Origin of the sequence: Streptomyces sp. SAI-127 (assembly GCF_029894425.1) — a bacterium.
Taxonomy (GTDB): Bacteria; Actinomycetota; Actinomycetes; order Streptomycetales; family Streptomycetaceae; genus Streptomyces.
Window position 1 is genome coordinate 225,878 of record NZ_JARXYJ010000003.1, and the last position, 54,756, is coordinate 280,633.

Sequence of the window (54,756 nt, forward strand, 5' to 3'; positions counted from 1 at the left end):
CCGGGCGAGGCGCGCGTCACCATCGTCGACCCCCGCCCGTACATGACGTACCAGCCCTTCCTGCCCGAGGTCGTGGCCGGTTCGGTGGAGGCCCGGCACGCGGCGGTCTCGCTCCGCCGTCACCTCCACTACACGCGTCTGGTGGCGGGCTCGGTGACGGAGATCCGCCACAGCGCGCGCACGGTCACGGTCCGCTCGGAGTCACGGCTATCCCTCGACCTGCATTACGACGTGCTGGTGGTGACGGCGGGGGCGGTCACCCGGACCTTCCCGATCCCGGGGCTGAACGATCAGGCGTACGGACTCAAGCACGTCGAGGAGGCGGTGGCGATCCGCGACCGCCTCCTCACCTCGTTCGACCGTGCGGCCGGTCTGCCGCGCGGGCCCGAACGCGCCAAACTGCTCAGCGTCACCGTCGTCGGTGGCGGATTCTCCGGAGTGGAGGGATTTGGTGAGCTGCTGGCCCTGGCGACCGCGTTGCTCAAGCAGTACCCGGAGATCGGCGCGGACGAACCGGCCTTCCACCTGGTCGAGGCACGGGACCGCATCCTGCCCGAGGTCACGGATCGGCCGGGCGCCTGGGTGGTGCGTTCACTGGAGAAACGGGGGGCGCGAGTGCACCTGAACACCCAGCTGCTCTCCGCCGAGGACGGCCGGGTGCGGCTGTCGGACGGCACCGAGTACGACTCGGGCCTGCTGGTGTGGACGGCCGGCAACGCCGCCAACCCGATCGTGCACAACCACAGCGACCTGCCCGTCGACGAGCGGGGCCTGCTCACCGTACGGGCGGATCTGCGGGTCACCACGGACACCGATGTGGTGCCCGACGTCTGGGCGGCGGGGGACGACGCCTCGGTGCCCGATCTCGCGGCCGGGAGGCCGGGCGCGCACACCGTGCCCAACGCCCAGCACGCCGTCCGCCAGGGCAAGCTGCTGGCGAAGAACATCCTGGCGTCGCTGCGCGGCCGTCCGACCAAGGACTACGTGCACCGCAGTCTCGGTGTGGTGGCCACACTCGGGCTCGGCCGCGGCATCTTCCAGTACCGGGGCCTAGTCATCAAGGGGTTCCCGGCCTGGCTGATGCACCGTGGTTACCATGTTCTGGCCATACCGAGCTGGGAACGCAAGACGCGTGTGTTCGCCGTGTGGGTCACGGCCCTTCTCTACGGCCGCGACATAGTGTCGCTGGCGTCGGTGCAGCACCCGAGGGAGGCATTCGTCTCCCGCGGCGAACTGCGCCGCGGAGAGGAACCCGCGCAGCCCGGAGGACGGCTCACGGCATGACGGCGCGGTACAGTCCGCGGCCAGCCCGCTGGACGCGCGAGGCGCCGACGAGACGGTCGAGTGTGCTGCGGACGGCGTTGATGCTGCCGCTGTCGGTGTCGCGTCTCAGCGCCGACGCGACGTCGCGGGCGCGGACCTCGGTGTCCCCGGCCTGCGCGAAGTACGCCAGGATCTGCTCCGTGAGCTCGTACGTCGTGCTGCCGTCGCCCGCCTTGTCGCTCCGGCCCGCCGTGGCCGGGGACTCTGCGGCGGCTTCGGCGGTTGCTGCGGCGCGCGCGGCCTGCGGCTTCGTCGGCGACGGGACGCTCACGGGGGCGGGATCCCGCGGGGATGGGGCGGCCGCCGGGCCGGTGCCGGGCATGAGGGCCTGAAGGGCGTCGAGCGCCCGCTGCACGGAACCGAGATGGGCGGTGACCGCGGCCAGTTCCCTCTCCAACGCCTGCTTCTGGATCTCCAGTCGGGCCAGGTCCTCCTGGAGACTCTCGGCGGTGCTCTCGATGGCGCGAGCCGTCTGGGTCACGGAGCCCATGGGTTCCTCTCGTCCTCAACCCTGTGTCCTGGCGGGACCGCTCAATGCTCCCGGCGCGGCACCGAGGGGATGCTGGCGAACATCATATGCAGCGGCCCCGTCGGCCGAGAGCAGAGTGGGCGGTCCCAAGCAGAGCACACCGTTGATCGGGCCGTCAGGGACGGCGGGCCGGGGACGGAGCGAGCCCCGTGGCGCTCCCTTCGTCCGCCGGGGGCGCCTCGTGGTCGCCGGCTGCGGGCAGCCGTCTGATCTTCTCGGACACCGCGTTGATCCGGGCGTTCACCTCGTCGATCGCCTCCCGGAGCACCCCGAGCCGTCCCTCCAGGACGGCGGCCTTCGCGGCGAGCAAGACGGTGACGTCGGCTGGGTCGGTCCGGCGGTCGGCGTCTCGCGTCATCCTCGTATCCCGCCTCGGCCCGCGTAGGAAGTCCGGCGGACGGGCTTCGGGGGACCGGCGGTCGCCCGGGCGCGACTGATGAATGTCCCTGCCATGCTCCTCCTTCGTCGCCGCGGGGCCCGGGCACGGACCGCCACGAGCTGTCGGTACCGCATTGACCGGGTAGTTGAGGAAGCTGTGACAGCCGCCGTGCGGTCGCCGTCACGGCAGTTCGCAGCCCAGGGACGGCGCGTCCTGGGAGAAGGGGGTGCCGTGCGGCAGGACGTAGAGGACCTCCAGGACGACGTCCGTGGCTCCGCGGTTCTCGCCGATGTGCACGTGGTCCGCGCCCGACGGCTCCTTCAGGAAGCCACCCTTTTTGTACACGCCGTCGGAGGCGCAGGAGGCGTCGAAGTGGCTCAGCGTGCCCTGCTTGACGAAGGCGTACAGGGTGCCCTCGTGGTAGTGCCACCCGGTCGCCTGGCCGGGCGGGATGGTGATCTCGCGGAGGAGGTAGTCGGTGTCGCCGACGGTCCGCTGGGCCAGGACCCGGCCGCTGACGCCGGGGCCGCCGGGGGCGGCCTGGGCGGTCGTCGAGGCGAGCGAGAGCCCTATGAGGCAGGCTCCGACGACTGCGGCGCGTGCTGAAGTACGCATGATGATTCCCTTCGGTACGTGAGGGCGAATAGCGGCCCGGGGCAAGCAGCCCTCAGCGGTGGCCCGTTCACACGTAACACTCCATTGCCACTGAGTGGGTCAGGGTGCCGAAGTTCGGTCCGACAGTGTGTCTCGTTGCGGAGATGTCAGCGTCTCTCCCATTTCCCGGGAGCGGTGGGGGCAGCGGGTACGTTTCGTACGCGAGGGGCCCGTCGTGACCGTGCGCGCACAGTTCCTCGGCGGCCTTGCCGGCGCCGGACCGCCCCCGACGATCACGAACGTCTTCACATGCGACACGTTGCATCCCGTCCCAGTTGGTGTGGCACACACGGCGAACTGTGCGGTGGGGACGTGCGGATGACCGGGCGATGGGCCCGGTTGTGGCAGTGCGGCACCCGGGGGGGTCTTGCGGTGCGGCGTCTCACCGGCGGCCGCGCAGCGTCACGGCCAGCAGCTCCGACTCCTCGTACCCCGGGAGCGGGGCGAACCCGTGCACTGCCAGCTCGCGGGTCAGCTGGGCGCGTGTCGCGGGCCACATCCAGAACGTCTCGGTGTGTTCCCGCAGCACGTCCTCGGCATCCCTGACCCAGTAGTCGGCGCGGGTCCGGATGCGGTAGCCGACGGCCGACATCGTCATGCGCCCGCCGTAGACGTGCTCGCCGACCCGTTTGTCCGCGAGTAGGCGCACGACGGTGCGGGCCGGGAGCCGGGCCGGCGGCAGCTGCACGAACAGCGAGCCGCCGGGGGTGAGGGCCCTGCCGAGCGCGGGCCACAACTTCTCGCGTACGCCGGGTGGCAGGCAGCCGACCATGTTGTGGCAGACGGCCACGTCCGCGACCGCGTCCAGCGCGGTCTCGTCCAGGGGGTGCGGGTGCACGGTGACCCGGTCCCGCTGCTCGGAGGGCAGGGCGGCGAGCCGGGTCAGCAGCGACGTACGCATAGCCCGGGCCGGTTCGACGGCGTGCACGTCGGCCCAGGAGTCGGCGAGGGCCAGCATCGTCACCCGTCCGGTACCAGCCCCGACGTCCAGGACGCCGGTGCGGGCGTCGGCGATCTGGCGTGCGTAGAGCCGGCGGACCCGGGCTTCGTCCGCGTCGGCCTGCAAGATGTCGTAGAACTCCGCGGTGACCGCGTAGGAGTCGGATTCCCGTCGGAGGCCCGACTGTCCGCTGAGGATAGTGCGCATGCCCGACATGACAACGTATGGGCAGAGTGTGTGACAGCGAGGACTGGCGACAGCAGGGCCGTTGTCACCGAAGCACACGGTGCGCAGTCAATGGTCCGGCTCCGTCCGCGACCTTTCGGGACGTTCCGGGACCGGACCGGAGCCCCGGAAAACGTCGTGAGAGCGGAGTACGTCGTCATGACCGCGCGATCCCCCCAGGTATGGCTGCCCGCACAGTTCGGGCGGACGTCGCGGATCTGCCCCCGGGCCTCGACTACGCCCGCTGGCATGGCCGTTCGGCCTTTCCCACGGACCCGGCGGAGGCCGAGTTCTACGCCCCCGCTGACCAAAGACAACGGCGCCATGGTTCAACGACTGCGTCATGAGGGTGTCACGTGGTGGCCGGCTGCGGTACTTTCAGGGCGTGGGCGACCTCCCGGGCCAGCCACGGGCACGGTGTGGCTGCACCGCTGGGAGACCGGTGCAGCCGGGCGGGCGGTCCCGCAGGATCCGCACAATCCGCGGGCAGGGCAGGCGCCGCCGGGGAGTGGGGCCCGCCGTCCCGCCCGCCCGTGCACTCATCCTGCGGATCGTCCGGTTGCTGACCGGCCGCGGCGCGCCAGCACCGCACCACCAGTTCCCCGAACAGCTCATACACGCTCATCCGGGGAGGACAGGCATCACGACGGCCGCCACCGCGAGGACCACGGTTGTCACCGCGAGGGCAACTATCACCGACCGCCCGCTCCACGACGCCGGTCGCTTCGCCACGTGTTCGCACACGGCACCGCTGTGATCATCAGTCTCGGGCCGGAGCCAGTAGTCCCCGAGGAAGACCCCGAAGGGTTTCCTGCCATCGCGAGCATGCACACACTGCCCAACGACGGAGCAGGCGGTGCAGATGCGGCCGAAACCGCCCGAGCCGTCCCGCCTCTGCCGGTTGCCCATCGACTGGCCGCCGCGCCCGAGCCGTCGTCAGCGCGGCGTCGTCATTATGTGGGGAACATCCGTAGGGGAGAGCTCGGGGCGGGGGCGGTGAAGGCGTGCGGGGTGGCGCCACCGGCCCGCAGCGTCGCGGGCGACGTCGACGCCGACTTCCACCACCAGTTCGCGTTCGACCAGCGTGACATCCAGCGTCTCCCGGCTGCCCCACCCGGCGGAGAACGACCAGCCTGTCCAGGGATGGCCGCGCCCGGCCGGGGCAAGTAGGCCGGCAACCGCGCTGCTGGCTGCCTGGGCGAGCTTGGTGGTGCGGCCCGTGTACCGAAGGTGTCCGTCGTCGTATCTGCCGAGCAGCAAGGTGTGGGGATCAGTGGGGCTGCCGGTGACCGCGCCGACGATCGCCTCGGTCGTCTCGTGGCTCCACTGGTGAAGTGGCGGTATTCAAGAGCTGCAGTATTCGCCCGCAGGGCGAGCAGCTCCGTGCTCGGGCGCCGAGCCGAGAGCCGCGAACCAAACGGCAGCGAACCGCCGGGCCAGCGAACGGGCCTGCCGTATGACAAGGCGGAGGCCCGGAAGATCGCCGAGGTAGTGATATGGAGTGAGGCGGCCACGATCTCAGCGGTCAGCTCCCTCTATTTCGTGGGCATGTCGGCGCGCCACCTGGTGTACGCCAGCCACGTCACTCCGCATACCGACGGTGCGAACGGGCAGCTTGCTGGAACGCTGTGGACCGATTGCGAACCACACAACTCGGGTGACCTGCCGGTAAGAGCGCTGGTCGCCCACACCTCGCCGGGTTTCAGTCCGGGGCCCGGCGGGAGACACCGATCCCAGAGGCACTCACCCCCTTCAAGCACCACTCAAGGTGTGTCGCCCGTCTCACCGACGTCCCCGCACAGCACTCCTATGCCGGGCGGGAGAGGCCCTCAGGCGGTGCGCCCTCGGCGAACAGCATGGTCACCCGGGCTTTGTCCTTTCGTATCTCCCGGGCCCGCCGATACTCGGCGGAGTCGTACCACTCCCGGATCCGGTCCATGTCGGGAAACTCGATGACCACGAACCCGGAGGAGTCCCAGGTGCCTTCGGCGGGCGTGGGCGTGGCTCCCGCGACCAGGTAGTGGCCGCCGTACTTGAGGATGGACTGCTGGGCCACGGCCGCGTACACCGCGCCGGCCTCCTGGTCGAGCACATCGAAGTTGACGATGACGTAAGCGGGCGTGCGATTCCGTGTCCCGAACTGCGGGTAGAGCGCGCCGACGCCTCCGGACAGACCCGCGAGCACGGTCTTGCTCGTCTCGTCGGCGACGATCTCGGGGGTGCCGGCAGCGACACCGTCGAGGGCGATGCGCGCGATGTCGGCGGGGTCGGCCTTCGGCGCGTCGAGGCCGGCGGTCATGTCGGTGTCCATGTACCCGACGTGCAGCGCCGAGACCCGGGTGCCCTGCGGGGCGAGTTCCTGGCGCAGCCCGTTCGTCATCGACCAGGCGGCCGACTTGGCGGCGCAATAGGCACCGAAGTCGGGGAAGTTGACCCAGGAGGCGACCGACAGGATGTTCAGCACCGCGCTGCTGTCGTGAGCGCCGAGCTGGGGGGCGAATGCCCGGGTGACCGCCAGGGTGCCGAGGTAGTGGGTGTCGATCTCCAGGCGGATGTCCGCCAGGTCGCCCGTCAGCAGCGACGCGGAGGTGGCCGAACCGGCGTTGTTGACCAGGATCGACACTTCGCCGGTCGCCTCTGCCGCGGCGGCGATGGAGGCGGGGTCGGTCACGTCGAGGGCGATCGGCTTCACGCCGTCGAGGTCGACGGCCGCGGGATTGTGGGCTGCCGCGTAGACGGTCGCTCCCCGGTCGCGCAACTGCTTTGCCAGGTGCCGTCCCAGGCCGCGGTTCGCCCCGGTGACCAGTGCGGTCTGTCCTTCGATCTGCATGACGCAACTCCCTGCTGGATAGGTTTTTCCAACCTAGACCCTCTGGGTTGGAAGAAACAACCCAGGGTAGGGTTGCAGCATGGGCAAGATTCCGAATGACAGTTGCGCCATCGCCCGCAGCCTGGGCCTGCTGGGCGAGCGCTGGACCTTTCTGATCCTGCGCGAGGCCGTGGCGGGGTCGAGCCGATTCTCGGAGTTCCGCAGCGGGCTCGGTGTGGCGCCGGACGTTCTCACCGGACGCCTACACACGCTGGTCGAATACGGCGTGATGGAGAAGGTGGCCTACCGGGAACCGGGAGAGCGGGCTCGCTTCTCGTACGTGCTCACGGATGCGGGCCGGGAACTCCTCGTCGTCCTGCTCGGCCTGCAGCAATGGGGCGACAAGCACCTGCCGTGGCCGGACGGGCCGAGCATCCTGCGCCAGGTCGAGGGCACCGAACGACCGGTGCACGTCGGGTTCATCGACGATGACGGAAACGAAGTCGACGCAAGCTCCGTAGCACTGATCCCGACCGCCGCCTCCCCAAGCCGGAAGTAGCGCAGCTCCCAGTTCCACGCGACCCTCCCAGGCTCAACGAAAGGACGGGAACGAACGCCGCCAGGCCTTGCGGCCCACTCCTTGTAATCCGGAACAGGCGGCCCCGCCCCGCATGGCTGGCGGCCGGCCGCTGTTTCCGCAGCGCCGCCCTGTCCGGCGTCCGCTGCGGATACCCCAGCTGCGCCTCCTTGACCGGCCACTGGCTCGCCGCCGTACCGGCAGCCCGTCTCACCGTCACATGCGCCGGACCGGCAGCCGCAGCGTGCAATCGGCCCGGTCTTTGCGAGGGAATGCACGGTTGATTCCGCTCACCTGCCGCGTCCCTTTGCCAGCCTCTGGATCTTGCACGTGCTGCACACCGTCATGCCGTGGCAGGACCTGCCCGAGTCGCCTGCGCCCACCCGGCAGGCATACGTGCCATCTGGTTAGTGATAGACAACTCAGGTATACGGTGCAGGCTGCGGGGTGTACGTGGCCACCGGAACGAGTACCCGAGTCGATGCGGAGGTGAGTTCTGTGCCATCAGGAAGGCATGTGACCGGCCCCATGGATGACGAGCCGGCCTGTTCCTGAGACTCAGTCATCTCTCGGCATCGCGTCGAACCTGCTCAATGACCGGCTCAAGGTTCTCGTCGACGCCGGAGTGCTGCGGACACTGGCCTACCAGGAGGCCGGCAGCAGGCCCCGGCACAGCTACCACCCGAACGCTTCACCTTCCAGGAGCCGGTGTTGTGCCCCGCGGCGGCGACGTCCCCGAGGGCGACGGCTATCTCCTGGCCCTGGCCACAACTGGACCACGATGCTGAACGACCTGCTCATCCTCGACACCGCCGATCTGGCCGCCGGGCCCGTGGCCACCCCCCACCTCCCCCTCCGCCTACGCGCCGGCAGCCACGGGACCTGGGGCCCCGAGCTCCTCATCTAGGCCTGGATTCGCCAGGGCCTGAGCGCCCGGGTGGCGCAGTGGGGCGGTTTCGGCACAACGACACTCCGCCGCGCGCCTGCTGGTCGCGATGACCGGCACCGGTCTTACCGGCACCCGGCTGGCGGGTGCCGGTAAGACGAATGAAATCACCTGTTTTCGCGCCCTGTTGCCCTACTACCTTGCTGTGGTGGTCACCGCCGATGCCGTGCACATCCAATGCGAGACCGCCCGCATTCTCGTCGAAGAGAAGAAGGCGCACTACGCGTGCACCGTCAAGGGCAATCAGAAGAGCCTGTACCCGCAGCTTCGTGCTGGCATAGCAGAACGCCGGCGCAAAGTTCTACCGCCGCAGCCAAGGACAGGGGCGTCTGGAGACCCGAGTGGTCTATCGCGCGGTGATGTCGAACGCGCGCTCGATTGCTGCGAACCTGTCGCCCACGGCCCACCAGAGCTCGGGGTGGGTGATCAGGTGCAGGCGCCCGCTGCGGATCCCGTCGATGACAAGGGTGCCGGCCTCGAGTGGGTCCTTCCACTCCAGGTCCGCGAGCGGGCCCTCTGCCTCTGTCAGGGGGTCGGTCTCGGTAAGGGCACCTTGCTGGTCCGCGGGACGGGAGCGAAGTCCGGAGTTGATGTGGCTGAGCACCGGACCGGGGCACAGCACGCTGGCCCCGACGGAGGCGCCATCTGCAGCCAACTCTGCGGCGAGGATCTCCGTGATCCCGACGACTCCCATCTTGGCCGCTGTGTAGGCGGCCATATCGACACCGGGGATGGTGGTGAGGCCTGCCATCGACGCCGTGTTCACGATGTATCCGCCGTGCGGATTGGAGGTGAGCACAGGCAGAAACGAGCAAATGCCGTGGATGACCCCGAAAAGGTTGACGTCGATCATCCAGCGCCAGTCATCGAGCGTGAGATCCCTGATGCGCGCCGTCGGCCCGACACCGGCGTTGTTGACGGCGACGTCGATTTTGCCATGCCGGGCGACGACGTGATCAGCCAGACGTTGGACCTGTTCCGGGTCGGTGACGTCGGCAGCGAAGGAATCGACGCCGAGTTCGGCCGCCGCGGCCGCCAACGCCGCCCGTCGAGGTCGGAGATCACGACTCGCATTCCAGCCGCCGCGAAACGCTGCGCAATCGCCTTGCCGATCCCTGATGCGCCGCCGGTGATGACCGCTACGCGTCCATCGAGGTCGGGGAGGGCGTATCCGTTCTCGAACCGGGCGGGCGTTTCGTCGTGTGGTTCGTGTGTCATGTGGTTCCTGCCTGAGAGGTCGGGTCGCTGCGTCGTGTGGTTCGGCCGGCCTCCCCCCGTGATGGGAAGCAGGACATGGGTGGTGCCAACCGGCGGTCCGGTCGAGGTGGGCGACCGCCGGTCAGTGTCAACCATGTGCTGCTCCTTCACGTGAGAGGCATGGCTGGTGATCGCCGGGTCTGCCGGGTCGATGGACCTGCGCGCAAGCGTGCTCACCGCGACCTCGGATTCGGTTCCAGTGGCCTCGTCCTCACTTCAGCGCGCCGGATTCTCGATCGCTATTCATTCCGTGCGGGGGCTATCGAGACACCGCGACTGTGGCAGGGCACGCCCGTGAAGTATGAGGGCGACGTGAACCCCCGGCGCGGCCCGCGGACACCGATATGTCGGCCTGGGGCGGGTCGGTTGGCCGAGGACTGGCCTGGACAGTCCTCGGCCAATTCCAGGTGGGCCGTCAGCCTCAGGGGCCGAGGACCTAGTGGGGGTGGGCTGGCACAGCGCTCCACTTGGCCATTCGGAGACACGGCCGTCTCGGCCGGCCCCACGGCTGGGTCAGCCCGGCTTGACCGCAACCGTCGCAAAATAGTTCGACATGTATTGAGCGGATGCGTTGGATTGGTGCGGCGCTTCCGCAAAGCCGGTGAGGACGAACCCCGCGGCGAGTTGCCCGCCGATCTGGTCGGTGAGGGTGTGGCTGTATTCAAGAGGGGCATCCGCGCCGAACTTCGTGGCGCGTTCCTCGGCGGAGTACTGCGTGACATCGCTGTAGGGCAGCTTGTGCACGACGATCAGCTCGCCGCGCTCGTCGAGCGCCTCGTGGTCGAACAAGTACACATCAGGGTTGAGGAAGCCCACGAGCAGCGTTCCGCCCGGTCGCAGGACGCGGAAGCACTCACGCCACACCGGTGCCAAGTCTGGTACGAATACGTTAGAGACCGGATGGAATACAACGTCGAATGTTGCGTCACCGAAGGCGCTGAGGTCGCGCATGTCGCCCAGGACGGTGCGCAGTTCGAGTCCGTCGCGCGCCGCCACCATCTGATCCTGGCCGAGCTGGCGGGGTGAGTTGTCGAATACGGTGACCCGCGCCCCTGCGGCGGCGAGAATCGGACCCTGCTGGCCACCGCCGGAGGCCAGGCACAACACGTCCTTGCCGGTCAGGTCCGTCGGCAGCCAGGAGCGGTCGACTGGCTCACGACCGATGAGAACAATCGACCAGTCGCCCATGCGGGCGCGTTCGACATCCGCAGCACTCACCGGCCTTGACCACTCGTTGCCCTCTTGGACACACTTGTCCCAGGCTGCCCGATTGTGGGCAACAGGGTCGACAACAATGTCCTGCATGTTTAACTCCCTGCGACAGCCAAGCGGACACCTGTGGTACTGACAAACGGTGCCGCTAGCCAACACGATTGCAGTATGCGGGCTCAAGGAAATTAGCGAGCATTGAGGTGTCCACGGGCTCGACGGGTGGTCGCGCAGCGGGTGCGTGGCGCTGCAGCGAGTTGAAGCGGTACTCGTAGCTGTGTCCGTGGAACTCGCCTTTGGGAGCGAATGTTTCCAGCCGCTTGAGCAGTTCGTGGAGGCCCTGCCTGGGAGTCCGGTAGAACGGCCGCTCCGCGCTGCCGGTGCTGTGGGCGTCCAGTTGGGCGGAGGACCACGAACGCGGCCACCCGCTCAGGCAAGGGCAGCAGGCCCGCGCCTAGCTAGGTCCAGCTCGGCGACAGGGCGTCCGGCTCTCCGTACGGCACTGGCCGGCCGGTGAGGGCGTCCAGGAGAATCCGGTCCCCGAGCGGCTTTCGCAGCTTCACCTTCACGCTCCGTTCGGTCAGATCGGCGCTGCAGGGGCCGCTCTGTGCCCCGGCAATGGAGGCGTACAGCACTGCGCTCTCATCCGTCTCCAGCACCTTCACTACGGGTCCGTCGTCGCAGGATCCGTGAGTTGCTTTCACCGTGATGGACAGGCCGTCCGTCGCCGTACCGACCAGCCGGGCGACGCGCCGGAGACCGCCGGCAGACCCTTGTTGAGCTTGCTCGATCGGCTGCTCGGGGAGCTTCGAAGGCGTGACGGCGACACGCTTGAGCGGAGTGTCGTAGCCGTCCAGTGTGAACAGCCAGGCGGGAACGGTCGCCGTGCCTCGGCTCGTGGTGATCGTCGTTTCGCCGAGCCTTGCTCCCGTGATGGTCAGCCGGGGTCCCTCACTGCTGTTGAGATCGAACGACTGGTACGCCTTCTTCGCCCCCCACAGGGGACGCGTCAGCGTGACTCCGCTTCCCCAGTCCACCGTCCCATGCTCGGCGCTGGTGGTCGGCAGGTTCCCGCGCAGGTCGAAGTTCTTGGTCTCGTAAGCCTGCTCGTCCGCCTTGCTACGCCAACCGGATTCCGGTGTCTGCACCGCGTCGGCCATGGGGTAGTAGCCCTGGCTCCATGCAGCGGCGGCTGCCGATCCCCCCCAGGCGTCGGCCACCTGGCGGGCTCGCTTCTCTTGCTTCTGCGGCGACTGCTGGTCCGTCTGTTCGTCGGCGGCGGGCTCGTCGTCGCAACCTGTAAGCAGGCAGGCACCGAGGAAGGAAGCAAGTAGCAAGCCCACGAGGCGCTTCGTTTGTGTGCGCATGGAGTTCCCTTGGAGGTTGCTGACGACGGATTCCCTGCTCAGAGCACGGCGCCGAGACTCTTCAACTCTGTAGCCAGCCTCGGTCCATACCTTCGACGCAGAAGGGTGCAGCCGCGTTCACTTACCACCGCCCGCGCCGCCCACGGGTCTCCGCCAAAGCCGCAGATGGCGCGGGACAGTGCGCGCCCTAATAGACCTTCAGGTCTTCCCAGGAGAGGACGAGGTACAGCGGCTCATACCAACTTTCGCGGTCCGCCTGGGCGTCTGAATCTCCACAGGGCTTGTCAAGGTGGTTGCCACCTGACGTGATACCGAGAGCCGTTTCACCGCTGAAGAGAGCTCCCCCGCTGTCACCCCCCACATTGCAGTTGCTCGCTCGGATCATGTGCTTGAGGGTTGTGCCGTCGGTGTAGGTGACCGTCGCGTTCGTTGAGAGGACCTTGCCCACCAGGTCCTGACTCATGGTCCCCACGCGCTTCACCTCCTCATCCTCGAAAGCGGAGGCGGAACGGGAAATCTGCCCTTCGGAGCCGTCCTTGTACTGGATGGTGCCGTACGGAGTGACGTCGGGGTTGGAGTACGCCACCACGCCGTAGTCAGACTGGTTCGAGTCGTTACCGTAGGCCCAGTCAGTCGCCCTGCCGAGGGGAATGTCCCCACTTCTCCGGCGCCAGGCGACAGCGCCATCCTCCATGCAATGCCCGGCGGTGATCATGTACTTCTTACCGTTGTCGTCCTGCACGTTGAACGCGGCGCTGCAGGTTCGGCTCCAGGTGGTCCCGCCGGAGGTGTAGTTAGACGCTATGCCCAGACCACCGCGCATGGCGTAGGCGGTCGATTCGATCTTGCCGGAGCGTTCCGTGATGTCGACCGCGCCCCCGAAGCCAGAGGCGGCGTCTTCAATTCGGGACCTGTCGGCGGCGGAAACCCCGTCGTAGATCTGAACCTCGACCCGGTTGCCACTCTGGTCGACGCTCCAGGCGGTGTTCGGAATCCCAACCAGCTGATCCAGCTTTGCTTTGGCGGTGTCGAGCTCGGCCGTGCTGTAGGGGACGACCTCCGCTATCGCGCCGGCGCTTCGTACGGTTTCCGCTGCGGCCTGATCCGTGACCGCCACGACGACTCGTCCGTTTCGGTAGTAGACGCCAGCCGCACGCTTGTCGCCCAACTCATCGGCAATTACGGTCGCTTTGACCGGATCTGTGAGCGGCGGTGGCGCCGCTTGGGCGGCTGTCGTGGTGGTCAGCATGAGGACTCCGCCGACCGAAGCCGCCATCAATCCCCGGCACACGTTACGTCTTCGCATCTACTGCCCCCGCAGTCTCGAAGGATGCAACCTTGGTGATCGACACGCGGGGGTCACACTCACGAAGCGAGGTGGCCAGGAAGCGAACTGGCCATGACTATCTGTGGGTTAGCGGCATTGTTGGCCTGAACTCGCTGACGGCGGCCGAGAGGGACGGGTGTCCAGCGCCCGACCGGCATCAGGGTGCCTCCTCACCCGGGCGCCGCGATGGCCTTGTGGGTGACGGCAACGCTGACGGCTGTCGGCGGCACACAGAGGACGACGATCACGACAGTCGGCGATCGCTCCGGAGGAAGGAGGGCGGGCTTCGAGGTCGCGCCGATCGAGGTGCACGTGCGGCTGTAGACCGGCCGCTACCTGGACCCCTGGTACAAGCGGCTACGCGACGCGTATGTGACGACGATGGAAGACCTCGGAGTGATCACCGCGATGGGCGGGAGCGAGTTCCTCGAGGCCATGGTGCGCTCCAAGCAGGTCGACCGGCGATGGCGTTGCTGGCGAAGGCGATCAAGGCGACCGCCAGGGGCGGCATCGGCAAGCTGCTGCAGCGCAACCGGGGCCAGGTGCCGTACTACGAGCCGTGGCCGGCGCTCAAGCGGGCGACGTGGCGCCCCGACATCCGTGCCGCTGTGCTCGCCAACCAGCGGGTCGGCATCCACCGCAAGCTGATGAAGACCGCCGCGGGCGACCTCTACCCCCTCGCGATCGGCACAGACGCCATCTTCTACCCCTCCACCGGCCCCAGCCCGCTCGATGTCCTGCCGTACACGGACGAGGGCAAGCCCGCGCCGGGCACGTTCCGGCTCGGCATCTCGCCGGGGATGGTCAAGCACCAGGGCACCCAGACCGTGCTGTGGGCGGAAGCTCAGTTCGTGGAGCACGGCGGCGTCAACCTGTCCAACCTCATCAAGAATGATGTGCCCTGGGTCTGATGGAGTCGGGTTGCTGGAGAATTGACCGTCCAGCAGCACCCGGAGGCTGCCATGCCGCGTAGTTGTCCTCCGGAGTTCCGCCGCAAGGTCCTGGACCTGGTCGAGTCCGGCCGCATGGTCGCTGAAGTCGCCCAGCTCCTGGGAATCAGCGAGCAGACAATCTACGTGTGGCGCCGTCAGCGGTTGATCGATAGTGGTCAACTGCCCGGGACCACTACCGCGGAGAATGCCGAACTGGCCATGGCACGACGGCGGATCGCCGAGCTGGAAGCGGAGGTGAAGATCCACCGGAGAGCTGCTGAGCTCCTCGGCGAAACAACCTCCCCAAAAGGCGGTTCGAAGCCATCGACGTGATGGCCGGCGAGGGCCTTCCGGTCCAGCTCGCTTCCCGTGTCCTGCACGTCGGCTGTCCGCTTCGGCCTGTCAGCCTCCGACGCCTCGGCCTTCGACCTGTCGGTCACGCGGTCCTTCTCCTCCTGCCGGCCTGCCAACGGCGCCCAGCAGGAGGGCCAGGCCGCGATCTTCGGGCCGCAGTGGACCGCCGGCACGACGGCTGAGATCTCCGACAGCGACTGGACCCACCTGCGCAAGACCTCAGCCACCTCGGTGGCGGTCGTGGACGGCGAGGAGACCGGATTCACCGCCACCAGCAACGGCGGCTGGAAGCCGGAGTCCGGTGCCGAAGACCTGACGCTGACCGGCAGCCTGACCGGCTCCTTCACCCTGAAGGACACCGACGGCACCACCGCGGTGTTCAACAAGGTCGACTCCACCGCCACCACCTGGCAGCTGGCCACCACGTTCCTGCCCACAGACCAGTCCACCACCACCGTGATCTCGGAGAAGACCACGGTGAACAGCATGACAATGGCCCGACCCAAGTACGTCATCGCTCCCACCTCAGCGGTGTCGGCCACCACCTGCGCGGCCACGCCGTCGACCAAGGGCTGCCGGGCGCTTGAGTACGTGTACGCGACCTCCACCACCGCTACGTCGAGTTTCCTCGGTGACTACAGCGGGCAGGTCAAGCAGGTCCGTCTGTGGGCCACCGACCCGGGCGCCTCGGCCGCGATGGCCACGGTGGTCTCCCAGTACGCCTACGACACCCAGGGCCTCCTGCGTGAGCAGTGGGACCCGCGAATCTCCCCGGCACTGAAGACGGCCTACGCCTACGACAGCCGGGCGTGTCACCACGCTGACGCCGCCGGGTGAACTGCCGTGGACGCTCGAGTACGGCCAGGCCGGCAACAGTTCGGTCGCCGGCGACGGCATGCTGCTGTCAGCTTCCCGCCCGACTCTGACTGCGGGCACGAAGAACACGCAGGACGGCGGCAAGGCGACCACCTCGCTCGTCTACGACGTACCCCTGTCCGGCGACACGGCACCCAACCAGGTCGCACCCGGCGACACCGCCACGTGGGATCAGACGGACGCCCCGACGGATGCCACCGCCGTCTTCCCCGCCGACCAGGTTCCTTCCTCCCACACCGGAAGTGACCTCGCTGCCGCCGACTACGGCAAGGCGACCATCACCTACACCAACGCCTCCGGACGCGAGGTCAACACCGGCCTGCCCGGCCGGCACCCGACCGTCAAGCAAGTATGACCGGTTCGGCAACACCACCTTCGAGCTGACCGCCACCAACCGCGAACTCGCCCTGGGCAACGCGGACTACCAAATCAACACCCAGAGCGAACTCGGCATCCTGTCCGACTCCACGGCCGAGCGCGCCCGCCAACTGGGCAACGTCTCGGTCTACTCGACTGACGGCAAGCGGCAGCTGGAGGAGTTCGGGCCGCTGCACCTGATCACCCTTGCCAAGGCCCTCACCGGCGACGCCGACAGTCCCGACCTCCCGGCCGGAGTCCAGGTCGCCGCACGCGAACACACCGTCAACAGTTACGATGAAGGCCGGCCCGCCGACGGCACCGCCACGGTCACCGACCAGATCACCACCACCAAGGTGGGCGCCGCGATCGACGGCTACCCCACCGACGGAGACACGCGCACCACTGCCACCGCCTACGACTGGGTCAAGGGTCTTCCCACCAGCGTCATCACCGACCCCAACGGGCTGAAGCTGGCCAAGACCACCAGCTACGACACCCAGGGCCGGGTCACCAAGACCACCCTGCCCAAGTCCACCGGCTCCGACGCCGGAGCCACCGTCACTCAGTACTGGTCCGCCACCGGCTGCGCCGGGCGCCCGGAGTGGGCCGACCTGGAGTGCTCCACCGGCCCGGCCGGCGCGATCACCGGTGGCGGCTCCAACCCCAGCGCACTGCCGGTGAAGTCCACCGAGTACGACCGTTGGGGCAATCCCGCCAAGGTCACCGAGACCGCCAACGGTGTCACCCGCACCACAACGATTACCTACGATGCTGCGGGCCGTCCGAAGCAGACCCAAGTCACCGGCGGAGTCGGCACCGCTGTTCCCGCCCAGAGCACCACATACGACCCGACAGCGGCGACGTGGCAACTGTCACCAACGGCACCACCACCCACACCACCGACCTGCTCGGCCGGGAAATCGTCTACGACGACGGCGCGGGCAACGTCACCCGGAGCGAGTACGACAACCGCGGTCGCAAGACCAAGGTCACCGATTCGGCCCCGTCGACCGTCACTTACGACTACGACAACCCGGCCGGCCTGCCCACCCGCATCCACGACTCAGTCATGGGCACCATCGGAGACGTCACCGGCTCCTACGACTCCGACGGCCGCCTGGACAAAGAGGTACTGCCGTGGAACATGAACGTCGAGTTCGACCAAAAGTGGGTTGGACTGGGCCTGTCTGTTGGCTGCTCGTTCGTCTCGGAAGGACGGGCGGGACTAGCGTGCGCGACAGGCGCAGGCGCCGTCACCGGTTGGATCTCCTACCGATACGGCACTCCCAAGCGCAAGCGCCACATTGGTGGCTACTGGGCGAGCACTTGGCGTGGAGCTCTCGACGGAACGCCCGGCTACAGCGCCGGAAACGGTAAGAAGTACTACACCGGAGTCCGTAGCTGTATCAGGAGTGTCCGCACATGGTGGCGCGGTGGTCACGGCCGGTACACACAGATGGCCCAACTTCTGACGGATGGGACGGGATGATCTCAGATCCGCGCGTACACACACGCAGATGGGCGTCAAAGCATCCGATCTACATGGGATTGATCTTCGGCGCTGTTCTATCTCGTAGAAATCTTGGCGACCGGAGACCCCTTCGGGACCATACGTTCGCCATCGCTATCGGAGCGATTTTCACTCTGACCGCCTTCGGTGAGCGGCGACGTCAACGCAAAACGAAGCGGATCCGCAAATAGCGGTTATCCGTGAGTAGAAAAGAAAGCCGCCCTCGGGTCATAGCTCGAGGGTGGCTTTCTGCTGCTACAGGTCTCATGACGTCAACAATGCCAGGAGGGAGGAATGCGAGAGGTCGACAGGAGACGTCGCGGGGCTGGCCGACCATCCCAGATCATGTCGGCCGCGTTAATGATGCATGAGCCTCCACTGATGGCAAAGATAGGGCATGTTGATGTAAAGGATGGCTGATTGAGTCGACAAGGAAAGGGCTTTCGCTACACTTCAGCTATCGGCTGGCAACCCAAGGCGTCGTGCTTGAAACATGACCCGGACGCTGCAAGCTGAGTTCGTCGCGAGTAGGGAGTGACCCTTCGGCGATCCACCGTGACGCAGTCCCATCCCGTCAACTGTCCCGCGACAAGCCGGGGATATCAAGGGGGATTCAGAGCCCCGCCGTAGGACCTTCCGGGAGCACTTTTTGATTCGCCGACGTCATCGCGATGAACCTCAATCGCCTTCGACTTCTCCAGCGGCCCCGAATGCTATCAAAATCACCATTCCAGAGTTGATTTCCCTCGTAGGGGTTCTTGAGCATGCCCATAATAAAATCGCAGAGTTGAGTGACGCCGACAATGAGACGGTCGCCCGCGCCAGCGGATTCACGCTTATATCATCACTGTATGCGCGAGCCGGATTGGCCTTGACAAAAGGCGGCGACTGTATACCCTTGCTTGTCAGTGAAGTTGGCCTACTTGAGGCCGCAGTAATTAACCTGGAGTCGTACGAAGGGAATGAGGTAGTACTGGTCGCCGGATACGAACTCCTAAATGTTTTTTCAAATCGCGAGGAGAATACCCACCCTCTGCGCCGTACGCACGGAATCTTGACCTTCGATAGTGAAGGCGGGGACTCGACCCGCGGATCAGTCACTCCTTCCCTGAAATAACGCCGAAGGGCGAAGCCTGAGCTCTGCTCATGCCGGCTCAGGGCCGGTCGGGCGGGGTGTCCGCCCGGGAGGTACGGGCTGCCGCCATCGACTTCCGCCGCACCCGCCTCGGTCTGGGACCCGCCGGTCGGCCCGACCACGGCTCCGGTACCCGGGAGGGTTGCAGCTGGCGATAGACACGCAGACCGATACCTATGAGCAGGCGATCGCGGCGGTGCAGGCCGCCTAGGGAACTCAACCCCGCCGCCGTGGCGAGCAGTTGGCCCGACGCCCCCGCGGCGGTGCCCCGGCCGGGCGCGGAGAGCCTGAGCGGGGAGGATCTGGGGCAGGGCTGGACGGAGCGGATGATCTTCGACGCCGTCGCCGCCGTGGTGCCCGGCGCCCGGGCCGTGCTGCGCCGCCTGGTCGAAGTGGGCGGCACCGCCTCGTACGAAGAAGTCCAGGACCGCTTCGCCGTGCACCCCGAGACTCCGATCGATCCGAAGCGGATCGGCGGCACGCTCACCAGCATCCGCGCGGTATGGCGCCGGGTCGGCCCCGACAACCGGTCCAACCTCCTGGAGCGGGACGACCGCAGGCGCCCCTGCTGGATCGAGCCCGCCCTCCTTGAGGGCCTCAAGCGCGCCTTCGACCTTGCCGACGCCCGCCCCGACCTGCTACGCCAGGAGCTGGCCGACTCCTGAACAAGGGCCGCGGGCCTGGACCGGGCCCGCCCGGGACTCTGACTTGGGTAACCCGCGCGGTGCGACCTACGCCACCGCAAGGCGGACCAGCGCGGCGACTATGACGAAGCCTTCCTGGACTGGATCTTCTGGTGGTATCTCGCGACGGTGGAGCTGACCAACCGACTGATTGCGTCGCGGACGCTAGCTGATCCCGGAGGCCGAACGGCGGCGCCGATTCCACCTGCTCGAGATCTTCCGCCCTTCCTGAACGGGCCACGGCGCCCGTCCGTGGCTAGGTCGCGGTTTCTGTGATGAGGACGGCGGTGGTGACCGGGCCCGGGGCTCCAGTGGTGGCTGCGTCGGCTACGGCGTCCCGGACGGCGCGGGCGATTTCCAGTGGATGGTGTCCGGGGGCGACCGCGAGGTGAACCTCGACGTGTCGGCCGGGTGGATCGTCATGGTCTTCCACCTTGATCGGGCGGCTTCCCGGTACTGCGGTGAGGCGGGCGACGCCCGGAACAGCCGTCGCGACTTTGGCCAGCTCACCGACGGGCCCCCACATGGATCCTGTTCCGGTCGCCGGGGGCGAGCTTTGCGCGGCTGCACCTTCCGGTGCGGACCTCATGGCTCTTGCTGCGGCCTGCGACTTCACGCCTGTCTCGGGGCCGTCATGGAGATCCGTGACGCGTAGGTCAGCTGTCACTGTGACAAGGCCCAGCCGTTCGGCGGCCGCGCTGAGCAGGGTGCTTCTCAACTGGGCGGCGGTCTCAGGCAGTGGCTGCCCGAGGGATGCTGTGAAGGTGGCTTCGATCCTGAGCGGGCCAGGCGGTAGCGCGCTGGCCGGCGGACGGACGGCCGGCTCGGACACGGGCTCGAGCGGTGCCGGCCCGATGCGCAGAGACTTCAGCCGAACACCGGGAATCTCGTCGGCAGCGCGCCCGAGGGCCTGGACGGCCGCTTGCTCGGTGATCCATGTCCCGTCTTCGGGTCCGCCGAGCGGGAGCAGCCGGCCCAGGTCGAGCTGGTGCCGTACTGCCAGCGTCCACGCCTCGGTTTTCACCGGCCTCTCACCCTCCTTCTCCACGGCCCGCATTCCCTTCCTGCCGGGCTCGGCCCGGAGCGCCCGCGGAAAGGTCCGGGCCGGGACCTCGGGCCATTCGTCGGCCCTCTGCCTCACAGGACGAAAGGTGCTAAAACGACTATAATCCGAGTAGTGAATACCTGTATGTCCCTTTAGGGGGTTGCCGCGTGACTGAGAATGTCGACGTAAAGCTTGGCGTTGTGCCCGGTTCTCGCGGCCGGACGAGCATCGCCGATGTGGTGGTGGAGAAGATCGCCGGAATGGCGGCACGGGACGTGCTCGGCGTCCACGCTCTGGGCAGCAGAACCGCGCGCTCGATGGGATCCATGCGGGAGCGGATGCCGGGTGCTGATAGTGGCAAGTCCGTCACGCGCGGCGTCAGTGTCGAGGTCGGCGAGCGGCAGGCGGCCATCGATCTGGAGATCGTCGTCGACTACGGCGTGTCGATCACGGATGTCGCCGGGGCAGTTCGGGAGAACGTGATCTCCGCTGTGGAGCGGATGGCGGGCCGCGAAGTCGTGGAAGTCAACATCGCAGTCAGCGACGTGAAGTTGCCCGACGAGGAGGACGAAGGCGAGGAGCGGCAGCGGATCCAGTAACCGGGGCGGAGCAGCCCGCTTGAGTGAAGGAGCGCGTGATGAGCAGGGCCGTGGTGGGCTTGATGGCCGGAATGGCGCTGGGCTTCGCCGCGTATTTCGGTGACTTCTGGGCTTTCGTGCTGGTGCTGGGGCTGGGCGTGGTCGGCCTTGTGGCCGGGCGGCTCCTGGAAGGTGATTTCGAACCGGGCGACTTCGTCCGCCGCCGCGACCGGCAGGAGCGGATCCGCGATGACCGGCGACGGGCTCGGGGAGATTGGCGGCAGTGACCGGTGAAGTTGATCGGCGCCCAGGCATCCCCCGCGGGGAGCGCGGTGCGACCACTGTCGCCGACCGGGTCGTTGCGAAGATCGCCTCCCAGGTGGCGCGCGATGCGCTGAGCCGGTTCACCGAGTCTGCCGGCCACGTACCACCGGGCCGCCGGACACCACGCGTGACCACAGCCGTGCGGCGGGCACCGGAGCGGAATGCCGCAGGACGGGACGGCGAGTCTGCCGTCAAACGGCAGGCGGTGCTCGGCGAGGTGCGGATGCGTATCACCGTGGAGCTCGGCTATCCGTCCGACATCGGGGCACAGTGCGCCGCAGTGCGCCAGGAGGTCGCCGACCGGATCAGGACGTGGGCCGGCATGGACGTCCCCGACCTCGCGGTCTCGGTCGAGAGGCTGCACTCGGCGCACTCGCGGCGCACGGACCAGGAGAGGGTGAGATGAGCGCGAACACCTGGCGGCAGCCCGGCGACAGCGACCTCCCCGACCCCACTCCCGATCACGGACAAGCAGCTCCGTCCACCGATGGCCCACCGGGCTCGGGCGCAACGGCAGCGGTCGATGCATCGGGACGGTCGGCACGTCGTTTCTGGTCCGCGCGGCGGATCCCTGCCGCCATTGTGGCCCTGCTGTCCGCCGTGGCGGTCGGATTTCTCCTGTACGACGTGGTCTCGGTGCGGGCAGGCCAGTCCGCGATGCGCTGGCGACGGCGGCTCGCTGAGGAACTGGCCACACGGCCCCTGGACGACATCTGGATGATCATCGGGGCCGCAGTGGCGATGGCCCTCGGCCTATGGCTATTCCTGCTGGCGGTGACGCCGGGACTGCGCCGGCTGCTGTCCATGCAGCGGCCCACCGGTATCTCTGGGTCAGAGGACGTCCGAGCCGGGCTCGACCGCCGCGCGGCCGCCCTGGTTCTGCGCGACCGCGCCGTGCAGGTGCCCGGCGTCCAGTCGGCACAGGTGGGCGTCGGCCGCCGGAAGGTCAAAGCCCACGCACGGGCCCATTTCCGCGATCTTGAGGAGGTCCGCGCGGACCTGGACGCCGAGCTGGGCGAAGCCGTGACGTCCTTGGGCCTGGCCCGGCAACCCACACTGGCCGTGCGCGTCCGGCGCCCCAAGAAGGGCTGAGGTGATCCGATGCTCAAGACGGTGAACCGGGTGCTGCTCGGGCTTCTCGGTCTCGGGCTGTTCGCCCTCGGCGGCGGCGTGCTGCTGGGCGCACTGGACCTGCAGCGCCACTGGGACTTCGACGTGCCGGGCTGGTGGCCCTTTCGTGGGCCGGACGATGTGGTGCTGGGCGCCTGGGGACGCACCCGGTGGCGGGACGAGAGTTGGTGGTGGCCGACCGTGATCGCGGCGCTCGCCGTGCTGCTGGCCTTGCTGCTGTGGTGGCTCCTCGCGCAACGCAGACACCGCCTGGACCGTGTCCTCGTCGACAGTGAAGACGGCGCGGCGGCCCGGCTCGATGGCCGCACATTGGAGAACGTCATCGAGGAAGAGGCGCAAGCCCTGGACGGGGTCTCGCGGGCTCATGTCCGGCTGACGGGCCGACGTACCGCTCCGACCGTACGTGTGCGGCTGCTGTTGGAGCCTCACGCCGATCCGGTGCGGACTCTGGGAGAACTGAGCCGCGAAACGCTCGCACGCGCACGAGACTCGGCCGGCCTGGACCGCCTCCCCTCGAAGGTCCGACTCCAGGAAGTCCGACACAGCGCCCGACGCACCGCCTGAGATCCCCTGGGCCGAAGACCCACGGGTACCGGTCGGCGGGCGGCCCGGTCCAGCGTGAGTCGGGCCCGGAAAAAGGGAAGCGCAGTGTGCCAGCGCCACGCCGTAGCGTGAGTGGTCTACCCGTGTTGGCGACGCTTGAAATATGAGCCGATTTCCGGCGCTGCTTCCCTTCGCGTGGCGGCGGGTCATTGGCCACGGCGCTTTGCCTCGGCCGTTGGGGCGGATGGTCGGGACGGGCTGACCGGCTGCTCGGTGACCAGTGCTTCGAAGAGGCTTCGGGCGTCGGTCATCGCCTCCCGCATGTCCTCGGTGCCGCTCGGCTCGTGGGCCGCCGTGTGCATGCTGCGGTAGCCCTGGACGTAGAGGGCGTGGTGGACGGAGAGGGCGGCCATCTGGTCCTCGAACCGCTCGCCGTCAGGGAAGCCGCGGTCCCTTGCCAGGCGGGCCAGCAGTGCGTCCGCTTCGATGGCGCCCTGCTGCGGTGATTCGACGAACTGCTCCTGGACGGCGGCCCATCGCGTCATGTAGCGCTCGCGGGCCGAGGGCGTCAGCGGCTGCTGTGCGAGGAGGCCGTGCTCCTTCACACGCTTGCCGAGTTCCTGTTCGGCGGCCCTGGTGTCGCCGTCGTGGTCGGCGACTGCGCGGGCGTACTCGGGGCCGAATCGGCGCTTGAGCCCCTGCCCGCCACCGTCCTGGGTTCCTCCACGTCCGGGGTAGAGGAGGATGGCCAGGCCGATGAAGGCCACGGCGATGATCACGATGATGATCATGATTGGCTTTGCCGGCTCTCGGTTCGCACGCTGGTCTGCTTCATTGCCGTCGATTCCTGTCGGCTGATGGGCGTTCGGGCATGCCGGGTGGTGTCCGCGACGTGGGCACCACCCGGGGCGTTGGTGGTCAGGTCTTGAAGGCGTCCTTGGCCTTGTCGCCGGACTGCTTCAGGTTTCCCGAGACCCGGTCGGTCTTGCCTTCGCGCCGCAGTCGCCTATTGCCGGTGGTCCGGCCGATGCGTTCGGTGACCCTGCCCTTGAACGCCTGCGTCTTGTGCCTGATGGTCTGTCCGACACTCATGGCCGGCCTCCTGCTTGTCTGGTGAGTGAGTCCCTGCGGGCAGCGCCGAACTCCGGAACGGACTACCGGCGGCGGCCACGGCCGCGCCCGCGCATCGCGAAGCCGGCGATCCAGACGACCAGGAGAACAGCGGCGACCCACCACAGGATCTGCATCGTGAAGCCGAACCCGAAGACCACCAGGATCAGCAGAAGGAGAAGAATCCAGATCATCGCCGGGCCTCCAGATCGCGCGGATTTCCTTGATTCCGCGGGGTCCGGGCGAAGCGGGAAGGAGGAATGCCTCGCCCCGATCTTCCGGAGCGGCATGGCCCTACGCCGTGCTGCCAGTCAACGCCCGGCAACCTCCCCTGTCAACGTGGTGTCGACACGGGCGAGTTCCGGGAGCTGCGCCGGGGGCGCCGGGGTGAGTTGAGCCTTGGCGGGGGATTCGGCCGACTCGGTCGGCGGCGACGGCAGGATGTGGTCTTCCCACCACGAAAGAGCCATCACCACAGCAAGCAGGATGAAGGGAGTCGAAGCAGGAACGATCAGCGCGTACATGTGTACCGCCTCGTGTGGGATGCATTGCGACGCGGCGGGCGGCAGGTTGTTGCCCGCGTGAGGCGCATCGGGGCTTCGCCGGGATCTCGTGACGAGGCGCGTGTGGGAACGGCCTCGCTCGTGACGCGGCGGGTCCGGCACCGATGCGCGGGGTGCGCCCTGTGGGGAGCGTGTTGGCGGTGCGACGCTGCCGGGGGCCGGGGCGGCACGTCGCACGCTAGCCCTCCCGGCAGTTTCCCGACAGGTGTCAAGTAGCCATCCGTGCCGGGCAGGACGCACTTACGTCGCGCCGTATCCGCAGCCGCTGGGCAGGACTAAGCTCTGGGGTGAGGCCCCAGTCCCCGGTATCGATGCCGTGTCTTGCTCCCGGGGAGGCCCACCGTGTTCGTCCTGCTTCTCATGCTCTTCGCCGTTCTGTTCGGCTTCGGCTTCCTACATCCCATTTGGTGGGTGGCCGCGGCGGTGCTGGCCTACGGTGCCACCCGACGCGGCCGCGGTCATGGCGGAGGCCTGAGCCGTGGCGGCGGTTCCGATCTTGGGGACTATCGAGGCCCCCGGGACTACCAGGACTACCGGGAGCGCAGGGATCGTCAGGACCGCTGGGACCGCCGCTACACCCGCCAGAATCGGGCGCGACGACGGCGCGAGGAACGTCGGGAACATGAACACCAAGGGTGACCCGTGCCGTGGGCAGGCAGCCACGATCCGGGGCTGCTCCACTACAGACCTGAGCGGCCGAACGCGAGAACGCGAGAAGAGGTACAGGCCATGCAACGCACAACCGTGCTCCAAGAGGACTGGTGGAACCTGCGGGCCGAGGCCACGTGGGGGAACGCATCGGCGGGGCAGGATCTCGTCGCACTGCGCGCCGAGAACGATCAGCTGCGGCGGGCGCTGGCCGGACGCGCGGTCATCGACCAGGCTCGCGGCATGGTGATGGTCCTGACACCCTGCAGCCGCGGAGCTGCCAGGAACCTGCTGGTCGACATCTCGCGGCAGTGCAACACCAGACTTCCGGAGGTGGCCGCGGCCCTGGTCGCCGCCTGGGAGGGCAAGCCGCTCCCGGAGCAGATGCAGCGGGCGCTGCGTCGTACGGTGCGGCGATTTCATGTGGAGGACCAGGGGCGCGACTCACGACAACCAGGCAAGTCGTCCAGGTAGGGAGAGGTCATGATTCACGCAGCTGACGTCCGGGAATGGCGCAACCGCGATGTCGTCGACGCCGAGTCGCACAAGATCGGTGTCCTGGAGGCGATCTATGTGGACACCACCACCGACGAGCCTGCCATGGCCACGGTGCGGACCGGACTGCCCACCCGGCACCGTCTGGTCTTCGTCCCCATTGAGAACGCGATCGTCGGGCCGGGCTATGTCCGGGTCGGCTATGTCAGAACGCTGGTGAAGCAGGCCCCTTCGATCGGCACCGACGACGTGTTGCCCGCCGAGCAGGAGGAAGCGGTGTTCAAGCACTACGGTCTGCCCTACCAGTCCGGTGCGGCAGGCGAACGGCAACTGGCGCGCCGCTGACCTCCCTCGGACGCAAGGGCTGCCGCGTTCGCCGAGCCCGGCAGTCGATGGCTGCCGTCCGCTTCGAAGAGGAGGGGACCAGAGGCGTGCTCGCGACGCTCCGCAGCCTTACGCAGACACCGGCGGGGCCGTGACTCCTGGTCGCCGTCGGCCTCGGGCTGGTTCTCCTCGGCGTCTTATTCTTCACCTCAGCCGGTCGGTGCCGCCTGCGACGCGGCCACCCAAGCCCGTTCGGACTCCGCTGGCAGGGCTGGTCGTTGGACATGTCCAGACGCAACGCGGAAGCCCTGCGGAGGCGGTCATCTCCATCATCGTGGACATCGCGGCACTACAGCCCACCTCGGAAAGCGCGGGGTCAGGAAACGCCCTTATGCAACGACGCGATGAGGCGGTCAAGATCCCCGCGTGCCGTGTACGTACGGATGGGGTCGATGTAGTCGCGTGACTCGATGATCTGACCGTCCCGCACACGCATGACGAAGATGCAGGGCACCTTGGCCATGGAGTCGTCCGGCAACGTGAACTCGTAGGCGAACTCGGCGACGATCACTTCAGGATCGGCGGTCTCGTGAACGACGACATCGACGACACTCCTCTTCGGCAAGGACTCCCGAACTTCCGGCGGCACCGTGAAGTGCTCACGGAGCGCACGCCGGCTCGTCAACGGCTCGGACTCCGGCGTCGCCATCGGATGCCGGACATCGGTGACCTCGCCATACAAGTCAGGCAACTCGCTTAAGTTCCCGTCGGCGACCCCATGAACAAGCTGGAGAAACACCTCGCGCGGACTCAGACTCACAAGACCCCCCAAGTAATACGCACATGCCCGGCGGCCGCCGCGTTTCGCGTCTCCGGCCCAGTACCGCGCTACGCGTCGGACATGCCCGAGTACCGTGGCACATCGCGGACGGGGTCGTCCGGGCCTGCATATTATGCGGGTACCCGCCCCCCTGGTATGCACGGAACATCCGGGCGCCGGGAACAGGCGGGTTACCGCCCCAATCGGACCACGCCGGGACTATGCTGCCGTACAGACGTCCCAGACCCTGGCGGCTTGTCGTTACGCGACACAGATGGCGCGGGGAGCGGGCTCATGGTCCGTCACCCGGCGCATCCCGGGAGGGAACCGGGTGGTCCTCTGGCCTGCGGTGCGGGCTGTCGGACCGGCCTTGCTCTGCCTCCGTCGAACGTACGCCCTGCCGGGAGCGCCCGCAGGTGGCCGGAACTCCGGCGCCACCGGGCCCGCTGCCGGATGGTCTTCTGAACCGAGGCGTCATGCCCCTGCCGCAGCTCACTGTCTACCGCCATGACCGAAGGACACGGACGCTGATCACCCTGGTCGGTGAGATCGACCTGGAATCGGCGCCCCTGGTGCGTGCGTCCCTGGAGTGGTGCCTGCGCGACGGCATCCGCACCGTCGACGTCGACCTCACCCTCGTCACCTTCTGCGACTGCAGCGGACTCAACGCGTTCCTCCACGCTGCGCAGCAGACCAGAGTTGCGGGTGGGACTCTGCGACTGCACCACCCGCCGCCGATACTCGCGCGTATCGTCCGCCTCGCCGACTGCGGGTTCCTGTTCCCCGGTTCTCAGTTCGTCCCCCTGCCACCTTCTGGCAGCGGCACCCCGGTCGCGCCCCTTCCCGCCCCGCCGCACCGGTCTGTCCCCCTTGCGCCTGTCCTCTCGGGTGATGTCCGATGACGGCAGCCGAGGCTCCGGTGCGGTTGCGTCAGCTGGACCGTCGGCTGGTGGACGGCATGCGTGAGGATCTGGCGGATCTGTACGTGGACTCCCGTGCAACGGCGCCAGGTGACGCCTACCGCCGTCGCGGACGCCAGGACTTCCTGAACCGTGTCACCACGGACATGGGGCGACCGGGATTCGCCATGGTGATCGCCGAGTCGGACGGCCTGATGGGATGCGCCTTCGGATTCCCGGTGCGGGGCGACGGCTCGTGGTGGCTCGGTTTCGACGGAGTAATGCCGCGCAGCGTCGGACAACTTACGGTGTCCGGCAGGGCCTTCGCGTTCAGTGACATCCTGATCCGCCCCCACCCACAGGACCGGCGCCTGGCCCGTCGCGTGCAGGAGCGGCTGCTGACCGACCACGAGGCTTCGCTCGGCGCCCTCTTGGTGGACGGGGCCGATCACGCTGCCCTCGCCGCGCTCCGCTCCTGGGGGTGGCTGGACGTCGGAGAGCTTCGCAGGCCACTGGGCGCCGCCACGTTCCGCGCGCTGGTGTTTCCCGCGGGGGAACGTACCGCGGCGAGTCTGGAGGGCCTTGTCACGATGCCGGCAGGCGGTGGTCCGGGTGGGCCCTGAGAACCGGTCGGCGCGGATTCGGATGCTGGTGGCGGAGCAGGCGGCACGACGCGGTGCCCGAGTCGGTGTGGTGGATGTGTGCACCGCGGCCGTGGCCGCGCTGCCGGTCGGCGGGGCCGGGGTGTCGGCGATGTCCAGGACCGCGCCGAGCCATCCGCTGTGCAGCACCGACAGCGTCAGCGAGCAACTGGAAGAGCTCCAGCTCACGCTGGGCGAGGGGCCCTGCGTGGACGCCTTCCGGCACGGCTCGGCCGTGCTGGCACCCGATCTGCTCACCCGTGACCTGCAGGACCGCTGGATGGTGTTTGCCGAGGCGGCCCTGGAAGCCGGGGCACGCGCGGTGTTCGCGCTCCCTCTGCAGATGGGGGCGATCAGCCCGGGAGTCCTGGATTTATACGCCCGCGTTCCGGTCCGGTTGAACGCGGAGGAACTGGCGGACGCGCTGGCGTTCGCCGATCTCGCGACGCTGGTGCTGCTCGATGCGCGAATCGACGAGACGGGCGAGCCGAGTGATGCCCCCGTCGAGGACCTGGGTGCGTACCGGGCGGAGATCGACCAGGCCAGCGGGATGATCACGGTCCAGCTCGGCGTCGACATCGAAGAAGCCTTCGTCCGGCTCCGCTCCCACGCCTACGCGCAGGGACGCCGACTGGGCGACGTGGCCGCGGACGTGGTGGCCCGTCGCCTTCATTTCCCACCGGACGCGGAGCCGGACCAGGCCGGGGAGGACCCTTGACGCATTGGTGCCGATCGAGGAACGCGCCTGTACTTCCCGCCCCTTCAGGCCGGGACTAGTCTCAATCGAGGGTGCCCACAATGGATGAACAGCTCCTGTCCAAGACTTTCGTCGAGCTGGCCGACAACCTGGTCGCCGACTTCGACCTCATCGACTTCCTGCGCCTGCTGACCGACCGCTGCGTCGGCATGCTCGACGCGAGCGCCGCCGGGGTGCTGCTCGCCGACCGGGACGGCAAACTCCGCGTCATGGCCGCCTCCGACGAACAGGTGCGTGTGCTGGAGCTCTTCCAGCTCCAGAACGACGAGGGCCCCTGCCTCACGTGTTTCCGCACCGGCGCACCGGTGATCGTCCCCGACCTGACCCGGGAGATCGACCGCTGGCCGCGCTTCGTCACGGCGGCTCACCGCGGGGGATTCGGCGCCGTCCAGGCCCTGCCCATGCGCCTGCGGGAGGAGACCGTGGGCGCCCTGAACCTCTTCCGGGCCGCGCCCGGCCCCTTCGACCCGCCCGCCACCCTCGTCGCCCAGGCGCTGGCCGACGTCGCCACCATCAGCCTGCTGCAACAACGCACCACCCAGCGCAGCACCGTGCTGAACGAACAGTTGCAGGCCGCCCTGAACAGCCGGGTACTGATCGAACAGGCCAAGGGGAAGCTCGCCGAACGCCAGGGCATCGACATGGAGCGGGCGTTCACCGCGCTGCGCGGCTACGCCCGCTCCCACAACCGTCGCCTGGCCGACGTGGCCCGCGCCTTCATCGACGACTCCGAACCCCTCGCCGGTCTAGGAGCCTGACCCGCTCCCCGATGGGGCCCCGTTGCTGCTCTGCGCAGCTCCGTGGTCATGAGGCGGATCGCTCGCGTCAGCTCGGTGTTGGTCATGAGCTCCAACTCCTGCTCGACGAAATCGTGGTCGGCCTTTATCTGCTGGAAGGCCGCCTGCCGGTTCTGGTCGATCATGACAAACGTGGAGAGGAAGATCGCCTCCAGCGACACGACGAGCGTCAACGTGGGCCAGGCGCTGCTCTCGACCCAAAGCATCCAGACCGCGAACGCGACGGCGTGGACGTACACGAACGGCATCGAACCGGCGAACTCGGTGATGACGTCGGCGATCCGCAACTGGACATCCCCGGCACGGCTGTTGCGGTGTGCAACCAATGCGGGATGATGCATGACCCGGCTGTCCTGCTCGCTCATCGCGCCGCGCCGCGCTTCTCGCCTCTCGGGGCATCGCCGACCACGGGCTACAGCCGCCGCGCGTCCCTGGAGCCTAACCGCAAGCCTCCGCCATCAGCCGGTCGCGCAGGCGCGCACAGGTGCGGACGATCAACCGGGACACCTGCATCTGCCAGAGACTGAGCTGCGGGCCGATGCGGTTCTGCGTCATCGCGCAGAAGAACTGCGTGTAGCAGAAGAACCGCATACAGAGGATCCGCCGTTCGCGTTCGGGCAGGCCCGCAGCAGCGGGCGGAGCGCCTCACGGTTGACGATCAGGCCGAAGCCGGGCTCCGTGCCACCGAGAGTGCCGGTCAGTGGACGGCTGTCCTCGGAGCGGCCGCGTACGGCGTCCAGGGCCTGCTCGGCGCTTGGTTCTGGGGTCCGTACGCGCACAGCGCGACGGGCCCGGCGTGTTTCTGTTCGCTTCATGCGGGGTGGCGCAGCCAGCGCTGCAGGGTGGTGTTGATGCTGGAGGGTAGGGCGCTGAGTTGGTCGATGGCGTCGCGGTCCTCGGGGAGCGGCGGGATGCCGGCGGCGGTCAGTGCGGCGTGCAGGGCCAGGCGGCGCTGGTCGCGGGGGTCGATGAGAATGCTGAGGCGCTCGGAGGGGTTGGGCGGCGGCAGCAGGTAGTCCATGTCCTGCCCGGCTGCGCCTGCAGGCCAGGCGGTCTGCGCCGGGTCGGCGGCGTAGGGGTCGACGAAGGTCTGCGGTGTGGGGTGTTCAAGGGCGATGGTCACGTTGGTCTCCTCCTGTAGCGGGTGGATGTGCAAGGGGAGAGTCGTACACGGCCACGTGCGGTTGCGGTTGCCGGGCGATGTCATGCCGATGGCGTCATCGGCGGCTCATCGTCTTTTTCGACCAACGCAGGCAGGCCGGACGCGGGTGAACAGCCGCTGGTAGGCACCGCCACCAGGGGAGAGTTCGAGCGCTGTTACGCACTTTCGGGTGACGGTCCGCGCAGCTGCTGGAGTGGCGCGTCCTGGCGATCGCGGCGAAGCGGCCAAGACCCGTACGGGGGCGTCTGCATGGCAGGGCGTCAACTTCGTGCGTACGGACGACCAATATGGCGTCCTGGGCCGCCGAGGTGCTCGACGACGTATCCGCGCAGGTCTTCGCGGACTGCCTCGGCGTCCCACTTAGCCCGGGCCAGCAGGTGCTGCAGGCCGTCCGGTGTGGCGTGTCAGGCATGCTCGGCGATCGTCCAGCAATTCTTCCGTGACAGGTCCGACAACAGTCCCAGAACGAGGGACCGTGCGCGACGTCGCGGTTCGAGCCGCGCGAAGCGGCCCGCGATCCGGCCCATCAAGGCATCGAACAGGTCCCGCCAGCGAGCGGGGTCTACGCTATGGCCTGCAGCCACCGCTTGATCTTCGTTCGCCCACACAACACGCCATGATCACCGGTGGCCGCACCTGCGCCCACACCGCCCCTGAGCTGTTAGATCGCAGCCTTCGGCGGGGATACATAGGATAAGTGCGGTGGTCAATCCGGCGCCTTCGGCCGGAGGAGGTTCGTGATGACGCACGATGGCGGGCTGAGGCTGCACATGCAACGTGTCCTCCGCGCACCGCGTCCGGTCGTATTCCGAGCGTTGACCGAACCGCAGGAATTGGCCAAGTGGTGGGGTCCCGACGGGTTCACCACTCCGGGTGTGGCAAGCGACCTTCGGCCAGGAGGCGGTTACCGGATCGCGATGCAGCCTCCGGAAGGCGAGCGGTTCTACCTGGTCGGGGAATTCCTTGTGGTCGACCCTCCGGAACGCCTGTCCTACACCTTCCGGTGGGAGGATCCCGATCCCGAGGATAGGGAGACGGTGGTGACGCTGTCCCTTCGCGATATCGGCGGCACCTCGGCCGAACTGGTCTTCACCCAGGGCGACTTCGCCACTGAGCGGCGCCAAGCTCTGCACGAGGAAGGCTGGACTCAGAGCCTCAACAAGCTGGAGGAGCTGATGTCGTCGGTTGCTTCGACCTGAGATCTTCGCCGGGTGGGAGGGGCCCTTGCCGCTGGCCATACCTGCCTTCACACCGCCCCTGACCAGCGAGATTGCGATCTACGGCTGGAGTACTAATACTCCAGCCGTAGATCGCAATCTCGCTGGTCAGGAGGGCCGGGGAGACGGCTGGTCAGTGTCGATCATCTGGATGAGACCGCCACGCCATCAGGAACGTCCGTTCCTTCTCCGCCTACTCGAATCCACCGAGACGGAGGGCGTCTGACGCTCGGAGGGGGGCTTGTTGGTGTGTGGGGTGGTCGCTGGCCTGGTGTGTTGTTGGTTCGCTGACGGGCTGGGTGGAGTCTCAATGACCGACTCAAGCCGCTGACGATCTCGAACACCCCTGTGGCGGCAATGTCACCGTGGGTTCAAATCCCATACCGACCGCGCGATGAGCAGTAGGAACGGCCCTTGACCTGGGTTTTCCGGGCAGGGGTCGTTCGCATGTCCGTGCGCCGTGGCTGCCCGGTGTTTCCCGCAGGTCCTCGTCCATGCGGGCACGCAAAGGGCACGCCGCTGGGATTTGGGCTGCGCCATCGGACCTCGAGTCATATGTTGGGAGTGTGCTGAGGACGTGGGGGAGGCGGCGTGAAGGTTCCTACGGCGTTGATCGGTGCTCGGGTGGACAGCACGGCGTTTGACCTGCAGGTTACGCTGAGTCTCGGTGCCTTGGACCCGGACGAGGGGTACCGGCTGGGTGCCGAGTTGGTATTGGATACGCCGTTTCTGTTCCGGGACGCTGCTGGCGAGTGGCACGAGCTGGACCCCGGCACAGGTGTGAGTCTCGCCCCCGTTCTAGCGCTCTTCGGGCAGTCAGTGGTTGCGGTCGATGTCCGCGACCGCGGTGTGTTGGTCATCGACTTTCAAGACGGTGCAGGGCTGTGGGTGGGCCCAGACCCGCAGTTCGTGTCCTGGCGTCTGATCGGGCACGGAATCGAGCCGATCATGGTCGGGCCTGGGGGCGAGGAAAACTGGGAACGCTGACCACCACGAAGCGCGGGTTACCGACGCGGTCGGCGGAGTCTTGTTGGCCGAGTCAGGCCGGGGCGGCGGTGGCGGGTGGGGTTGTGGTGAAGGGGCGGTTGTCTCGGAGTAGGGCCCAAAGGGCGTCGACGCGTCGGCGGGCGAGGGCGATCACGGCTGGGATGTGCTTGCAGCCTTCGCTTCGCTTCTTGAGGTAGTAGGTGCGGTTGGGGCCGTCGCGGATGATGCTGGTCTGGGCGGAGAGGTAGAAGACTCGGCGGAGGCGTCGGCTGTAGCGCTTGGGCCGGTGCAGGTTGCCGGTGCGGCGTCCGGAGTCGCGTGGAACAGGTACCAGTCCACCGGCTGAGGCCAGGTGGCCGGCGTCCGGATAAGAGGCCAGGTCGCCCGCGGCGACGACGAACTCGGCTCCCAGGATCGGGCCCATGCCGGGCAGGGACTCGATAACGTCGGCCTGAGGGTGAGTGTGGCCGCGGCCGCTGCGGCCGGCTCTGCCGCCACGCCGCGACCGCCAGCACGAACGACGCCGCGCTCCACCCACGTTGTGGAGGATCCGGTTGCTGCGCATGCGGTGGTGTGGCGCGGTGCGGCAGGCGGCCGCCGAGGCCGGCGACACACTGATCGTCTACTTTGCCGGGCACGGACTGGTCGATGCCCAGGATCAGCTCGTTCTGGCTCTGCCGCATACCGAGTTCGGCCGTGTCGAGACCGGTCTGCCCTATGACTGGGTGCGCCAGGTGCTGCTGCACTCCCGGGCCGAGCGGCATGTGGTGATTTTGGACTGCTGTTACAGCGGCCTGGCTTTGGGGAGGATGAGCGCGGGGGCGGGGCTTGCCGACCAGGCGGCGGTGGAGGGCAGTTTCCTGCTGGCAGCCGCCGCCGAGACCCGTACTGCTTTGGCGCCGGTGGGGGAGACCAACACGGCTTTCACCGGTGCGCTGCTGGAGGCTCTGCGGCGGGGCATACCCGGTGGTCCCGCGCTGGTTGACCTCGGGGTGCTGTACCGGCATCTGCGCCTGACGATGGAGGCGCGCGGGCATCCTGTTCCGCAGGCGCGGGACCGCAACGGCGGTGCCCAGGTCGCGCTGGGGCGTAACCACGCGGATCTGCCTACGGCGCCCGTTGCTGCCGCGGCGGCGGGTGCGGATGCGGGGAGTGTCTCTGGCCGGATCCGCGCGCGATCCGTACCGTGACCGGGTTCTTCACCGCTCTCGCGGAGGTGCGGGTGGTCAGTGGACTGACTCATCGGGCGGTCAGTGAGCGTTCGGGTGGACGCATGGCGGCCGGCACCGTCGGCGCTCTGCTCAACCGCAGTACTCTTCCGGCGACTTGGGGTACCAAGGCCGTCTATCTTTCAGCGTGCGGTGTTCCCGGTGAACAGATCACGCAGTGGCAGACCGCCTGGCAGCACCTGCGCGCGCAGAACCTGTCGGCCAAGTCGGCGAGCCCGGAAGTCACCCGTGACGGCGGGCCTGGGAAGGCCAGAGCGTGGCAGCGCCCTTTGTCGGCCTTGCGCCGCAGGCGGGATCACTGACGGGGGACCGCAGAGGCCGAGACACTGGACGGCTGACGGTGAGGCGTCTTGTCCGAGCTGTCGGAGCCGTCTGAGAACAGGGTGTTCCATGCGGCGATGAGCAGCACAGCGGCGCCCAGGATGAGCCCCAGGGATGGCTTCTTCCATCGGCTGACGTCGAGGATGGCTTCACGTAGTGCGCTGCCCGGTAATAGCCCTTGCGGGACTGCGCCTTCGTCTTTGCTCTCGCCACAGCTACACGCCCCCGTCCAGTGCGACTGCCTGCCAGGCAGAGTTTCGCAGCGATGGGGCCGTGTCGCTTCCTGAACACCAGTACGGCTGATTTCGCACTATTGCGGGAATGGGGCGAGATCTGAGTGGGGCGGTCAGCGCTTTGGTGCGGGGCGGCTGTGTGGCTCGGCGAGGTGGTCGAGGCGGATGGCGTCGAGTGATTTCTTGGTGATGCGTTCGGTGCCGTCGCAGATGGCGGTGATGGCTGCTTGGCGGATGAGTCGGGTGAGGGATCCGATGCGGCCGGCGGTGCGCTGGTGGAGGTCGAGGTTGTTTTCGATGTCGGTGATGACGTCGCGGAAGGGTTGGTGTCGGCCGTGGCGGGCGGGGAGGGGGCCGCAGTGCGTGGCGCCCAGCCCGAGAAGCACCTCCTCAAGGGCGAGCAAAACCGCCGACATCCTGAAAGGCGAACAGCCCGGCGTCCACAGCCCTACCAGCGGCAGTGCCCCAACGCCGGTCGACTGCCCTGGCAACTGTAGGTGATCAGACTGTGGGCTACGTACGACCTCGCAAGGACGGCGGTGAAGTCCTGCGGCAGGCCGCAGAACACCTCGTGTCCGTTGTGCCGGACTCTCGAGAGATGCCCGTGCCGGGGCTGTGGCGCGGCCGTCACCCGGGCGCCCTCGCCGAGCGCGATGCCCTGTGGCCCGGGCAGACGCCGAGCACGGGGAGCGGTGACTCGGCGAGCACAGCGGATGCGATTCCGAAGTCGCGCGGCTTGCCCGGATGCCCGGGCCCCGGCGACACCACGACATTGTCGAATTCCGCAAGGTCTGGAATCCCGCCCGGGGAGTCATTGCGGATCACAACAGGTTCCTCGCCGTTGACCTCGGCGATCAGCTGGAACAGGTTGTATGTGTACGAGTCGTAATTGTCGATGGGCAGGGTCTTCACCCGCCCACCTCCCTTGGTTCGCTCCGGACCTATGCGGTCCGTCTCTTGTGTCGTCCCCGGAATGCCTGGAGCGGCGGGTAAAGCCATTTCTTGAGGAAACGCTGGAGCCGCGGCATGAGAATCCAGGTGACGAGGGCTGTCACGCATAGGCACAACAGCAGTGTGCGGACGAGCGGTGAGGCCGCCGAGATAAGGAAGAATGATCAGATTGAACAGGAGGACCGGCGGAAACACCGCGCTCATGTTCACGAACCACAGTTTCCATTTCGCTGGCGGAGTGAGCGTCTTAGGCGTGGCGGGTCTGTGAGTCGAACCACGCCTTGGAACCTCGCACGCTCCTGCGCTCGGTCTGCCGGGCGAAGTCCGCGGCCCTGATGTCCCAATGGGCCCTGGCGGCGGAATCCTCCCAGGCCCGGGCCGTTCCCTCGCTGGCGAAGCGGTAGACGGCATGCCATTCCGCCTCTCGGTCGACAAGGACGCCACCCCCCCCATGAAGCCTGGCTGCTGAGCGCTCGCGTTCAGCATCGCCCACCCCCACGAATGGAAGTCGGGTTCGCGGCCCGACGTCACGTGATAGGCCACGGTGACGGTGACGGGATTACTGGTCACGTGAACACGTACGCAGAGTCTTCACAGCGCGTTCAAATCCTCAACGAATTTTTTTCGATTGCCCGTATCGTGGCCATTTATCTATCTTTTGGTCGCCTTGACGTGGTCTGTTAAATCGTACTCAAGGTAACTCTCCTTGAATTCGGGAAAGTGCTTGCAGGCGGTCTTCAACGGCTGCACGATCGCTCTAACGACAGAAGGAGAATCATGTCCAGGTACGACTGGGATATGCGGCATGAGGGAATCGACAAGGCTCGTTCGGTGATCGAGTCCGCGCGGAAAGAAGTGACCGCACACCCGATTTACCAGCGCATCGACAGCCGCGAGAACATGGCAACATTCATGACTCACCACGTCTTCGCTGTATGGGACTTCATGTCCTTGCTGAAGTCCCTGCAACGCGAACTGACCTGTGTCGACGTCCCCTGGGTACCGCGCGGCTCGGAGGTCAGCCGGCGGCTCATCAACGACATCGTGCTGGTCGAGGAGAGTGACGAGCTGAACGGCGGCTTCACCAGCCACTTCGAGCTCTACCGCGCCGGCATGACCGAGGCCGGCGCCGACACGACCCGGATCGACGCGTTCCTCGTGCTGCTGGCCGAGGGCCACGGCGTGCCGGCAGCATTGCGCGGCGCCCAAGTCCCCGCCCCGGCCTCCGAGTTCGTCAGCACCACCTTCGGCATCATTGAGAAGGGTCCGCTGCACTGCCGCGCCGCCGCCTTCGCGTTCTCCCGCGAGGACCTGATCCCGGACATGTTCGACCAGGTGATCAAGAAGGAAGGCACGGAGCACTTCCCGCTGTTCTGCGACTACCTCGCCCGCCACATCGAGGTCGACGGTGAGGAGCACACCCCCATGGCCTTGCAGATGGTCGCAGACCTGTGCGGCACGGACGACAGGCGCTGGGAGGAAGCGGTGGAGACGGCGACCCAGGCACTGGAGGCGCGGTCGCTGTTGTGGGACGGCATTCTGGGGGCTATGGGGTAAGACCTGTCCTGCTTGGTGAGAGGCTCCTTGAGCCGCACATGGTGCGGGTGCGTGGAGTTGGACTGTTCCGGAGGGTCTGTGGGAGATCGCCGGCTCCGAAGCCGTTGATCCCGCCGTCGAGGCTGCGGTCGCAGGTCGGCGGAACGCGGGACACGCCTGATGAGGCGCTCTTCGCGGCCATCGTCCAGGTACTGGCCGACGGCTGCGCCGACTGCCCCTCTGCTCCGGCCTGTCGAAGCCGACCGCACACCGCCGGTTCCCGATCTGGTCGAGAGCCGGCCATGGCCGTCCGCACGCAGCCGTGCTGGGCCGGCTCAACCACGCAGACCTGATCGACGTCACCGGCTTCGTCCTCGATACCGCCCGTGTCAGCGCGAACTCACAGCCGCATCCCGTCGACCGCGGCAACGGGGTTCCAGCATCCACGTCCTGTCGGACGTAAAGTGAAGGGTCAAAGGTCTGAGACGCGTCAGCGGGTGCGGAGTTCTGCCTCGGCCGTGACCGCCAGGGCGACGACGGTCAGCAGGGACAGCAGTGCCCAGGCCGGGGTGAAGCTGCTGGTGAGGTCGACCAGCAGGCCGAGTGCAGGCGGAACGTTGACGATGGCGATCTGGTTGACGGACATGGCCAGACCCAGGGCGAAGCCGGTCTTGCCCGGTGGGGCCGCTTCGGTGACGTAGGCGACCCACGGGCCGTACCAGCCGAAGCCGAAGAAGCCGAGCCAGACGAAGATGCCGGAAGCGACGACCGGTGCCCTCCCGGCCGGTGTCATCAGCACGGCCAGCCCGGCGATCACGGCGATCATGCAGACCAGCACGATGGCATAGCGCCCTGACCTGCTCCGGTCGCTCCATGCCGCCAGGCAGATCCGGCCCGCGACGCCCGCACCCTGGGAGGCCACCAGGACCAGGGCCGCCTTCCCGGCGCCGACCGATGACGCTTGGTGGAGGTGTAGCACGGTCAGGATGCCCACGCCGTATTGCACCGAGATCAGGCTGGTTCCCGACAGCATGATCTTCACTGTGGACGGTTCGCGGAGCATTCGTAGCCGGGCGCGAAGCTGCGCCGCGAGCGGGTCCGACGGTTCCTTGTCCTGCGGGGTGGGCGGTGTGGGTGGCCGACGGTAGCAGCCCATGAAGAGGCCGGCTCCCAGCAGCGCGACGAAGCCGCCGGTTAGCAATGTCGCCCGCCAGCCGAAGTCCGCAGCGACGAGCGGGAGTACGGCCGAGGCGAGCGCCGCCCCCAGCGGCAGCCCGGCCTGCCGGATACCCATAGCGAAGCCGCGCTGTGACGCGTCGAACCAAGAGGCCACCGACTTGCTCCCACCCGGCTGGACGGTGCTGTATCCCATGCCGACCACCAACAGCGCGACCAGCAGGACCGTATATCCCGGCGCCAGACTCCCCGCGCCCAGAGCCAACCCGACCGCGCCGGCCCCGGTCCCGACCACCCAGCGCTCGCTGTAGCGGTCCAGTAGCTCGCCGGCCACCAGCAGCCCGGCCAACGGCACGAGCTGGGCCGCCGAGACCAGCAGACCCAGCTGCGCCGTGCTCAGGTCCAAGGCGCTCTGGAGGTGGACGCCGAGCGCCCCGATGCCGCCTACGAAGAAGCCGGATGCGGCCTGGGTGAAGGTGGCAATGCCCAGCACGATCCATCGATAGCGCCACGGGTCGCGGGCCTGGGATCCGGCGCGTCCGACGGTTTGTTGTGTCATGCCGACCACACTGTTGTAAGGGTCTTATGCTGCTCAACCCTTACGGCGAGGATGCGGTGAACCTGGTCCGTCACCGGCGGCTGCCCGACCAGGAGTTCTGGGCGGAGTGGGATGGCGCTCGGGATGTGTGGGCTGCCGCCATCGACTTCCGCCGCACCCGCCTCGGGCTGGGACCCGCCGGTCGGCCCGACCATGGCTCCGGTACAAGGGAGGGTGTGCAGCTGGCGATTGACACGCAGACCGATACCTATGAGTAGGCGATCGCGGCGGTGCAGGCCGCCTATGGAACTCAACCCCGCCGCCGTGGCGAGCAGTTGGCCCGACGCCCCCGCGGCGGTGCCCCGGCCGGGCGCGGAGAGCCTGAGCGGGGAGGATCTGGGGCAGGGCTGGACGGAGCGGATGATCTTCGACACCGTCGCCGCCGTGGTGCCCGGCGCCCGGGCCGTGTTGCGCCGCCTGGTCGAAGTGGGCGGCACCGCCTCGTACGAAGAAGTCCAGGACCGCTTCGCCGTGCACCCCGAGACTCCGATCGATCCGAAGCGGATCGGCGGCACGCTCACCAGCATCCGCGCGGTACGGCGCCGGGTCGGCCCCGACAACCGGTCCAACCTCCTGGAGCGGGACGACCGCAGGCGCATCTACTGGATCGAGCCCGCCCTCCTTGAGGGCCTCAAGCGCGCCTTCGATCTTGCCGACGCGCGCCCCGACCTGCTGCGCCAGGAGGCCAGCCTGACGCCTGAGCGAGGTTCGAGCCCAGACCGGACCGTCTTTTCCGCGCTGCCGAGCTTCAGGGCGCGCGGCGGCACACCTGCTCAGTGCGGCCTTCGCCGCCGAACGCCGAAGGACTGCTGTGCCATCTCATGACATTGGTTCCTCGCGTCAGGCTTGGCGGGCGTAGGACGCAAGGCGATCGGCGAGCGCGGTGACGAGGTCGCGCAGTTCATCGGGGCGCTCGATGACGAACGGCCGGCCGAGTGAGGCGAGTACTGCAGGCAACCAGTCGAGCCGCTCCGCCCGCAGCTCGACGCGCAGCCAGCGCTCGGTCGCCCGGTCCTGGCCTGCCGCGGGCTCGTGCTCCTCCAGGCTCGCGACGCTGGCGGGAAGGTGGGCGCGGATCTGCTCAACTGTCCCGTGGATCCGCAAGGTCACCTCATGCCGGTACTCGGCCGTGGCGAACGCTGACAACACGCGCTGTGCCGGACCGGGACCCACGGGCGCTTCGAATGAGCCGGGCAGGGTCCGCGCGTCTGCGATGCGATCGAGCCGGAAGGTTCGGTCCTCGCCGATCTGGGTGTCCTTGCCCGTGACGTACCACCGGCCCGCATGGGCGACGATCCCGTACGCGTGCAGCGTGCGTTCGCTGCGCCGTCCGTCGCGGTCGGTGTAGCGGATCGAGACCGGTCGGCGGTGGCGCACCGCATCGGCGATGGTGAGCAGGACCCCAGCGTCGGGGGTGTCGAACTCGCCGAGCTGATCCGTGAAGGCGAGAGCCTCCAGAAGTGTGTCGAGCCGACGGGCGATGTGCTTGGGCAGCACCCGCCGGATCTTCGCCGATGCCGTCTCGCTTGCCGTGTGCTCCGTCGTCGTCAGCCCTGCTCGGCGGCCGGCGACCAGGCCGAGCAGTACGGCGAGCGCCTCGTCGTCGCTGAGCATGAGCGGAGGCAAGCGGTACCCGGGAGCGAGCCGGTACCCGCCGTAGCGGCCGCGCACCGATTCCACGGGCACATCCAGGTCGATCAGCTGGTCCACATACCGCCGCACGGTGCGCCCTTCGACGCCGAGCCGGTCGGCTAGTTCGGCCACCGTCCGGGTGCCGCCCGACTGCAGCAGCTCCAGGAGTGTCAGCACGCGGGCAGTGGGTCGGGGCATGTGCACAACCTAATGCGAATACAGGACCGATTCTGTCCACTATTTCTCCTAGCCTGCGCAGTGCACGCCTCCAGCACAGCCAAGGAGATCCCCATGGACTTCGTCTCGATTCGCATCATCACCAGCGACGTAGCGCGCCTCGTCGAGTTCTATGAGCGAGCCACAGGGGTGCGGGCGACGTGGGCCACCGAAGACTTCGCCGAACTCAACACCGCGGGCGCCACCCTCGCGATCGCCGGCACCCGCACCGTCCCGCTGTTCGCCCCGGGCTCTGCCCGCCCGGCGGACAACCACAGCGTGATCACCGAGTTCCTCGTCGACGACGTGGACCGCGTGCACCAGAACCTGACCGGCTTCGTCACTGACTTCGTCACCGAGCCCACCATGATGCCCTGGGGCAACCGGTCGCTGCTGTTCCGTGACCCCGACGGCAACCTCGTCAACTTCTTCACCCCCGTCACCCCAGCGGCCATCGAAAAGTTCGCACGCTGACGCCACGCAAAGCCGCTCACGCGGGAGTCCTGAGATCCCAGGGCTCCCGATGAACGCGGCCGCCGAGTCCAGGAGCGCCACACCAGCAGGGGACACCGGAACGCACCGCTGACCCCCGAAGGACGCCTGCGCTTGTGCCTGCGGATCGACCCGACCGGCCCGAGCGGATGCTCCGCCGGGGCTCACGGGCTGTGACCGGGGGAGGGGATCTGCCCCGCCCCCGTCCCCTCGCTCGTCAGCTGCTGAAGTAGCCGTTCAGGTCGGCCACGACATGCACATCGCCAGCGTGGTTGGCGAAGGTCACCCTCCCATCGACCACGGGCACGACGACCAGGTTGGAGATCGTCTCGCCGGTGGTGAAGTTGAGGTTCGACACCGCTGGCAGCGGCCTGCCGTGCGGGTAGACGGTCAGGTAGCTCCCGGCCGTGGGTCCGGTCACCGTCACGTTGAGCACCACGGCCGTGACCCCGGAGGACGGCACGCCGTCCACCCCGCCGACCTGCAGGCTGACGATGCCGCCTGGGCCGACCGTGCCGATGCGGGCACCCAGCCCGCTGCGGGTGTCCAGCAGCCGTACGGGCCCGCTGGAGGTGAACGTCGACCCGGCGGAGGAGAACCAGCCGGTGACGTCGGCGACCAGATCCACCGTGCCGGAGGCGTTGCGCAGGTCGACCGTGCCGTCGATCACCGGGACGATCACCAGGTTGGGGATCGTTTCGCCCGTCGTGAAGTTGAGGTTCGACACCGCGGGCACGGGCTCGCCGTCGGGGTAGACGGTGACGTAGCCACTGGTGCTGGGCTTGACCGCGGTCACGTTCATGACCACCGCGGTGACGCCGGAGGTCGGCACACCGTGCACACCGGCGACCTTCAGCTTCACCACGCCGCCCGCGCCCACGCGCTGCTTCGGCGCCCCGGTGCCGTTGCGGGTGTCCAGGAACCGCGTCGGCGCGAGGGGGGTCAGGGCAGACCCGGTGCTCCCGGCGGCGTAGTACCCGGAGACGTCGGCGACGAGGTCCACCGTGCCGTGGGCGTTCCGCAGGTCCACCGTGCCGTTCACGACGGGCACGGTCACCAGGTTGGGGATCGTCTCTTTGGCGGCGAAGTTGATGTTGGACACCGACGGCGGTGTCTGCCCGTCGGGGTAGACGGTGACATACCCGCTGGTGGTGGGGGCGACGGCGGTGACGTTCATGACCACCGCGGTGACGCCGGAGGTCGGCACGCCGTGCACACCGGTCACCTTCAGCTTCACCACGCCGCCCGCGCCCACGCGCTGCTTCGGCGCCCCGGTGCCGTTGCGGGTGTCCAGGAACCGCGTCGGCGTGAGGGGGACGAGGCGGCCCGGTGTCGCGGCCGGGGCGGCGGTGACGGTGTAGGCGCCGGTCAGGTACGTGCCGGGCGCGTACCCGGTGCCGGGGATCACCACGTCGTACGCTCCGGGGGCGACGTCGTACGTGCTGATCCGTACGGTGAGCGACGTCCCGTCGGGGCTGACGGACACCGGCTCGCTCGGGTAGGCGCTCGCCGTCGTGTAGTCGCTGTCGAGTTCCACCTCGGTGCCCAGCGTCAGATTCGTGCCGTGCAGCACCAGCTGGTTCTCGGTCCCGGTCGGTCCGCTCGCCGGACTCACCGACGTGAGGCCGGCCTGCTTCGGCGGGGTGGAGCATCCGAACTGGCAGACGCCCTGCATGGAGTACTCCACGGGCGTGTCCGCCTCGGCCGGAGTCACGACCAGCGCGTACTGGCCCGCGTCGGCGGAGGAGGTGGTCAGGCAGTTGAAGCTGAAGGTTCCGACGTTGTCGCCGTTGCACTGGTACGCGTAGTCGACGTATGTGCCGCTGTAGCGGGTGTTGCTCAGCAGGCTCACCCACGGCGTGGCCGTGGTGCTGCTGTGCGTGCCGTACACCTCGAAGTCCTGCGACGGCTGCATCTGGATGACCGCGCAGTATGCCGTCGCCGACTCGGTGAAGGTGCCGCTGCGCAGCGAGAAACCATCCGGCGACACCACGTGCGCGGTGCACTGCGACGCCCAGCCGGACGATGTGCCGATCCGCCAGGTGTCCACATGCGCGGTGATGGGCGTGCCGGTGAATCCGGAGGCCAGGACGAAGACGACGTACGAGGTCGACCCGGTGGCGCGGCAGGATATGCCGCCCTGACGGCACACGAGCTTGCCCGAGGCGTCGACAACTCCCAGCATCGCCCCGGCACCTTCGGTGGCTGCCGGGGTACGTGCGGAGAACCACAGCTTGTCCGTGGTCGCCGCCGTGACCCGCAGGCAGCGGCTGTCCAGAGCAGAGGTGAACGAGTAGGTGGTGGAAGGCCCGCCGACGGTCAGCGAGCTCGGTGCGGCGCAGTTCGCCGTCGGCGAGACGTCCCGCCGGACCAGCTTGTACGTGTCGGCGGTGCCGGTCCCCACCAGCAGGGCCGCGTAAGCCGTACCGGGCGTGAACTGGCAGGCGGCCGTGGAGCCCCCGAGCGTGGCGCACACCTTGTCGCCCGCGCGGTCGTACACCTGCACCGAGGCGTTGAGCTGGTTGGTGGTGTTCGTGAAGTCGAACAGCTCGGCGGTGGAGTGCTGGTCCGCCCCGATGGCCAGGCACGCGGTCTGCTGGTCCGCGGTGAGCGGCACCTGAACGCCCCACGCCCCGCCGAACGCCGACTGCGGCCAGGCGGTGCAGCCGGACGTGTCGCCGGTGCGCTGGATGGTCACCCGGTAGGCGCCAGCGTCGGGCGCCGTCAGCACCACCTGGAACGGCGCGGTTCCGGTCAGCTTGCAGACGCTGAAGGCGTAGCCGCTGTCACACTGCTGGGCCCCCTGCGAGTCGAAGACCGTCATCTCCGGGGTCACGCCGCCGGAGGGCGGTTCGTTGACCAGGTACAGGCCGTTGCCGGTGGCCGTCGGGAGGGTCAGACACACCGCGTCGCCAGCGGCGGCGAAGGTGCCCGTCGCGGGGCCCGAGGCGTAGTCGTCGTCGCGCGCCGCCGCGCAGTCCGTCCCTGGCGTCACGGCCGCCGAAACCCGGGGCTTGGTCTTCGGCGAGGCCGTCGCCGCCGGTTTCGTCGTCCCGGGCTTTGACGTCACGGCGGAGGCCGTGACGTTCAGTCCCAGGAACACGGCCATGACGGTCACGATCAGTACGACGAGCGCGGCGGCTCCCGTCGGTCGGCGTCTCTCCCGACGCGGCCTGCACACGGGCAGCGGTGACATGCGTTCCCCCCTGGTGACATCGCGGAATGGGTTCCCGTGACGATGACGGGTACCGCACAAGGCAGGCGGAGCCTAACGAGCGGTTGATCCCCTACTCGTCAGCTTTGCCACGCCTTGTCATGCTGGGGAACAAAATTGGAAGACGCCGACGCCGATGATGGCTCGGCGGCGGGACCCGGCCGGGCCGGTAGGCCCTGAGCGGTGAGGACCATGTGATCGACGCCGAAGCCGTCGCGTAGATCACCTACTCACCATTGGCTCGATTCGCCGCTGAGACTGAGGAGTTCACGTGTCCCAGACCGCCCGTCGCGCCCCCGACACCACGGTGGCCCGCGAGGCCCCGCACTGCGTGCTGCGGCTCCTGGACGATCAGGACAACCCGAACGCGCTCGCCAACGATGGCGCGACCCGGGACCCCGATCTGCTGCGCCAGGAGCCGGCCGACTCCTGAACGAGGGCGGCGGGGCTGGACCGGGCGCACCTGGGGCTGTGACTTGGGTCACGCTCGTGCAATTGCGCGAAGGGGGAACGTTTGCGCAAACAGGGGCGGGTGGCGGCGGGTGCCGGTCGCGGTGCAGGTGGTGAGGGTGGCGCGAAGGGTGGCGGATTGCGGCGGGTGGGGTGGCGAATATCAGTACGAGATTTGCTAACCGGAAACCTACTCTCCGTTAAAAAGTGGTGGTGAGGCGCTCTGCACGAACCGGCGGGGCTGCGTTGTTTGCTGGTGTCCAGGAGCAACCAGGCTCCAGGCACCGGCAGTTGGACATGCGGGGAGGCGCACCGGTGCTGCACAAGATCGAAGGATCCACCGTGACACTGGACGACGTCGTCGGCCTCGTGCTGGCCTCGGCTGCAGCGGTGAGGGTGTTCGCGCCCGACGTCCGCGCCGGCATTCGGCGCCTGCTGGGCGCCGGAGTCCGCACAGCCTCCCGAGGACCTGGGCGAACAGGCCCTGCAGAACTCCAGCGACGTGATGCCGCCGGCCTTCTGGGCCTTCCATGAGCTGTACCACCAGGCCTACTTCGAATAGGCCTTCGTACAGTTAGGCGACCAAGTCGCCGCCGACAAGCTGGTCGACCAGACGCTCGTGTTCCTGGCCGTGATCTGGCAGCAGGTCACCGAGCAGGTGGCTGTGCACCTCTCAGCGAGTGTCGTTTGTCGATGAGTTCGGATGTCAGTCGAGGGTCGACGCGATTCTGATTGTCGGTGAGTTTCGATGTCACTCGGGTGTCCGGCAAGGGCAGTGGTAGGTCGTTGGAGAGCGGTCCAGAGCCGGTGACCGCCCGGCAGCAGGTCGAGGCCATCGCGGGGTGGTCGTGCTCCTTGGCGGCATGTTTGACCGAGTACTTGGCGCGCTCGTACGACAGTCGACCGTGGCCGGTGTGAGGCAGAGGCCGGCGTCCCGAGTGTGCGAGGCCGCGTAGCGGCAACAGTTGACCCTGACGCAGGGGCAACCTCTCAGCATGGTGGGCATGACGACAAGAACCAGTGCGATCGAGGTCGCCGGGCTACGCAAGTCGTACGGCGACCACGAGGTGGTCGCCGGAGTCGACCTGACCGTCCCCGCCGGCACCCCGTACGAAGATGCGCACCCGGCGATCGTCGCCTGGACGCAGAGCCCTGCGGTGGACCGCGGCACGAACGAGCTGACGTTGAACGACCTCCAGGCCATGCTGGAGAGCTGACCGCCGTACGCCCCCGACGCCCACGGACCAGATGTCCGTGGGCGTCAGCGCGGTACGCAGACGACCGCCCCCACACGCGGACCGGCAGGACCGGTCGGCGGGATGGACGGGGCCGGAGCGCACGCTCTGGAGGCGGCGGGGACGGGCGAGGGTGCGGGGGACCGACTCGCCGAAGCATGGAGGGCCCGCATGGTTGACCCGATCCCGCCGTACCTCTCGCCAGAGGACCTGAAGCGCCTTCAGCAGCTCGCCGACGCGTCCCGGCTGCGCGTGGCGCTGTATCCGTCTCTGGAGCCGCCGCCGGTCCGGCGCCGCTCGCGGCAGTACCCCGGTGGCCGACCGAACCCGTGGCGGTCCGCGCGCCTGCGCCTGCGCCGACGCCGTCGGCGGTGAGTGCGGGACATCCCGGGCTCCTGTGCGCGCGCCGACGATGTCGTGCCGAAGCGATGGCCCATCCGGAAGTCGGGGCCTGCCCCGGGCATCTGGCTTTCCACCGCGTGAGTGATTTGATGACAGGCTGTGGCCGGGCTGACACACTCCGGTGGTAGTGCTCGCGCGTGACGTGTTGGTGTGGGTCGGGTGGTCTTGGGGGGCGTATGGGTGCTGGTGTGGGGCGTTGGGCTTCGGGCGCGTGTTCGCTGGTGGCGCTGTTGGTGACGGCGGGGCTGGTGGTCATGCTGGCGCTGGGTCATTTGAATGCGGCCTCGCAGGTTGCAGGGGTGATCGGGACTGTGCTGGCCGCCGTGGCTCTGATGGTGTCGGTCGCTGCTTTCTTCCGCACGGGATCCGGGTCGGTGCGGCGAGTGCGGGGCGGGAGCATTGCGGTGGGCGGTGATGCCAACGGCGCGGCCCTGGGCGACGGCGCGCAGGTCACCGGACCGGCTTCGCTGCCTCGGTCCGGCGCGATTGCAGGCACGGGGCAGACGGATGTGGAATCGGGGCCGGACGGTGTGGCCGTCGGCGGCGATGCCAACGACGCCGCACTGGGCAAGCGCAGCAAGCGCACCCGTTCCTGACCCGGGGGCTGGGCATGAGCAAGGAGAGTGCCGGCGGCGGGAGCCGCCGTGGTGTGCGGGGTGGGCAGGTCGCGGTCGGTGGTGATGCCGCTGGTGCCGCGCTTGGGCCGAACGCGCGAGTGGTCAACCGCACCACGATCAACATCAATGTGCGGCCCGAGATGGGATGGCCGTTGCGGGTGGGGGCGGTGCCGCCGCTGGCGTCCTCGTTCCTGCCCCGCACTGCCCTGAGGGCACTTGTCGAGACGGCGCGTGATCCCGGCCAGGACGTGGAGCTCGGAGAGGCCACCGAAGCGGGACGGGTGCTGGCGGGCGAGGGCGGAGTCGGCAAGTCCCAGCTGGCTGTGTCCTACTACCTGCGCTCAAGTGCAGACTTGGCGGTGTGGACGACAGCAAAGGGTGGAATCGCCCGGCTGGTCGGCGACTTCGCCGAGACTGCCAGGCGCCTGCAGGCCCCCGGCGCGGAAGGGGAAAACGAAGAGGCTGATGCGCGGGCTCTGCTGGAGTGGCTGCGGGGCACCGAGCGCAGTTGGCTAGTGGTGATCGACGACGTCGACGACCTGGACGCGGTGCTGCCCGGGTGGCCCCACCCGCATCCGCGCGGCTGCGTGCTGGCCACCACCCGCCGGCGCAAAGCCCTCGGCGCCGGCCGCACCCGCATCGACGTCGGCGCCTTCACCGCCGCAGAGTCGGACCGTTACCTGCACGAACGCGCCCCCGGCCTGCCCACACACCCCGGCGCCTGCGCGGAGCACGAGTGTCCGGCGGCGCCCATTGGGCAGTTGCTGGGATACCTCCCGCTAGCGCTGTCGCACGCCGCCGCCTACCTGCTCAACAACACCGACGTCAGCCCGGGTGCGTATGCGCGGATGCTGGCCGAGCCCGGGCGTGCGCTGGCCGAGGTCCTGCCCGCGGACGGTGCCGACGGCTACGGGCAGGCTGTCCACGCCACGATGCTGATCAACCTCAGCGCTGTCGAAGCCGCCGAGGACCGCCCCGGCCTGGCCCGCGCGGTCCTGAGTACCCTCGCCCTGCTGGATCCCAACGGCTCACCCCCCGCCTTGTGGACCCACCCCGTAGCCTTGACCGCCCTGACCGGACCGGGCCCAAGCTTGTGGCAGCGCCTTCGCCACCCAACCATCGCCCGCAACATGCCCGCACCCGTACCCGCGCTGCACGGGGCCACCGCCGCACAGGTCCGCGAGTGCCTGCGTCTGATGCACCGTTACAGCCTGATCACCTACACTGCCCCGGACCAGGCAGTGATCCGGATCCACGCCCTCACCGCGCGCGCTGCCCGCGACATCACCCCCCACGAACAGGGCTACGCGCTCGCGCGCCGGACAGCCGACGCCCTCCTCGCCCTCTGGCCCCCTGTCGGGCGGGACCGGGCCCTGGAACAGGCCCTGCAGGACAACACCACTGCCGTGGACGACAACACCTCCCCAGTCCTCTACTGCCCAGATGCCCATCCGGCGCTGTACCAGGTCGGGGACCGCCTCGGTGAGGCCGGTCAGGACGCCGCCGCCCGCGACTACTTCCACACGCTTGCCGCCAGGACGTCCAGTTACTTGGGCCCGGACCACTCCAGCACCCTCCGCGCCCGGCACAGCCACGCCAGGTGGCGGGGGGAGGCGGGAGATGCGCAGGGCGCCGCCGACACCCTCGCCGAACTGGTGCCGCACTACGTGCGGGTACTGGGCCCCGACCACCGCGACACCCTTTCCACCCGGCGCAACCACGCCAGGTGGCGAGGGGAGACCGGGGATGCGCAAGGGGCCGCCGACACCTACGCCGAACTGGTGCCGCGTTACCTACGGGTGCTGGGACCGGACCACCCCGACACCCTCACCGTCCGGCACAACCTTGCCTACTGGCGGGGGGAGGCGGGGGATGCGCAGGGCGCCGCCGACACCCTCGCCGATCTAGTGCCGCACTACGTGCAGGTACTGGGCCCCGACCACCCCGACACCCTCACCACCCGGCACAGCCTCGGCCGGTGGCGGGGGGAGGCGGGGGATGCGCAGGGCGCCGCCGATACCCTCGCCGATCTGGTGCCGCACTTCCTGCGGGTACTGGGACCGGACCACCCCGACACCCTTTCCACCCGGCGCAACCACGCCAGGTGGCGGGGGGAGGCTGGGGATGCGCAGGGCGCCGCCGACACCCTCGCCGATCTGGTGCCGCACTACGTGCGGGTACTGGGACCGGACCACCCCGACACCCTTTCCACCCGGCGCAACCACGCCAGGTGGCGGGGGGAGGCTGGGGATGCGCAGGGCGCCGCCGACACCCTCGCCGATCTGGTGCCGCACTTCCTGCGAGTACTGGGCCCCGACCACCCCAGAACCCTCTCCACCCGGCACAGCCTCGGCCGGTGGCGGGGGGGAGGCTGGGGATGCGCAGGGCGCCGCCGATACCCTCGCCGAATTGGTGCCGCACTTCCTGCGAGTACTGGGCCCCGACCACCCCGACACGCTCCGCATTGTGAACGCTCTCGCCCGCTGGCAGGAGCGGGCGATGATTAGCGACGCTCCCTCAGCTTGACCTTTTCCCTGGACCACGCTCCACATGGTGGACCTGCCAGGCGGCCCCCTCCGCGAGGGCTATGTCGACCGCTGACTCTGCGGCAACCCGCGTGGCGAACGCAGGCCGCGTGCGATGACGGCGCCCGTTTGGCTGTGGTTGGCATCTGACGATGCACCGTCGCGGACCCTTGTCGGCGCTCCACAAACATCAAGGGTGCGCCGGGCGCAGGTCAGAGCTCCGCGCCATTCGCTCAGCCGAACAGCCGGCTAAGGAGGCCTTCGCCTGCTTCTTGATCAGAACTCTCTGCGGCCGGAGTCTCTCGTTGGTCGGAAATGCCCCCGATTCGATTCACGCCGTGCTCAGGCAACGAGCTCGGCATTTCATGTCCGACATGCTCTGGCTGGTCATTCCCGGAAGCGGATTGAACGATGCGGCCGCTGATCTCTTCGTCCCCGGCGGTGGCTGGGCCAATGCTGCCGAAGACTGTTGCGGCAGCCATGGCGGTTACGGTCAGGAGCTTGCGAATGCGCATGTGGGGCGTTCTCCGTTCGAGTGCGGAACCCTGGACAGGCCTATATCATCATCAACTACGAAATTAAATCCCAATGCGCCCATAAGTGGGCGAGGCGTACCATAAAGCAAGTGGACCGTGACGGGGAGTGCCGGCAGCTGTGCTCGTGCGTCGATCGTCAGCACACGCACCTCGTTCTCGCTGCGCCCGGTGCGGTTCCGCTCGTTGACCACGGTCGGCAGCGGCAAGCGCCCGCCACGGAGCCGGGAGGGTTCGCCGCGAACGGCGCGCGCCCGGCCTGATGCGCGGGTGCCATGCCGCCTGTGATGCCGTTCGCGCGGCCTGACGCCACCTCACCGACCGGCGCGGTGCGCACTACATGACGGTGGTGCGCGCACCCGGTGCGGGGTGCGCACCGCGTGCTTGGCCCAAGGCGGCGGCCTTCAGCGTCTCGAGGGCGTTCGCGACGTCCTCAGGGTCATCGATGAGGTGGTCGATCCGCGCCCCCGGCGTCCGCTACGGCGGCGCTACGCCGGAGGACGGCCAGCACCCCGATTGCCACAGCGACGTTGCCGACCAACAACTGGGCCTTGCAGAACGCTGTTCAGCTGCCGCGGCTGAGGCCTCCGGTGGACACGAGGTGTCCGTGCCGAGTGCGTTCGGCACGGACCCTATCCGCGTCGAACAGGACCCGCAGTGGTCGCACGTGCAGCATTTACCTGGCCCCCGGACGTCGCCACAGGCGCCCGCCTTGGCGGGCCGGGTGCGGCGTGCACCCCCGCACGACGATGCGCACTGCCATGCGGCAGTGCACTGCATCGTGCGCGCCCGGACCGGGAGCGTGCCGCACCGGGGCGTACCGCCGGCGGGGGAGTGCGGTGCATCGTGCATGACACGTCGCATCGCGCCCCGGCACCGTCGAGGGGTCGGTCATGCGGCGGCCCTGTGTAAAACTCCACGGCACACGAAACGATTCGAAGGCAGGACACATGCGTGGGGTGGGAGTGGCCGTGACCGCGATAGCGGTGATGGCGGCGCTGACAGGTTGCGGCTGTGGTGACAGCGTCGGCGCAGCAGGCGGGCGGGCGACGACGACTGCTCGTGCGGCTGAAAAGGTGGCCAGGGACGAGGTGACCGTCGATGCCGTGCGGGGTGATGTCCGGTCTGCGGCCGCGGCTGCGGGGATCGGGCGGCTGGGTTTCCTCGACACGAGCAAGGCTGGCACTCCGTGCCGCGTGTTGGGGTTTTTGCGGACTGAGGACGTGCCGAAGCGTGAGGCCGTGGACTCGGTGTCTGCCGTGCTGAAAGCGCGGGGCTGGGGACAGATGGAGCAGGTGCCGGCCGAGGACGCCGACCAGGCTTGGCACCTGGTGAAGAACGGCTGGGAGATGTTCCTGGGAGCGGGGAAGGTCCCGGAGGGAGCGGGGATCGTGTTCGACGCGTCGGGAAAGGCGTGCGGGGTGCCCATGCCGTCCCGGCCTGCAGCCTCCGATATCGCGCCTCCTGAGCCGCCCGTCCTGCCCTGAGCGCAGCCGCCCCTCTACGCTGCGGTGGGTCAGGCGGCGGCAGTGTCGTCGTCGCGCCGCCAGGCGGAAGAGGCAACCGCACGCGAGGCGGCCGAAGCGGAGGCGAAGAAGAAACCGTCGCCGTTTGTCCACGGTCATCGCCGGGCGGAAAGAGCGAATACGCACGTGCGAGACACGAAGGCTGACGCCACTCCGGTCATCATCTCTGTGCTGCGGGACACGTCAGGGCAGGGGCTCGATGTGGCGGGAACCGACTTGTGTTACTGACTTTGTTGGCGTGATGTCGTAGCTGACGGGTGGTGTGTGCTGCGGTAGGCCGCTGGTATGAGGTATCCGCAAGGGGGCGGGCTGACCGCCGAGTGGCAGGCGTTTCGTGAGCACATTCGGTTGCAGGCGGCCGAGTTGTTCGCTGCTGGTCAGGGCAATGCCGCGGTCGCCCGTGAGTTACGTGTCAGCGTGCGGTCCGTGCAGCGGTGGGGCTGGGCCTGGGAGGACGGTGAAGAGCGGGCCCTGGCTTCGAAGGGGCCGTTGTCCAGGCTGAAGGCCGGTGCAGGGACGGTCACGGTGGCGGTGCACGATGCCAGCCCCTCCCGCCCCGGCCGCAGCCGCTGGACGCGACCCGGCCGGGCACGAACAGGACCGGCGCTGACGTGGGCCGTGTCCGTGAGATGCCGCTCGCGTTGGGCGTGTGACAGGCCCGCACTGTGTCCGCGGTCCCTTGTCCGTTCCGGTGTCGGATGCGGGACCGCGCTCTGGCCGGGTTCGGCCCGGGCAGGCAGAGGCGCCGGGCGGTCATGGCCCGACAAGAGGTTCAGGGCCTCCGCACAAGGTCACGCGGCCCGCACCGCGCAGCCTGTGGGGTGGAACGCAGCTGTGCGGGCCGGTCAAGGCTGGATCACCAGGGACACCCTGAACGCGTTGAAGGGCTCGGGACTGGTCCGGGTGGAGCGACTGGAGTCGGGACACCAGCTATGGGTGCTCACAGAGAAGGGCCACAAAGGTGTCCTCGCGCGACGGCGGGTCCGCGCGCGCCGCCGGGCAGCCCCTCCGTCAGGGCCTGCCAGACCTCCGGCTGCCACTGCTTGTCGTAGTCGACGCCCGGGTCGTTGAGGCGGGCGTGCGCGTCGACGGCTGCCTCGCAGGGACCAACCAAGCCGACAGGGACCGCCCGTTTGGCAGGGCCAACGTCAACTCGAGCGCGGTGTCGTTCACCTCTGGAGGTGACGGAATGGGCGGCGGTAGAGCCGTATTCCCGCCGTTGTGGAGCGCCATGACGGGTGAACGCCTGTATGGAGAAGGGTTTCTGCGCGCGGGAGGCCCTTGGTGCAGGACCGGAAAGTCGGATCAAACCCGTAAGGAGGGATTGGCCTGCCGGTCCCTGGGCTGCCTACCGCGACCGCGGGTGGCGCCGCTCTCATAGGTCCGGTGCCGGCGGCATGAGCACCCGGCACGGTCAGTGTGTATCCCGGCGCGGCAAAGGAATGGAATGGCATGACGACTCCAGCGAATTACCGGAAGGGCTCGACGTGGCTCCAGACCATCCCGGTCGACTTCAACCACCCCCTCTCCGGCGCCGATCGCGCCGATGAGCGGATCTCCGAGGTCGAGGAACTCAAGATCCTCCACCCCGGAGTGTGGGAGATCTCCTACCACGCCCGCTCGTACACCGGCGGAGCGGGTGAGCTCGTGCGCACCGCACTGTTCAAGAACGGCCAGCTCATCCCCGGCACGGAAGCCCTCACCGGCGGCGCGGTCATGCAGACCACCGCGGGGCAGACCATCCTGGAGAAGTTCGACGTCAACGACGTCATCACGCTCCACGCGTACCGCATCGGTGGGGGCAACACCGCCGTCCTCAGCAACGGCGACGGACGTACGGGAGTCATGGCGCACTGGGTGAGCCCCGGGTTCTAGGCCACTCATTTCGGGCGGCAAAGCCGGACAAGGACGGCAGGAACAAAGAGGGGGGCGGGGGATGGCGCTCGTCATCGAACTTCGGCGTGGGATCCCGACCTCCCGGCCTGGACGGAAGCAGGGGCCGCGTCCCGCAGCGGGGGCGCTGAGGGGCTTCCAGTAAGGACCGTCCGGGTTCGAGACAGACATCGGCGGACAAGGGGAATTCCAGATGGCGAACGAACTCAAGTACGGTGACCAGATCCACCTGCAGAACGGCTACGGCGGCTGGCAGGGCGGCTATCTCGACACCAACAGCGGCAACCCCGCACAGGGCTCCAAGTACGGCGTCTCGACCACCAACACACCGGCCCGCGCGAAGGGCACCGGCACCTGGGAGATCCTGTCCGCCTCCGGCAAGGCCGCGGGCCAGCCTGTCACCAGCGGCGATCTGATCTACCTGCGCAACCTCTACGGCGGGGACGGCGGCTACCTCGACACCAACAGCGGTCCCACCACCACCCAGGCGAACGACGGCGCCAAGTACGACGTCTCCACCTCCCCGGCCAGGGACCGCGCACCG

General features: G+C 68.2%; 61 protein-coding genes and 7 pseudogenes (2 of these 68 only partly in view). 38 read left to right on the forward strand and 30 right to left on the reverse strand.

Features of this window, described 5'->3' with window-relative positions; translation table 11 throughout:
- Positions 1-1,284, forward strand: the 3' portion of a protein-coding gene (locus M2157_RS48265) for an NAD(P)/FAD-dependent oxidoreductase (RefSeq protein WP_280868682.1). 75 nt of this gene lie to the left of the window's left edge; the window shows 1,284 of its 1,359 coding nt (coding positions 76-1,359); its start codon lies beyond the left edge, outside the window; its stop codon occupies positions 1,282-1,284.
- Here the strand turns inward: M2157_RS48265 and M2157_RS48270 are convergent.
- The 7 genes and pseudogenes from M2157_RS48270 to M2157_RS48300 form a co-directional block, all read right to left on the reverse strand.
- Positions 1,274-1,813, reverse strand: coding sequence for a hypothetical protein (locus tag M2157_RS48270; protein WP_280868683.1), 540 nt, complete (start codon positions 1,811-1,813; stop codon positions 1,274-1,276). The genes M2157_RS48265 and M2157_RS48270 overlap by 11 nt on opposite strands.
- A gap of 154 nt (positions 1,814-1,967) precedes the next feature.
- Positions 1,968-2,210: a hypothetical protein gene (locus tag M2157_RS48275; RefSeq protein WP_280868684.1), complete on the reverse strand. Its 243-nt coding sequence runs from the start codon at positions 2,208-2,210 to the stop codon at positions 1,968-1,970.
- A gap of 201 nt (positions 2,211-2,411) precedes the next feature.
- A complete protein-coding gene (locus tag M2157_RS48280; RefSeq protein WP_280868685.1) occupies positions 2,412-2,846 on the reverse strand; it encodes a cupin domain-containing protein in 435 nt (144 codons plus the stop codon).
- 421 nt (positions 2,847-3,267) lie between these two features.
- A complete protein-coding gene (locus tag M2157_RS48285) occupies positions 3,268-4,032 on the reverse strand; it encodes a class I SAM-dependent methyltransferase (RefSeq protein WP_280868686.1) in 765 nt (254 codons plus the stop codon).
- A gap of 954 nt (positions 4,033-4,986) precedes the next feature.
- Positions 4,987-5,310, reverse strand: coding sequence for a hypothetical protein (locus M2157_RS48290; protein ID WP_280868688.1), 324 nt, complete (start codon positions 5,308-5,310; stop codon positions 4,987-4,989).
- 547 nt (positions 5,311-5,857) lie between these two features.
- Positions 5,858-6,157, reverse strand: a complete 300-nt coding sequence (locus tag M2157_RS48295; protein WP_280868787.1) for a DUF1330 domain-containing protein — start codon at positions 6,155-6,157, stop codon at positions 5,858-5,860.
- A 33-nt stretch (positions 6,158-6,190) separates the two neighbouring features.
- Positions 6,191-6,880 (reverse strand): annotated as a pseudogene (locus M2157_RS48300) (SDR family oxidoreductase); the annotation flags it as partial.
- A 79-nt stretch (positions 6,881-6,959) separates the two neighbouring features.
- On the opposite strand from M2157_RS48300, the gene M2157_RS48305 reads away from it, so the two are divergent.
- A complete protein-coding gene (locus tag M2157_RS48305; protein ID WP_280868689.1) occupies positions 6,960-7,418 on the forward strand; it encodes a helix-turn-helix domain-containing protein in 459 nt (152 codons plus the stop codon).
- A gap of 799 nt (positions 7,419-8,217) precedes the next feature.
- Positions 8,218-8,343 carry a carotenoid oxygenase family protein gene (locus M2157_RS48310; RefSeq protein WP_280868690.1) on the forward strand — a complete coding sequence of 42 codons (126 nt, stop codon included), beginning with the start codon at positions 8,218-8,220 and terminating at the stop codon, positions 8,341-8,343.
- A 385-nt stretch (positions 8,344-8,728) separates the two neighbouring features.
- Here the strand turns inward: M2157_RS48310 and M2157_RS48315 are convergent, their stop codons facing one another.
- The 4 genes from M2157_RS48315 to M2157_RS48330 all read right to left on the reverse strand — a co-directional run bounded on the left by M2157_RS48315 (position 8,729) and on the right by M2157_RS48330 (position 13,464).
- Positions 8,729-9,421 (reverse strand): SDR family NAD(P)-dependent oxidoreductase, encoded by a 693-nt coding sequence (locus M2157_RS48315; RefSeq protein ID WP_280868691.1) that lies wholly within the window; start codon positions 9,419-9,421, stop codon positions 8,729-8,731.
- A 731-nt stretch (positions 9,422-10,152) separates the two neighbouring features.
- Entirely contained in the window at positions 10,153-10,944 is a 792-nt protein-coding gene (locus M2157_RS48320) for a class I SAM-dependent methyltransferase (protein ID WP_280868692.1), read from the reverse strand.
- Positions 10,945-11,306: 362 nt separating this feature from the next.
- Positions 11,307-12,215 carry a hypothetical protein gene (locus M2157_RS48325; protein ID WP_280868693.1) on the reverse strand — a complete coding sequence of 303 codons (909 nt, stop codon included), beginning with the start codon at positions 12,213-12,215 and terminating at the stop codon, positions 11,307-11,309.
- Between the two features lie 187 nt (positions 12,216-12,402).
- Entirely contained in the window at positions 12,403-13,464 is a 1,062-nt protein-coding gene (locus tag M2157_RS48330; protein ID WP_280868694.1) for a S1 family peptidase, read from the reverse strand.
- A 542-nt stretch (positions 13,465-14,006) separates the two neighbouring features.
- Here M2157_RS48330 and M2157_RS48335 point away from each other — a divergent pair.
- The 6 genes from M2157_RS48335 to M2157_RS48365 all read left to right on the forward strand — a co-directional run bounded on the left by M2157_RS48335 (position 14,007) and on the right by M2157_RS48365 (position 19,374).
- Complete coding sequence (locus tag M2157_RS48335) at positions 14,007-14,453, forward strand: hypothetical protein (protein ID WP_280868695.1); 447 nt, start codon at positions 14,007-14,009, stop codon at positions 14,451-14,453.
- A gap of 21 nt (positions 14,454-14,474) precedes the next feature.
- The gene (locus M2157_RS48340) at positions 14,475-14,807 is read left to right on the forward strand and encodes a transposase (protein ID WP_280868696.1); all 333 of its coding nucleotides are present in this window, start codon (positions 14,475-14,477) and stop codon (positions 14,805-14,807) included.
- A gap of 36 nt (positions 14,808-14,843) precedes the next feature.
- The gene (locus M2157_RS48345) at positions 14,844-15,665 is read left to right on the forward strand and encodes a hypothetical protein (protein ID WP_280868697.1); all 822 of its coding nucleotides are present in this window, start codon (positions 14,844-14,846) and stop codon (positions 15,663-15,665) included.
- A gap of 58 nt (positions 15,666-15,723) precedes the next feature.
- A complete protein-coding gene (locus tag M2157_RS48350) occupies positions 15,724-16,059 on the forward strand; it encodes a hypothetical protein (protein WP_280868698.1) in 336 nt (111 codons plus the stop codon).
- An 867-nt stretch (positions 16,060-16,926) separates the two neighbouring features.
- Positions 16,927-17,553, forward strand: coding sequence for a hypothetical protein (locus tag M2157_RS48360; protein ID WP_280868795.1), 627 nt, complete (start codon positions 16,927-16,929; stop codon positions 17,551-17,553).
- A 1,386-nt stretch (positions 17,554-18,939) separates the two neighbouring features.
- A complete protein-coding gene (locus M2157_RS48365; RefSeq protein ID WP_280868699.1) occupies positions 18,940-19,374 on the forward strand; it encodes a hypothetical protein in 435 nt (144 codons plus the stop codon).
- A 274-nt stretch (positions 19,375-19,648) separates the two neighbouring features.
- Here M2157_RS48365 and M2157_RS48370 read toward each other — a convergent pair whose 3' ends face one another.
- Positions 19,649-20,440, reverse strand: a complete 792-nt coding sequence (locus M2157_RS48370) for a hypothetical protein (protein WP_280868700.1) — start codon at positions 20,438-20,440, stop codon at positions 19,649-19,651.
- A gap of 164 nt (positions 20,441-20,604) precedes the next feature.
- On the opposite strand from M2157_RS48370, the gene M2157_RS48375 reads away from it, so the two are divergent.
- Genes M2157_RS48375 through amaP form a run of 5 tightly spaced genes read left to right on the forward strand, consistent with a single transcriptional unit; the run spans position 20,605 to position 23,034 of the window.
- Positions 20,605-21,036, forward strand: a complete 432-nt coding sequence (locus M2157_RS48375) for an Asp23/Gls24 family envelope stress response protein (RefSeq protein WP_280868701.1) — start codon at positions 20,605-20,607, stop codon at positions 21,034-21,036.
- A gap of 38 nt (positions 21,037-21,074) precedes the next feature.
- A complete protein-coding gene (locus tag M2157_RS48380) occupies positions 21,075-21,302 on the forward strand; it encodes a hypothetical protein (protein ID WP_280868702.1) in 228 nt (75 codons plus the stop codon).
- A complete protein-coding gene (locus M2157_RS48385; protein WP_280868703.1) occupies positions 21,299-21,745 on the forward strand; it encodes an Asp23/Gls24 family envelope stress response protein in 447 nt (148 codons plus the stop codon). The genes M2157_RS48380 and M2157_RS48385 overlap by 4 nt, the downstream gene beginning before the upstream one ends.
- Positions 21,742-22,431 (forward strand): DUF6286 domain-containing protein, encoded by a 690-nt coding sequence (locus M2157_RS48390; RefSeq protein ID WP_280868704.1) that lies wholly within the window; start codon positions 21,742-21,744, stop codon positions 22,429-22,431. Before M2157_RS48385 ends, M2157_RS48390 begins: the two co-directional genes overlap by 4 nt.
- 9 nt (positions 22,432-22,440) lie before the next feature.
- On the forward strand, positions 22,441-23,034 hold the full coding sequence (gene amaP, locus M2157_RS48395; RefSeq protein WP_280868705.1) for an alkaline shock response membrane anchor protein AmaP: 594 nt from the start codon (positions 22,441-22,443) through the stop codon (positions 23,032-23,034).
- Positions 23,035-23,219: 185 nt separating this feature from the next.
- On the opposite strand, the gene M2157_RS48400 is transcribed toward amaP, so the two are convergent.
- From M2157_RS48400 to M2157_RS48415, 4 genes are all read right to left on the reverse strand, one after another.
- Positions 23,220-23,804 carry a hypothetical protein gene (locus M2157_RS48400; RefSeq protein WP_280868706.1) on the reverse strand — a complete coding sequence of 195 codons (585 nt, stop codon included), beginning with the start codon at positions 23,802-23,804 and terminating at the stop codon, positions 23,220-23,222.
- Between the two features lie 127 nt (positions 23,805-23,931).
- Complete coding sequence (locus M2157_RS48405; protein WP_280859209.1) at positions 23,932-24,105, reverse strand: CsbD family protein; 174 nt, start codon at positions 24,103-24,105, stop codon at positions 23,932-23,934.
- Positions 24,106-24,167: 62 nt separating this feature from the next.
- Entirely contained in the window at positions 24,168-24,317 is a 150-nt protein-coding gene (locus tag M2157_RS48410) for a hydrophobic protein (protein ID WP_280859208.1), read from the reverse strand.
- A 117-nt stretch (positions 24,318-24,434) separates the two neighbouring features.
- A complete protein-coding gene (locus M2157_RS48415) occupies positions 24,435-24,647 on the reverse strand; it encodes a hypothetical protein (RefSeq protein ID WP_280859207.1) in 213 nt (70 codons plus the stop codon).
- Between the two features lie 381 nt (positions 24,648-25,028).
- Between M2157_RS48415 and M2157_RS48420 the strand changes: the two genes are divergently transcribed.
- The 3 genes from M2157_RS48420 to M2157_RS48430 all read left to right on the forward strand — a co-directional run bounded on the left by M2157_RS48420 (position 25,029) and on the right by M2157_RS48430 (position 26,174).
- Complete coding sequence (locus tag M2157_RS48420; RefSeq protein ID WP_280859206.1) at positions 25,029-25,325, forward strand: hypothetical protein; 297 nt, start codon at positions 25,029-25,031, stop codon at positions 25,323-25,325.
- Between the two features lie 90 nt (positions 25,326-25,415).
- The gene (locus M2157_RS48425; protein ID WP_280859205.1) at positions 25,416-25,808 is read left to right on the forward strand and encodes an ANTAR domain-containing protein; all 393 of its coding nucleotides are present in this window, start codon (positions 25,416-25,418) and stop codon (positions 25,806-25,808) included.
- A 9-nt stretch (positions 25,809-25,817) separates the two neighbouring features.
- A complete protein-coding gene (locus M2157_RS48430) occupies positions 25,818-26,174 on the forward strand; it encodes a PRC-barrel domain-containing protein (protein WP_057613052.1) in 357 nt (118 codons plus the stop codon).
- Between the two features lie 355 nt (positions 26,175-26,529).
- Here the strand turns inward: M2157_RS48430 and M2157_RS48435 are convergent, their stop codons facing one another.
- Positions 26,530-26,973, reverse strand: coding sequence for a nuclear transport factor 2 family protein (locus tag M2157_RS48435; protein WP_280868707.1), 444 nt, complete (start codon positions 26,971-26,973; stop codon positions 26,530-26,532).
- Between the two features lie 476 nt (positions 26,974-27,449).
- Here M2157_RS48435 and M2157_RS48440 point away from each other — a divergent pair, with 476 nt between their 5' ends.
- The 4 genes from M2157_RS48440 (at position 27,450) to M2157_RS48455 (ending at position 30,028) form a co-directional block, all read left to right on the forward strand.
- Positions 27,450-27,875 (forward strand): STAS domain-containing protein, encoded by a 426-nt coding sequence (locus tag M2157_RS48440; RefSeq protein WP_280859203.1) that lies wholly within the window; start codon positions 27,450-27,452, stop codon positions 27,873-27,875.
- On the forward strand, positions 27,872-28,495 hold the full coding sequence (locus tag M2157_RS48445) for a hypothetical protein (RefSeq protein WP_280859202.1): 624 nt from the start codon (positions 27,872-27,874) through the stop codon (positions 28,493-28,495). The genes M2157_RS48440 and M2157_RS48445 overlap by 4 nt, the downstream gene beginning before the upstream one ends.
- On the forward strand, positions 28,485-29,231 hold the full coding sequence (locus M2157_RS48450) for an ANTAR domain-containing protein (RefSeq protein ID WP_280868708.1): 747 nt from the start codon (positions 28,485-28,487) through the stop codon (positions 29,229-29,231). The genes M2157_RS48445 and M2157_RS48450 overlap by 11 nt, the downstream gene beginning before the upstream one ends.
- 80 nt (positions 29,232-29,311) lie before the next feature.
- Complete coding sequence (locus tag M2157_RS48455; RefSeq protein ID WP_266514111.1) at positions 29,312-30,028, forward strand: GAF and ANTAR domain-containing protein; 717 nt, start codon at positions 29,312-29,314, stop codon at positions 30,026-30,028.
- Here M2157_RS48455 and M2157_RS48460 read toward each other — a convergent pair.
- The 4 genes and pseudogenes from M2157_RS48460 to M2157_RS48475 form a co-directional block, all read right to left on the reverse strand.
- Positions 29,941-30,432, reverse strand: coding sequence for a DUF1003 domain-containing protein (locus M2157_RS48460; protein WP_348541849.1), 492 nt, complete (start codon positions 30,430-30,432; stop codon positions 29,941-29,943). The two genes, M2157_RS48455 and M2157_RS48460, sit on opposite strands and share 88 nt — an antisense overlap.
- A gap of 73 nt (positions 30,433-30,505) precedes the next feature.
- On the reverse strand, positions 30,506-30,658 hold the full coding sequence (locus tag M2157_RS48465; protein ID WP_280868709.1) for a hypothetical protein: 153 nt from the start codon (positions 30,656-30,658) through the stop codon (positions 30,506-30,508).
- Positions 30,659-30,878: 220 nt separating this feature from the next.
- Positions 30,879-31,190 (reverse strand): hypothetical protein, encoded by a 312-nt coding sequence (locus tag M2157_RS48470; protein ID WP_280868710.1) that lies wholly within the window; start codon positions 31,188-31,190, stop codon positions 30,879-30,881.
- Between the two features lie 316 nt (positions 31,191-31,506).
- A pseudogene (locus tag M2157_RS48475) lies at positions 31,507-31,756 on the reverse strand (transposase); the annotation flags it as partial.
- A 213-nt stretch (positions 31,757-31,969) separates the two neighbouring features.
- On the opposite strand from M2157_RS48475, the gene M2157_RS48480 reads away from it, so the two are divergent.
- On the forward strand, positions 31,970-32,428 hold the full coding sequence (locus M2157_RS48480; protein ID WP_280868711.1) for an SRPBCC domain-containing protein: 459 nt from the start codon (positions 31,970-31,972) through the stop codon (positions 32,426-32,428).
- 609 nt (positions 32,429-33,037) lie between these two features.
- Positions 33,038-33,433, forward strand: a complete 396-nt coding sequence (locus M2157_RS48485; RefSeq protein ID WP_280859197.1) for a DUF6188 family protein — start codon at positions 33,038-33,040, stop codon at positions 33,431-33,433.
- Positions 33,434-33,485: 52 nt separating this feature from the next.
- Here the strand turns inward: M2157_RS48485 and M2157_RS48490 are convergent.
- Positions 33,486-33,893: pseudogene (locus M2157_RS48490) on the reverse strand (transposase); the annotation flags it as partial.
- A gap of 103 nt (positions 33,894-33,996) precedes the next feature.
- Here M2157_RS48490 and M2157_RS48495 point away from each other — a divergent pair.
- On the forward strand, positions 33,997-34,623 hold the full coding sequence (locus tag M2157_RS48495) for a caspase family protein (protein WP_280868789.1): 627 nt from the start codon (positions 33,997-33,999) through the stop codon (positions 34,621-34,623).
- A complete protein-coding gene (locus M2157_RS48500) occupies positions 34,620-34,964 on the forward strand; it encodes a hypothetical protein (protein WP_280868712.1) in 345 nt (114 codons plus the stop codon). The genes M2157_RS48495 and M2157_RS48500 overlap by 4 nt, the downstream gene beginning before the upstream one ends.
- Positions 34,965-35,329: 365 nt before the next feature.
- Here the strand turns inward: M2157_RS48500 and M2157_RS48505 are convergent.
- The 3 pseudogenes from M2157_RS48505 to M2157_RS48515 all read right to left on the reverse strand — a co-directional run.
- A pseudogene (locus tag M2157_RS48505) lies at positions 35,330-35,575 on the reverse strand (ATP/GTP-binding protein); the annotation flags it as partial.
- A gap of 173 nt (positions 35,576-35,748) precedes the next feature.
- A pseudogene (locus tag M2157_RS48510) lies at positions 35,749-36,128 on the reverse strand (aminodeoxychorismate/anthranilate synthase component II); the annotation flags it as partial.
- A 29-nt stretch (positions 36,129-36,157) separates the two neighbouring features.
- A pseudogene (locus tag M2157_RS48515) lies at positions 36,158-36,737 on the reverse strand (hypothetical protein).
- Positions 36,738-36,944: 207 nt separating this feature from the next.
- Between M2157_RS48515 and M2157_RS48520 the strand changes: the two are divergent.
- Positions 36,945-37,724 (forward strand): DUF3050 domain-containing protein, encoded by a 780-nt coding sequence (locus M2157_RS48520; RefSeq protein WP_280859196.1) that lies wholly within the window; start codon positions 36,945-36,947, stop codon positions 37,722-37,724.
- A gap of 76 nt (positions 37,725-37,800) precedes the next feature.
- Positions 37,801-38,162: pseudogene (locus M2157_RS48525) on the forward strand (IS5/IS1182 family transposase); the annotation flags it as partial.
- 31 nt (positions 38,163-38,193) lie between these two features.
- Here M2157_RS48525 and M2157_RS48530 read toward each other — a convergent pair.
- A complete protein-coding gene (locus M2157_RS48530; protein WP_280868713.1) occupies positions 38,194-39,438 on the reverse strand; it encodes an MFS transporter in 1,245 nt (414 codons plus the stop codon).
- Between the two features lie 26 nt (positions 39,439-39,464).
- Here M2157_RS48530 and M2157_RS48535 point away from each other — a divergent pair, with 26 nt between their 5' ends.
- Both M2157_RS48535 and M2157_RS48540 read left to right on the forward strand, forming a co-directional pair.
- Positions 39,465-39,695 (forward strand): hypothetical protein, encoded by a 231-nt coding sequence (locus M2157_RS48535; RefSeq protein WP_280868714.1) that lies wholly within the window; start codon positions 39,465-39,467, stop codon positions 39,693-39,695.
- A gap of 25 nt (positions 39,696-39,720) precedes the next feature.
- The gene (locus M2157_RS48540; RefSeq protein WP_280868715.1) at positions 39,721-40,302 is read left to right on the forward strand and encodes a hypothetical protein; all 582 of its coding nucleotides are present in this window, start codon (positions 39,721-39,723) and stop codon (positions 40,300-40,302) included.
- A 15-nt stretch (positions 40,303-40,317) separates the two neighbouring features.
- Here M2157_RS48540 and M2157_RS48545 read toward each other — a convergent pair whose 3' ends face one another.
- Positions 40,318-41,307 carry a YafY family protein gene (locus tag M2157_RS48545; RefSeq protein WP_280868716.1) on the reverse strand — a complete coding sequence of 330 codons (990 nt, stop codon included), beginning with the start codon at positions 41,305-41,307 and terminating at the stop codon, positions 40,318-40,320.
- A gap of 93 nt (positions 41,308-41,400) precedes the next feature.
- Between M2157_RS48545 and M2157_RS48550 the strand changes: the two genes are divergently transcribed.
- Entirely contained in the window at positions 41,401-41,799 is a 399-nt protein-coding gene (locus M2157_RS48550) for a VOC family protein (protein ID WP_280868717.1), read from the forward strand.
- 235 nt (positions 41,800-42,034) lie between these two features.
- Here M2157_RS48550 and M2157_RS48555 read toward each other — a convergent pair whose 3' ends face one another.
- Positions 42,035-45,013: a hypothetical protein gene (locus M2157_RS48555; RefSeq protein WP_280868718.1), complete on the reverse strand. Its 2,979-nt coding sequence runs from the start codon at positions 45,011-45,013 to the stop codon at positions 42,035-42,037.
- Positions 45,014-45,302: 289 nt separating this feature from the next.
- Between M2157_RS48555 and M2157_RS48560 the strand changes: the two genes are divergently transcribed.
- The 5 genes from M2157_RS48560 to M2157_RS48580 all read left to right on the forward strand — a co-directional run bounded on the left by M2157_RS48560 (position 45,303) and on the right by M2157_RS48580 (position 50,242).
- Positions 45,303-45,464 (forward strand): hypothetical protein, encoded by a 162-nt coding sequence (locus M2157_RS48560; protein WP_280868719.1) that lies wholly within the window; start codon positions 45,303-45,305, stop codon positions 45,462-45,464.
- Between the two features lie 1,021 nt (positions 45,465-46,485).
- Positions 46,486-46,698, forward strand: a complete 213-nt coding sequence (locus M2157_RS48565; protein ID WP_280868720.1) for a hypothetical protein — start codon at positions 46,486-46,488, stop codon at positions 46,696-46,698.
- Positions 46,699-46,887: 189 nt separating this feature from the next.
- Entirely contained in the window at positions 46,888-47,091 is a 204-nt protein-coding gene (locus M2157_RS48570) for a hypothetical protein (protein WP_280868721.1), read from the forward strand.
- Positions 47,092-47,339: 248 nt separating this feature from the next.
- Positions 47,340-47,714 carry a hypothetical protein gene (locus tag M2157_RS48575; protein WP_280868722.1) on the forward strand — a complete coding sequence of 125 codons (375 nt, stop codon included), beginning with the start codon at positions 47,340-47,342 and terminating at the stop codon, positions 47,712-47,714.
- 14 nt (positions 47,715-47,728) lie between these two features.
- Complete coding sequence (locus M2157_RS48580; RefSeq protein WP_280868723.1) at positions 47,729-50,242, forward strand: tetratricopeptide repeat protein; 2,514 nt, start codon at positions 47,729-47,731, stop codon at positions 50,240-50,242.
- A gap of 251 nt (positions 50,243-50,493) precedes the next feature.
- Here M2157_RS48580 and M2157_RS48585 read toward each other — a convergent pair whose 3' ends face one another.
- Positions 50,494-50,775, reverse strand: coding sequence for a hypothetical protein (locus tag M2157_RS48585; RefSeq protein WP_159049367.1), 282 nt, complete (start codon positions 50,773-50,775; stop codon positions 50,494-50,496).
- Between the two features lie 989 nt (positions 50,776-51,764).
- Between M2157_RS48585 and M2157_RS48590 the strand changes: the two genes are divergently transcribed.
- Positions 51,765-52,280, forward strand: a complete 516-nt coding sequence (locus tag M2157_RS48590) for a hypothetical protein (RefSeq protein WP_280868724.1) — start codon at positions 51,765-51,767, stop codon at positions 52,278-52,280.
- Positions 52,281-53,259: 979 nt separating this feature from the next.
- On the opposite strand, the gene M2157_RS48595 is transcribed toward M2157_RS48590, so the two are convergent.
- The gene (locus tag M2157_RS48595) at positions 53,260-53,433 is read right to left on the reverse strand and encodes a hypothetical protein (RefSeq protein WP_280868725.1); all 174 of its coding nucleotides are present in this window, start codon (positions 53,431-53,433) and stop codon (positions 53,260-53,262) included.
- 338 nt (positions 53,434-53,771) lie between these two features.
- Between M2157_RS48595 and M2157_RS48600 the strand changes: the two genes are divergently transcribed.
- Positions 53,772-54,194, forward strand: a complete 423-nt coding sequence (locus M2157_RS48600; protein ID WP_280859120.1) for a hypothetical protein — start codon at positions 53,772-53,774, stop codon at positions 54,192-54,194.
- 211 nt (positions 54,195-54,405) lie between these two features.
- On the forward strand, positions 54,406-54,756 hold the 5' portion of the coding sequence (locus tag M2157_RS48605; protein WP_280859119.1) for a hypothetical protein. 228 nt of this gene lie beyond the right edge of the window; 351 of the gene's 579 nt are visible here — the first part of the coding sequence; the start codon lies at positions 54,406-54,408; its stop codon lies beyond the right edge, outside the window.

Coding starts and splice junctions, on each gene's coding strand:
- M2157_RS48270 (WP_280868683.1), bottom strand. CDS start 1,813: ATGGGCTCCGTGACCCAGACGGCTCGCGCCATCGAGAGCACCGCCGAG.
- M2157_RS48275 (WP_280868684.1), bottom strand. CDS start 2,210: ATGACGCGAGACGCCGACCGCCGGACCGACCCAGCCGACGTCACCGTC.
- M2157_RS48280 (WP_280868685.1), bottom strand. CDS start 2,846: ATGCGTACTTCAGCACGCGCCGCAGTCGTCGGAGCCTGCCTCATAGGG.
- M2157_RS48285 (WP_280868686.1), bottom strand. CDS start 4,032: ATGCGCACTATCCTCAGCGGACAGTCGGGCCTCCGACGGGAATCCGAC.
- M2157_RS48305 (WP_280868689.1), top strand. CDS start 6,960: ATGGGCAAGATTCCGAATGACAGTTGCGCCATCGCCCGCAGCCTGGGC.
- M2157_RS48310 (WP_280868690.1), top strand. CDS start 8,218: ATGCTGAACGACCTGCTCATCCTCGACACCGCCGATCTGGCCGCCGGG.
- M2157_RS48320 (WP_280868692.1), bottom strand. CDS start 10,944: ATGCAGGACATTGTTGTCGACCCTGTTGCCCACAATCGGGCAGCCTGG.
- M2157_RS48325 (WP_280868693.1), bottom strand. CDS start 12,215: ATGCGCACACAAACGAAGCGCCTCGTGGGCTTGCTACTTGCTTCCTTC.
- M2157_RS48330 (WP_280868694.1), bottom strand. CDS start 13,464: ATGCTGACCACCACGACAGCCGCCCAAGCGGCGCCACCGCCGCTCACA.
- M2157_RS48335 (WP_280868695.1), top strand. CDS start 14,007: ATGGCGTTGCTGGCGAAGGCGATCAAGGCGACCGCCAGGGGCGGCATC.
- M2157_RS48350 (WP_280868698.1), top strand. CDS start 15,724: ATGCTGCTGTCAGCTTCCCGCCCGACTCTGACTGCGGGCACGAAGAAC.
- M2157_RS48380 (WP_280868702.1), top strand. CDS start 21,075: ATGAGCAGGGCCGTGGTGGGCTTGATGGCCGGAATGGCGCTGGGCTTC.
- M2157_RS48390 (WP_280868704.1), top strand. CDS start 21,742: ATGAGCGCGAACACCTGGCGGCAGCCCGGCGACAGCGACCTCCCCGAC.
- amaP (WP_280868705.1), top strand. CDS start 22,441: ATGCTCAAGACGGTGAACCGGGTGCTGCTCGGGCTTCTCGGTCTCGGG.
- M2157_RS48400 (WP_280868706.1), bottom strand. CDS start 23,804: ATGATCATCATCGTGATCATCGCCGTGGCCTTCATCGGCCTGGCCATC.
- M2157_RS48405 (WP_280859209.1), bottom strand. CDS start 24,105: ATGAGTGTCGGACAGACCATCAGGCACAAGACGCAGGCGTTCAAGGGC.
- M2157_RS48410 (WP_280859208.1), bottom strand. CDS start 24,317: ATGATCTGGATTCTTCTCCTTCTGCTGATCCTGGTGGTCTTCGGGTTC.
- M2157_RS48415 (WP_280859207.1), bottom strand. CDS start 24,647: ATGTACGCGCTGATCGTTCCTGCTTCGACTCCCTTCATCCTGCTTGCT.
- M2157_RS48425 (WP_280859205.1), top strand. CDS start 25,416: ATGCAACGCACAACCGTGCTCCAAGAGGACTGGTGGAACCTGCGGGCC.
- M2157_RS48430 (WP_057613052.1), top strand. CDS start 25,818: ATGATTCACGCAGCTGACGTCCGGGAATGGCGCAACCGCGATGTCGTC.
- M2157_RS48440 (WP_280859203.1), top strand. CDS start 27,450: ATGCCCCTGCCGCAGCTCACTGTCTACCGCCATGACCGAAGGACACGG.
- M2157_RS48445 (WP_280859202.1), top strand. CDS start 27,872: ATGACGGCAGCCGAGGCTCCGGTGCGGTTGCGTCAGCTGGACCGTCGG.
- M2157_RS48455 (WP_266514111.1), top strand. CDS start 29,312: ATGGATGAACAGCTCCTGTCCAAGACTTTCGTCGAGCTGGCCGACAAC.
- M2157_RS48460 (WP_348541849.1), bottom strand. CDS start 30,432: ATGAGCGAGCAGGACAGCCGGGTCATGCATCATCCCGCATTGGTTGCA.
- M2157_RS48465 (WP_280868709.1), bottom strand. CDS start 30,658: ATGCGGTTCTTCTGCTACACGCAGTTCTTCTGCGCGATGACGCAGAAC.
- M2157_RS48480 (WP_280868711.1), top strand. CDS start 31,970: ATGACGCACGATGGCGGGCTGAGGCTGCACATGCAACGTGTCCTCCGC.
- M2157_RS48495 (WP_280868789.1), top strand. CDS start 33,997: ATGCGGTGGTGTGGCGCGGTGCGGCAGGCGGCCGCCGAGGCCGGCGAC.
- M2157_RS48520 (WP_280859196.1), top strand. CDS start 36,945: ATGTCCAGGTACGACTGGGATATGCGGCATGAGGGAATCGACAAGGCT.
- M2157_RS48530 (WP_280868713.1), bottom strand. CDS start 39,438: ATGACACAACAAACCGTCGGACGCGCCGGATCCCAGGCCCGCGACCCG.
- M2157_RS48535 (WP_280868714.1), top strand. CDS start 39,465: ATGCTGCTCAACCCTTACGGCGAGGATGCGGTGAACCTGGTCCGTCAC.
- M2157_RS48540 (WP_280868715.1), top strand. CDS start 39,721: ATGGAACTCAACCCCGCCGCCGTGGCGAGCAGTTGGCCCGACGCCCCC.
- M2157_RS48545 (WP_280868716.1), bottom strand. CDS start 41,307: ATGCCCCGACCCACTGCCCGCGTGCTGACACTCCTGGAGCTGCTGCAG.
- M2157_RS48550 (WP_280868717.1), top strand. CDS start 41,401: ATGGACTTCGTCTCGATTCGCATCATCACCAGCGACGTAGCGCGCCTC.
- M2157_RS48555 (WP_280868718.1), bottom strand. CDS start 45,013: ATGTCACCGCTGCCCGTGTGCAGGCCGCGTCGGGAGAGACGCCGACCG.
- M2157_RS48565 (WP_280868720.1), top strand. CDS start 46,486: ATGACGACAAGAACCAGTGCGATCGAGGTCGCCGGGCTACGCAAGTCG.
- M2157_RS48570 (WP_280868721.1), top strand. CDS start 46,888: ATGGTTGACCCGATCCCGCCGTACCTCTCGCCAGAGGACCTGAAGCGC.
- M2157_RS48580 (WP_280868723.1), top strand. CDS start 47,729: ATGAGCAAGGAGAGTGCCGGCGGCGGGAGCCGCCGTGGTGTGCGGGGT.
- M2157_RS48585 (WP_159049367.1), bottom strand. CDS start 50,775: ATGCGCATTCGCAAGCTCCTGACCGTAACCGCCATGGCTGCCGCAACA.
- M2157_RS48600 (WP_280859120.1), top strand. CDS start 53,772: ATGACGACTCCAGCGAATTACCGGAAGGGCTCGACGTGGCTCCAGACC.